General features: G+C 70.9%; 46 protein-coding genes and 1 tRNA gene. 28 read left to right on the top strand and 19 right to left on the bottom strand.

The features are described 5' to 3' along the window. The 3 genes from ABD298_RS11500 to ABD298_RS11490 all read right to left on the bottom strand — a co-directional run. Window positions 1–1,018 (bottom strand): inorganic phosphate transporter (locus ABD298_RS11500; protein WP_344299852.1); only part of this gene is annotated, 1,018 nt, incomplete at its 3' end. 1 nt (window position 1,019) lies between these two features. Continuing rightward, window positions 1,020–1,637: a nuclease PIN gene (locus ABD298_RS11495; protein ID WP_344299851.1), complete on the bottom strand. Its 618-nt coding sequence runs from the start codon at window positions 1,635–1,637 to the stop codon at window positions 1,020–1,022. A gap of 305 nt (window positions 1,638–1,942) precedes the next feature. Continuing rightward, window positions 1,943–2,599: a hypothetical protein gene (locus ABD298_RS11490; protein WP_344299849.1), complete on the bottom strand. Its 657-nt coding sequence runs from the start codon at window positions 2,597–2,599 to the stop codon at window positions 1,943–1,945. A gap of 174 nt (window positions 2,600–2,773) precedes the next feature. On the opposite strand from ABD298_RS11490, the gene ABD298_RS11485 reads away from it, so the two are divergent. Next, a tRNA-Lys gene (locus ABD298_RS11485) sits at window positions 2,774–2,846 on the top strand. Window positions 2,847–2,874: 28 nt separating this feature from the next. Here ABD298_RS11485 and ABD298_RS11480 read toward each other — a convergent pair. Then, complete coding sequence (locus tag ABD298_RS11480; RefSeq protein ID WP_344299848.1) at window positions 2,875–3,036, bottom strand: hypothetical protein; 162 nt, start codon at window positions 3,034–3,036, stop codon at window positions 2,875–2,877. 350 nt (window positions 3,037–3,386) lie between these two features. Between ABD298_RS11480 and ABD298_RS11475 the strand changes: the two genes are divergently transcribed. Then, window positions 3,387–3,959, top strand: coding sequence for a cysteine hydrolase family protein (locus ABD298_RS11475; protein ID WP_344299847.1), 573 nt, complete (start codon window positions 3,387–3,389; stop codon window positions 3,957–3,959). A 54-nt stretch (window positions 3,960–4,013) separates the two neighbouring features. Here ABD298_RS11475 and ABD298_RS11470 read toward each other — a convergent pair whose 3' ends face one another. Further along, a complete protein-coding gene (locus ABD298_RS11470) occupies window positions 4,014–5,012 on the bottom strand; it encodes a 2-hydroxyacid dehydrogenase (RefSeq protein ID WP_344299846.1) in 999 nt (332 codons plus the stop codon). 88 nt (window positions 5,013–5,100) lie between these two features. Here ABD298_RS11470 and arfA point away from each other — a divergent pair, with 88 nt between their 5' ends. Further along, window positions 5,101–6,624, top strand: coding sequence for an arabinosylfuranosidase ArfA (arfA, locus tag ABD298_RS11465; RefSeq protein ID WP_344299845.1), 1,524 nt, complete (start codon window positions 5,101–5,103; stop codon window positions 6,622–6,624). A gap of 14 nt (window positions 6,625–6,638) precedes the next feature. On the opposite strand, the gene ABD298_RS11460 is transcribed toward arfA, so the two are convergent. Further along, on the bottom strand, window positions 6,639–6,848 hold the full coding sequence (locus tag ABD298_RS11460; protein WP_344299844.1) for a dodecin: 210 nt from the start codon (window positions 6,846–6,848) through the stop codon (window positions 6,639–6,641). A 61-nt stretch (window positions 6,849–6,909) separates the two neighbouring features. On the opposite strand from ABD298_RS11460, the gene ABD298_RS11455 reads away from it, so the two are divergent. Next, complete coding sequence (locus ABD298_RS11455; protein WP_344299843.1) at window positions 6,910–7,785, top strand: putative protein N(5)-glutamine methyltransferase; 876 nt, start codon at window positions 6,910–6,912, stop codon at window positions 7,783–7,785. A gap of 59 nt (window positions 7,786–7,844) precedes the next feature. Continuing rightward, window positions 7,845–8,501, top strand: coding sequence for a cyclodeaminase/cyclohydrolase family protein (locus ABD298_RS11450; protein WP_344299842.1), 657 nt, complete (start codon window positions 7,845–7,847; stop codon window positions 8,499–8,501). A 34-nt stretch (window positions 8,502–8,535) separates the two neighbouring features. Here the strand turns inward: ABD298_RS11450 and ABD298_RS11445 are convergent, their stop codons facing one another. Both ABD298_RS11445 and ABD298_RS11440 read right to left on the bottom strand, forming a co-directional pair. Then, a complete protein-coding gene (locus ABD298_RS11445; protein WP_344299841.1) occupies window positions 8,536–9,930 on the bottom strand; it encodes an FAD-binding oxidoreductase in 1,395 nt (464 codons plus the stop codon). Between the two features lie 53 nt (window positions 9,931–9,983). Continuing rightward, window positions 9,984–11,738 carry an L-lactate permease gene (locus ABD298_RS11440; RefSeq protein WP_344299839.1) on the bottom strand — a complete coding sequence of 585 codons (1,755 nt, stop codon included), beginning with the start codon at window positions 11,736–11,738 and terminating at the stop codon, window positions 9,984–9,986. 251 nt (window positions 11,739–11,989) lie between these two features. Between ABD298_RS11440 and ABD298_RS11435 the strand changes: the two genes are divergently transcribed. Beyond that, window positions 11,990–14,176: a malate synthase G gene (locus ABD298_RS11435; RefSeq protein ID WP_344299838.1), complete on the top strand. Its 2,187-nt coding sequence runs from the start codon at window positions 11,990–11,992 to the stop codon at window positions 14,174–14,176. Then, window positions 14,173–14,601 carry a GlcG/HbpS family heme-binding protein gene (locus tag ABD298_RS11430; RefSeq protein WP_344299836.1) on the top strand — a complete coding sequence of 143 codons (429 nt, stop codon included), beginning with the start codon at window positions 14,173–14,175 and terminating at the stop codon, window positions 14,599–14,601. The genes ABD298_RS11435 and ABD298_RS11430 overlap by 4 nt, the downstream gene beginning before the upstream one ends. Before the next feature lie 236 nt (window positions 14,602–14,837). Here ABD298_RS11430 and ABD298_RS11425 read toward each other — a convergent pair whose 3' ends face one another. Then, the gene (locus ABD298_RS11425; protein ID WP_344299835.1) at window positions 14,838–15,356 is read right to left on the bottom strand and encodes a RidA family protein; all 519 of its coding nucleotides are present in this window, start codon (window positions 15,354–15,356) and stop codon (window positions 14,838–14,840) included. Window positions 15,357–15,474: 118 nt separating this feature from the next. Here ABD298_RS11425 and ABD298_RS11420 point away from each other — a divergent pair, with 118 nt between their 5' ends. Then, entirely contained in the window at window positions 15,475–16,170 is a 696-nt protein-coding gene (locus ABD298_RS11420; RefSeq protein WP_344299834.1) for a maleate cis-trans isomerase family protein, read from the top strand. 106 nt (window positions 16,171–16,276) lie between these two features. On the opposite strand, the gene ABD298_RS11415 is transcribed toward ABD298_RS11420, so the two are convergent. Beyond that, window positions 16,277–16,990 carry a maleate cis-trans isomerase family protein gene (locus ABD298_RS11415; RefSeq protein WP_344299833.1) on the bottom strand — a complete coding sequence of 238 codons (714 nt, stop codon included), beginning with the start codon at window positions 16,988–16,990 and terminating at the stop codon, window positions 16,277–16,279. 109 nt (window positions 16,991–17,099) lie between these two features. On the opposite strand from ABD298_RS11415, the gene ABD298_RS11410 reads away from it, so the two are divergent. Next, entirely contained in the window at window positions 17,100–17,603 is a 504-nt protein-coding gene (locus tag ABD298_RS11410) for a DUF3830 family protein (RefSeq protein ID WP_344299832.1), read from the top strand. A 127-nt stretch (window positions 17,604–17,730) separates the two neighbouring features. Here the strand turns inward: ABD298_RS11410 and ABD298_RS11405 are convergent, their stop codons facing one another. Continuing rightward, window positions 17,731–18,744 (bottom strand): D-2-hydroxyacid dehydrogenase, encoded by a 1,014-nt coding sequence (locus ABD298_RS11405; protein ID WP_425564393.1) that lies wholly within the window; start codon window positions 18,742–18,744, stop codon window positions 17,731–17,733. A 45-nt stretch (window positions 18,745–18,789) separates the two neighbouring features. Between ABD298_RS11405 and ABD298_RS11400 the strand changes: the two genes are divergently transcribed. The 3 genes from ABD298_RS11400 to ABD298_RS11390 are packed head-to-tail and all read left to right on the top strand — an operon-like array spanning window position 18,790 to window position 24,607. Beyond that, on the top strand, window positions 18,790–20,067 hold the full coding sequence (locus tag ABD298_RS11400) for an aspartate aminotransferase family protein (RefSeq protein WP_344299831.1): 1,278 nt from the start codon (window positions 18,790–18,792) through the stop codon (window positions 20,065–20,067). Window positions 20,068–20,093: 26 nt separating this feature from the next. Beyond that, window positions 20,094–23,120: an FAD-binding and (Fe-S)-binding domain-containing protein gene (locus tag ABD298_RS11395; protein WP_344299830.1), complete on the top strand. Its 3,027-nt coding sequence runs from the start codon at window positions 20,094–20,096 to the stop codon at window positions 23,118–23,120. Further along, complete coding sequence (locus ABD298_RS11390) at window positions 23,117–24,607, top strand: NAD-dependent succinate-semialdehyde dehydrogenase (protein WP_344299829.1); 1,491 nt, start codon at window positions 23,117–23,119, stop codon at window positions 24,605–24,607. Before ABD298_RS11395 ends, ABD298_RS11390 begins: the two co-directional genes overlap by 4 nt. A 127-nt stretch (window positions 24,608–24,734) precedes the next feature. Here the strand turns inward: ABD298_RS11390 and ABD298_RS11385 are convergent, their stop codons facing one another. Then, the gene (locus tag ABD298_RS11385; protein WP_344299828.1) at window positions 24,735–25,388 is read right to left on the bottom strand and encodes a GntR family transcriptional regulator; all 654 of its coding nucleotides are present in this window, start codon (window positions 25,386–25,388) and stop codon (window positions 24,735–24,737) included. A 170-nt stretch (window positions 25,389–25,558) separates the two neighbouring features. Between ABD298_RS11385 and ABD298_RS11380 the strand changes: the two genes are divergently transcribed. The 6 genes from ABD298_RS11380 (at window position 25,559) to ehuA (ending at window position 31,674) form a co-directional block, all read left to right on the top strand. After that, window positions 25,559–26,971 carry an amidase gene (locus ABD298_RS11380; RefSeq protein WP_344299827.1) on the top strand — a complete coding sequence of 471 codons (1,413 nt, stop codon included), beginning with the start codon at window positions 25,559–25,561 and terminating at the stop codon, window positions 26,969–26,971. A gap of 33 nt (window positions 26,972–27,004) precedes the next feature. Beyond that, entirely contained in the window at window positions 27,005–28,363 is a 1,359-nt protein-coding gene (locus tag ABD298_RS11375; protein ID WP_344299826.1) for an MFS transporter, read from the top strand. Between the two features lie 224 nt (window positions 28,364–28,587). Further along, entirely contained in the window at window positions 28,588–29,478 is an 891-nt protein-coding gene (gene ehuB, locus ABD298_RS11370; protein WP_344299825.1) for an ectoine/hydroxyectoine ABC transporter substrate-binding protein EhuB, read from the top strand. Window positions 29,479–29,508: 30 nt separating this feature from the next. Next, complete coding sequence (ehuC, locus tag ABD298_RS11365; RefSeq protein ID WP_344299824.1) at window positions 29,509–30,207, top strand: ectoine/hydroxyectoine ABC transporter permease subunit EhuC; 699 nt, start codon at window positions 29,509–29,511, stop codon at window positions 30,205–30,207. Next, complete coding sequence (gene ehuD, locus ABD298_RS11360) at window positions 30,204–30,860, top strand: ectoine/hydroxyectoine ABC transporter permease subunit EhuD (protein ID WP_344299823.1); 657 nt, start codon at window positions 30,204–30,206, stop codon at window positions 30,858–30,860. Before ehuC ends, ehuD begins: the two co-directional genes overlap by 4 nt. Beyond that, window positions 30,844–31,674, top strand: coding sequence for an ectoine/hydroxyectoine ABC transporter ATP-binding protein EhuA (gene ehuA / locus ABD298_RS11355; protein ID WP_344299822.1), 831 nt, complete (start codon window positions 30,844–30,846; stop codon window positions 31,672–31,674). Before ehuD ends, ehuA begins: the two co-directional genes overlap by 17 nt. 79 nt (window positions 31,675–31,753) lie before the next feature. On the opposite strand, the gene ABD298_RS11350 is transcribed toward ehuA, so the two are convergent. The 4 genes from ABD298_RS11350 to ABD298_RS11335 all read right to left on the bottom strand — a co-directional run bounded on the left by ABD298_RS11350 (window position 31,754) and on the right by ABD298_RS11335 (window position 36,187). Beyond that, window positions 31,754–32,950: a M20 family metallopeptidase gene (locus ABD298_RS11350; protein ID WP_344299820.1), complete on the bottom strand. Its 1,197-nt coding sequence runs from the start codon at window positions 32,948–32,950 to the stop codon at window positions 31,754–31,756. Next, window positions 32,947–34,188 (bottom strand): aminotransferase-like domain-containing protein, encoded by a 1,242-nt coding sequence (locus tag ABD298_RS11345; protein WP_344299819.1) that lies wholly within the window; start codon window positions 34,186–34,188, stop codon window positions 32,947–32,949. Before ABD298_RS11345 ends, ABD298_RS11350 begins: the two co-directional genes overlap by 4 nt. Before the next feature lie 4 nt (window positions 34,189–34,192). Continuing rightward, on the bottom strand, window positions 34,193–35,386 hold the full coding sequence (locus ABD298_RS11340; protein ID WP_344299818.1) for a M24 family metallopeptidase: 1,194 nt from the start codon (window positions 35,384–35,386) through the stop codon (window positions 34,193–34,195). A 99-nt stretch (window positions 35,387–35,485) separates the two neighbouring features. Further along, window positions 35,486–36,187: a FadR/GntR family transcriptional regulator gene (locus ABD298_RS11335; RefSeq protein ID WP_344299817.1), complete on the bottom strand. Its 702-nt coding sequence runs from the start codon at window positions 36,185–36,187 to the stop codon at window positions 35,486–35,488. A gap of 189 nt (window positions 36,188–36,376) precedes the next feature. On the opposite strand from ABD298_RS11335, the gene ABD298_RS11330 reads away from it, so the two are divergent. The 5 genes from ABD298_RS11330 (at window position 36,377) to ABD298_RS11310 (ending at window position 42,232) form a co-directional block, all read left to right on the top strand. After that, window positions 36,377–37,891, top strand: coding sequence for a four-carbon acid sugar kinase family protein (locus ABD298_RS11330; RefSeq protein WP_344299816.1), 1,515 nt, complete (start codon window positions 36,377–36,379; stop codon window positions 37,889–37,891). Between the two features lie 71 nt (window positions 37,892–37,962). Then, window positions 37,963–38,901, top strand: a complete 939-nt coding sequence (locus ABD298_RS11325; RefSeq protein WP_344299815.1) for an NAD(P)-dependent oxidoreductase — start codon at window positions 37,963–37,965, stop codon at window positions 38,899–38,901. A gap of 97 nt (window positions 38,902–38,998) precedes the next feature. After that, complete coding sequence (locus ABD298_RS11320; protein ID WP_425564392.1) at window positions 38,999–40,570, top strand: GntP family transporter; 1,572 nt, start codon at window positions 38,999–39,001, stop codon at window positions 40,568–40,570. Then, the gene (locus ABD298_RS11315; protein WP_344299814.1) at window positions 40,570–41,406 is read left to right on the top strand and encodes a class II fructose-bisphosphate aldolase; all 837 of its coding nucleotides are present in this window, start codon (window positions 40,570–40,572) and stop codon (window positions 41,404–41,406) included. The genes ABD298_RS11320 and ABD298_RS11315 overlap by 1 nt, the downstream gene beginning before the upstream one ends. Before the next feature lie 64 nt (window positions 41,407–41,470). After that, window positions 41,471–42,232: an SDR family NAD(P)-dependent oxidoreductase gene (locus ABD298_RS11310; protein ID WP_344299813.1), complete on the top strand. Its 762-nt coding sequence runs from the start codon at window positions 41,471–41,473 to the stop codon at window positions 42,230–42,232. 41 nt (window positions 42,233–42,273) lie between these two features. Here the strand turns inward: ABD298_RS11310 and ABD298_RS11305 are convergent, their stop codons facing one another. Continuing rightward, a complete protein-coding gene (locus tag ABD298_RS11305; protein WP_344299812.1) occupies window positions 42,274–43,281 on the bottom strand; it encodes a D-2-hydroxyacid dehydrogenase family protein in 1,008 nt (335 codons plus the stop codon). 95 nt (window positions 43,282–43,376) lie between these two features. Between ABD298_RS11305 and ABD298_RS11300 the strand changes: the two genes are divergently transcribed. From ABD298_RS11300 to ABD298_RS11280, 5 genes are read left to right on the top strand one after another with little or no spacing between them, the layout of a single operon-like run. Further along, window positions 43,377–43,916, top strand: coding sequence for a histidine kinase (locus ABD298_RS11300; RefSeq protein WP_344299811.1), 540 nt, complete (start codon window positions 43,377–43,379; stop codon window positions 43,914–43,916). Then, entirely contained in the window at window positions 43,916–44,707 is a 792-nt protein-coding gene (locus tag ABD298_RS11295; RefSeq protein WP_344299810.1) for a DUF4097 family beta strand repeat-containing protein, read from the top strand. The genes ABD298_RS11300 and ABD298_RS11295 overlap by 1 nt, the downstream gene beginning before the upstream one ends. Before the next feature lie 58 nt (window positions 44,708–44,765). Then, complete coding sequence (locus ABD298_RS11290) at window positions 44,766–45,599, top strand: ABC transporter ATP-binding protein (RefSeq protein WP_344299809.1); 834 nt, start codon at window positions 44,766–44,768, stop codon at window positions 45,597–45,599. Then, the gene (locus tag ABD298_RS11285; protein WP_344299808.1) at window positions 45,596–46,357 is read left to right on the top strand and encodes an ABC transporter permease; all 762 of its coding nucleotides are present in this window, start codon (window positions 45,596–45,598) and stop codon (window positions 46,355–46,357) included. Before ABD298_RS11290 ends, ABD298_RS11285 begins: the two co-directional genes overlap by 4 nt. Before the next feature lie 17 nt (window positions 46,358–46,374). Next, window positions 46,375–47,058, top strand: a complete 684-nt coding sequence (locus tag ABD298_RS11280) for a pentapeptide repeat-containing protein (RefSeq protein ID WP_344299807.1) — start codon at window positions 46,375–46,377, stop codon at window positions 47,056–47,058. A gap of 8 nt (window positions 47,059–47,066) precedes the next feature. Here the strand turns inward: ABD298_RS11280 and ABD298_RS11275 are convergent, their stop codons facing one another. Together ABD298_RS11275 and ABD298_RS11270 are read right to left on the bottom strand one after the other, a co-directional pair. Beyond that, window positions 47,067–48,746, bottom strand: coding sequence for an MFS transporter (locus ABD298_RS11275; RefSeq protein WP_344299806.1), 1,680 nt, complete (start codon window positions 48,744–48,746; stop codon window positions 47,067–47,069). Window positions 48,747–49,094: 348 nt separating this feature from the next. After that, window positions 49,095–49,373, bottom strand: a complete 279-nt coding sequence (locus ABD298_RS11270) for an HPr family phosphocarrier protein (protein WP_208711312.1) — start codon at window positions 49,371–49,373, stop codon at window positions 49,095–49,097. Window positions 49,374–49,489: the final 116 nt, after the last annotated feature.

The following is a 49,489-nucleotide window of genomic DNA, read 5'->3' as shown; positions in this document are numbered from 1 at the left end:
AGCCGGCGATGTCGGCGAGCGGCGAGAGGGCGAGCGTGAAGACGAAGCTGAGCAGCGCCGTCGTGAGCGGGGTGACGAGCCAGAACCTCACGAGCCGGATCACGAGCCGGCCGTCCACCGCTGCGTAGTCCTGGCTCGCCCCGGCGCCGAGGACCGAGGTGGTCACGGTGTGCGTGGTCGAGAGGGGCCAGTGCAGCCCCAGCGCCCCGAAGAACAGCATGGAGCTCGTGACGAGCTGCGAGACGAACCCGCGCAGGGGGTCCACCCGCACGAGGCGGTGGCTCAGCGTGTAGGTGATGCGCCAGCCGCCCGCGAGGGTCCCGAGGCCGAGCGCCGCGGCCGTGAACGCGATGGTCCACGGGGGGATGTCCGAGAAGTCGACGGCGGCGCCGAGCGTGGCGAGCATGAGGATCGAGATGACGCGCTGGCCGTCCTGCAGCCCGTGCCCGAACGCGACGATCGCGGCGCCCACGGACTGCGCGGCCCGGAGCCCCGCGTGCGCCTTGCTGGGCTGCGAGTAGCGGACCATCCACGTCACGAGCGGCGTGAGGAAGAAGGAGACGCCGAACGCGAGCAGCGGCGAGAGGACCAGCGGCAGGGCGACCACTGCCCAGAAGACGCTGTTCAGGGCCCCGATGCCCGCGTGGCCCAGGATCGAGGCGGCCCAGCTCGCGCCGATGAGGCCGCCCACGAGCGCGTGCGTGGACGAGGACGGGTAGCCCCGCCACCAGCCGAACACGCCCCACAGGATCGCGGCCAGGAGCGTGCCCACCAGCATCGTCATGCCCCCGCCGCCGTGCGGGGTCTGGATGAACGAATCGCCGAAGTACGTCAGGAGCCACGCGCTCGAGACCGCGCCGACCACGTTGAAGACCGCGGCAAGCACGACGGCGATGCTCGGCGTGAGCGCGCGGGTGCGGACGGTGAGGGCCACCGCGGAGGAGGTGTCGCGGAAGCCGTTGAGGAACCCGAAGACGGCCGCGAGCACGACCACGGTGCCGACGAGAGCGACGGCCACCTCAGGATTCCTTGACGATGATCCGGCCCACCTGCGTCGCGACCGCCTGGAACGCGTGCGTCGCGGCGAGGAGCGCGCGGGCCGCCTCGACGTTGCGGGCGAACGCGGTGATGGAGAGGTCGCGCAGGGCGGCCGAGCTCCAGACCCGGTACGTGTGCTCGGCGCGCTTGGAGAGCCGGATCATGTCGATCCAGTAGTCCTCGAGGTCCTCGAGGTGGGACAGCGAGCGCATGGCGGTGGTGCTCAGCTCCGCCTGCCGGTTGATGATCTCCAGCAGGTCCGAGGCCTCCGAGGGGAGCCGGTCGATCGCGTGGAGCTGGATCAGCTCGCCGACGGCCACAATCTGCCCCATCGCCGCGGCGAGGCCCTCGGAGAGGACCAGGAGGTCCTCGCGCGGGAGCGGATTCACGAAGCTCGTGCGCAGCTGCGTCAGGAGGGTGCGGGAGAGCTCGGTGGTGCGGGTGTCGATCCCGATGAGGTCGTCCACGAGCTGCTCGTAGTCCTGCCGCCGGGCGCCGAACATCTCCGAGAGCGCCTGCACGCCGAGCACCGACTGCTGTGCCATCGCGGCGAGGAGCTCGAGGCCAGCGGTCTCCTGCGGAAAGAGCCTGAACTTCATGAATCTCCGTGCACGGGAACCGTACCTGCGCGTCAGGCGGCCGCTGTCCCCGTGCGGAAGCCTTCGTGCCGGCGGACTGCCGGCACCGGCATCTTACGTGAGACGGGTGAACGCCCGCGGAGGCGGGCGTTCACCCTGGTGAGAAGCTAAGGCGCCGAACCGGGACCGCCTCTCGGCGGAAGGCCGCTCGAAGCGGCTGAGTGTTGGAGCCCGGGGGTGCCGCGGTCCGACGCCACCTTCAGTGTTCTACGGCCGTTGGGGGAGAGTCAACCTTGACGGATCGGCGACGGCGGGTCTAGCGGGGCTTAGTCGAGCTGCCCGCGGCGCCACGCGTTGGCCGAGGCCTCGAGGTCCTCGGCGGTCTTGACGAGCTGGTGCGCGCTCTTGGTGAGCTTGGTCGCATGCTGCGTGCTGGCCCATTCGGCGCTGTCCGCGATGGTCGCCTGGCCCAGCGCCACGACGCGGCAGAACGCGGCCGAGCGCTCCAGCGCGACGTCGAAGTCGCCGTCGAACGCGCCGGAGAGGATCGCGTCCGCCATGGCGGTGAGCTCGTCCGCGCCGGGGGGCTCCGCCACGCCGGCGACCACGTGCGAGACCTGGGCCGTGTCCTTGCCGGCCTTGAAGTACACGGAGATGCGCTCGGGGTCGCGCTTGGTGGCGGCGCGGAGGGCGTAGAGGCGCCAGAGGGCACCCGGGAGCGACCGGGCGGGGCTCTCGGACCACATCTCCGCGATCGACTCGAGCCCCTGCTCGTCGGCGAGGCGCACGAGCCGACGGGTGATCTCCGGGTCGTCGCTCTCGCGGCCCCGGCGGACCAGGGCCTGGGCCGCGAGGTGCGCGGCCTCCGAGACCCGGGCCGGATCGGCGCCCCCGGCGAAGGGCTCGAAGTCGATCGGCGCGAACGGCTTCGGCTTGTGGGGGCGGACGGGTCCCGATCCGCCGGACGCTGCGTTCTCGCTCATGCCCGTACCTCCTTCAAAGCGCTGCCCGGATTCATGCCCGCTACGGTACTCCTCTGCCCGGCGCGGCGCATGGGACGCGGAGCGGTGGGGCCGGAAGCCGGGCCCGCTCAGGCACGCACGACGGCGGCCGGCTGGCCTGCGCTAGAGTGGACCCGTCCGGCGCGTGCCGGGCGCGGGCCTCTAGCTCAGTTGGTAGAGCAGCGGACTTTTAATCCGCGGGTCGTGGGTTCGAGGCCCACGGGGCCCACACGTGAAGGGCTGGCCGCTGAAGGGGCTTACAGGCTCGCGAGGCCGAGGCATCCGACGGCGAAGGCCACCACCCAGCCGGCCAGGACCTGCTTGGGGAACCTGGGTCCCCACTCCACGAAGAGCAGGCCGAGCAGGGCGCCGTCGAGCGCGGCGATGTACGCGGAGACGCTGATCACGATCTCACGCATGGTCCTGATCACTGACCCAGTGGGTGCTGTCTGCCATGGTGGCTCCCTGTCCGCGGCGGACCGGGCGGCGTCGGCCCTGCTGAACAGGGTAGATCCGAATGCGCGCGCTCAGAAGGGCTCGCGCTGCCCGAGACGCCCAGGCCGCGAGGGGGTGTGCAGCCTGGGCGTCCCAGCGCGACAACGGCTTCCGCATCACTCCCCAGCAATGGCGGCATGCCGCGCTTGCTCGACGGTAGCAGGAGGCGGCGGTGAACGTGAAGTCTCCGTGACGCATCCTGTGAAGTCCACGTGCCCTGTAGTGACATCAGCTATACCGTTTGAGTCATCTACCGCTGGGTACGGAAACCCGCATGCCTACCGCACTGCTCGTGATCGACATGGAGAACGCCTTCTTCGAGGACCCTGCGCTCAACGAGCAGCGCGAGCGGATCGTCACGGCGTGCAACCGCCTCATCGCCGCAGCCCGCGAGTCCCGGGCGCCAGCGCTGATCGTGCGCACGGAACACGAACGGGACCGTTCCACCTGGACCCTGTCGATGCTCGACGACGACCAGGGCTTCGCGTTCCGCGGCACCGAACAGGCCCAGTCGCTCCCCGAGCTCGACACGGCGGGGCTCCCCGAGCTGGTCAAGCGCCGCGACAGTGCCTTCGTGGGCACCGACCTGCTCGCCCGTCTGAGCGCGTGGGGCGCGGACACCATCCTCCTCTCCGGCGTGTCCTCCCACCTCTGCCTCGCCCAGACCGCCGCCGATGCGTTCGCGCACAACATCAGGGCCGCCTTCGCCGCCGAGGCCATGGGCGCGGATGTGCCGGACCAGGCCGACGCCATGCTCGACGTCGTGCTCGCCGCCTACCGCCAGAGGAAGCTGTCCCAGGGCGAGGCCATCGCGCTGCTCGCCGGCGACCGCGCCCCGCTGGGGTGACCGGCCGCCGTCGTGCGGGGTTTGATCTGCCAGGGCCGGCAACTAGGTGCGCGCCTATGCGCGCGTCTGGTGCCACGCCTCGGGATTGACGGGGTGGGGCGGGAGCTCGCCCTTGGCCATGGCGATGGCATTGAGGGCGCTGAGGCGGGCCATCTCGTTGCGGACGGGCACCGTGGCGCTGCCCACGTGGGGCAGGAGGACGGTGTTGGGGAGCTCGGCGAGGCCGGGGGCGAGGCGGGGCTCGTCCTCGTAGACGTCGAGGCCTGCCCCGCCGATCGTGCCCTCGCGGAGCGCTGCGACGAGGGCCTGCTCGTCGACGATGGGGCCGCGGGCGGTGTTGACCAGGATGGCTTCGGGCTTCATCCGGGCCAGCACGTCGGCGTCGACGAGGTGGCGGGTCTGCTCGTTCAGTGGCACGTGGAGCGAGAGGAAGTCGCTGCGCTGCACGAGCTCCGCCCAGGGGACCTGCCGGACCCGGCCGGCGAACTCGCCCAGCTCCTCGTCGCTCACGTGCCGCTCCGCGGGCGGCCGCGGTGAGAAGAGGACCTCCATGCCGAAGCCGAGGGCTCGGCGGGCCGTGGCCCGGGCGATGCGTCCGAAGCCTGCGAGCCCCAAGACCTGACTGGAGACGTCCCGCCCGAGCATGAGCTCCGGAGCCCATCCGTGGAAGCGGCCGTCGCGGACCATGCTGTCGGCTTCAATGACGCGCCGGGCGGTGCCGAGGATGAGGAGCATCGCGACGTCGGCGGTCGCATCCGTCAGGACGCCCGGGGTGTTGCCGACCAGGATCCCGCGGGAGGTCGCGGCGGGGACGTCGATGTTGTTGTAGCCGACCGCGAAGTTCGAGACCCCGCGGACCTGCGCGCGGGCCAGGAGCGCGGCGTCGACCGGGTCGCCGAGCTGGGTGAGCACGACGTCGTACTCGCCCGAGGCGCACAGGTCTGCCAGGGCGGCGGGGTCGGGCGGCTCCGGGAGGACCGCCACCTCCCCGGCGGCCCTGAGCAGCTCGAGGCCGAGGGCGGGGATGGGCGCGGTGACGAGGAATCGGCTCATGCGGCCATTCTGGCCGATCACGGGAGGGAGTGTTGACGGCCCCGGGGGCGGGCGTGAGCATGGGGGATCGACAACCACTGGGAGGACCATGGCACCCCCGCTGAACCCCACCCCGGCGCGGGTCACCGCGCACCCGGCCTTCGCCGTCGGGCCCGTGCGCCGCGAGACGTTCGGGACGTTCGTCGAGCACCTCGGCCGCTGCGTCTACACCGGCATCTACGAGCCCGGGCACCCCACCGCGGACGACGACGGCTGGCGGGGCGACGTCCTGGGCCTCACCCGGGAGCTGGGCGTGAGCACGGTCCGCTACCCGGGCGGGAACTTCGTCTCGGGGTACCGGTGGGAGGACGGGATCGGGCCCAAGGACGAGCGCCCCGTCCGGCTCGACCTCGCCTGGCACTCGACCGAGACCAACCAGGTGGGCCTGGACGACTTCGTGCAGTGGTGCGGCAGGGCGGGCGTCGAGCCCATGATGGCCGTCAACCTCGGCACCCGCGGCGTGCAGGAGGCACTCGACGTCCTCGAGTACTGCAACCACCCGGGCGGGACGGCCCTGTCAGACCTCCGCCGGAGGAACGGAGCCGAGGAGCCGCACGGCATCTCCTTCTGGTGCCTCGGGAACGAGATGGACGGGCCGTGGCAGATCGGACACAAGACCCCGACCGAGTACGGACGCCTCGCCGCGGAGACCGCCCGCGCCATGCGGATGGCCGGAGGGGACGCGCTCCGGCTCGTCGCGTGCGGCAGCTCCGGGCCCACGATGGACACCTTCGGCGAGTGGGAGCGCGCCGTCCTCATGGAGGCCTACGAGTTCGTGGACTACATCTCCGCGCACCAGTACGTCGAGAACAGGGGAAGCCTTGAGGACCACCTCGCTGCGGGCCACCTCATGGACCGCTTCATCCGCGAGATCGTGGCCCATGTCGACCACGTCAGGAGTGTGCTCAGGTCTGCCAGGGAGGTCCACATCTCCTTCGACGAGTGGAACGTGTGGCACATGTCCTCCCGGCGCACCCCGGTGCCTTCCGGCAGCGACTGGCCCGAGGCGCCCGAGCTCACCGAGGACCTGTACACCGTGGCCGACGCCGTGGTGGTCGGGGACCTGCTCATCACCCTCCTGAGGCACACCGACCGCGTCCACGCGGCCTCGCTGGCCCAGCTGGTCAACGTCATCGCCCCGATCATGACCGCCCCCGGCGGGCCGGCGTGGAAGCAGACCATCTTCCACCCGTTCGCCCTCACCTCAGCCCACGCCCGAGGCGAGGTGCTCCAGCTCGCCGTCGACTCGCCGTCGTACACCTCCCCGCAGCACGGCCTCGTGCCGGCGCTCTCCGCCGTCGCGACGCACGACGCCGACTCAGGCTCCGTGACACTGTTCGCCGTCAACCGGGCCAGCGACACCGCGCTGCCCCTCGAGGCGGATGTGAGCGCGTTCGAGGGGAAACGGCTGGTGGAGGCGCTCGTGTTCGCGAGCGACGATCCGCTGTGGTGCGCAACCCAAGAGGACTCGTCCTCGGTCCTTCCCGGCCCCCTCGAGGGCGCGGTTCTCGAGGACGGGCGCCTCACCGCCGTCCTGCCGCCGGTGAGCTGGGCGATGCTCCGGCTCGGGTAGCCGCGAGAGAGGCGTCAGCGCTCCAGGCGGAAGCCGAACTTGAGGGTGACCTGCCAGTCGGCAACCCCGCCGTCGTCGAGATGCCCGCGGATGGACTGGACCTCGAACCAGTCGAGGTTCCGGACCGTCTGGCCTGCGGCCGCGATCCCGTTCCTGATCGCTTCATCGATGCTGTTCGGGCTCGTGCCGACGATCTCGGAGACGCTGTAGGTGTGCCCTGACATGGGTTCCTCCTTGCCGGTCGGGGGCCTCTGCTGGCCCCGCGGGTGCTGGCAGACTATCCCCGTGACCAGTGCTTGGCCAGAGTCCGCGGCCCGGGTGGTGGACAACGTGGTGAGGCGGCTGCGAGCCGCCGGATGCGTCTTCGCCGAGGACGAGGCGAGGCTCCTGGTCGAGGCATGCCGGGACACTGGCCGTCTCGAGGGACTCGTGGCGCGCCGGGTGGCCGGGGAGCCGCTCGAGCAGCTGCTCGGCTGGGCGGACTTCGCCGGCCGGCGCATCGCCGTCGGGCCCGGCGTGTTCGTCCCGCGGCGGCGCAGCGAGCTGCTCGTCCGTCTCGCGGTGGCCCACCTCCATGCCTCCCGTCTGGGGGTCACCTCCTGGGGGTCACCTCCCGCGGGTGCCGCGCACGACGCCGGCCGGCCGCCCGCCGTCGTCGTCGACCTCTGCTGCGGGTCGGGCGCGATCGGGGTTGCGATCGCCGCTGCGCTCGCCGACGGTGCCGCCCTCGAGCTCCACGCGGCGGACGTGGACCCGACTGCGGTGGAGTACGCGCGGCGGAACGTGGCGCCGTGGGGCGGGGCGGTGCACCTCGGGGACCTGTTCGAGGCCCTGCCCGCCTCGCTGCGGGGACGGGTCCAGGTCCTGACAGCCAACGCCCCCTACGTGCCCACCGCGTCCATCCCGTTCATGCCCGCCGAAGCGCGCGAGCACGAGCCGCTCCTGGCGCTGGACGGAGGAAGCGACGGACTCGACTTCCACCGCAGCATCGCCTCGGCGGCGCCGCAGTGGCTCGCGGACGGCGGCCTGCTCGTGATCGAGGTGAGCCGGAGGCAGGCGGAGACGGCGGCGAGGCTGTTCGCCAGCCACGGGCTGGCCCCCCGCATCGAATCGGACGAGGACCTCGACGCCGTCGCAGTGGTGGGGACGGCCGGCCGTTGACCGCCACCGCTCCCCGCGGATCTCGTGTAGATGGGGCCGGAATGGGCAGGGGTGATGTCATGGACGCTTCGCTGCAGGCCAGCACCCAGGGTTCGACCGTAGAGGAGTGGACGAGGGCTCTCGCCGAGTCCACCGGCGCGCCCGGCGGCGGGGCGGGGACGGGGGTGATGCTCGCCGTGGCCGCCTCCCTGACGTCGATGGTGGCCGGGTACACCGACAGGGAGGACGGGTGCGACGAGGTCGGGGCCATCCGTGCGCGGGCGCAGGCCCTCCGGCGGGAGGCCCTCGCCCTGGCCGACGACGACGCTGCCGCGTCCCAGGCCTTCGGAGCGGCGTTCCGGCTGGACCCGGGTCCCGAACGGGACCGGACCGTCCACGCCGCCTCCCTCGACGCGGCCGCGTCGTCGGCCGTGCTGGGCGAGCGGGCTGCGGGGTCCATCGACGACCTCGCATGGCTGGCCGCCCACGGCAACCCGGCGCTGGTGGCCGATGTGGTCGTCGCGTTCGGCGCGCTGCGCGCCGCCATCGCCGGTGCCCGCGCCAACGTCAGCTTCGACCTGGCCTCGCTCCGTTCGGCGGGCCGCACTCTGGAGGAGATCCGGGAAGAGCATCCCGACCTCTGGTCGACCGTCACGAGGCTCGACGACGCGCTGGCGCGCATCGACGCGCTCGCCGCCGAAATCGACCACAGGGCGGCCCCCACCGACGCCGTCTGAAGCACGGCGCCGGCGGGGCCGGGTCCCGCAGGGGTCAGATGGCCTTTCCGGGGTTCAGGATGCCGGTCGGGTCGAACGCGGCCTTGATGGCGCCCTGGAGGGAGCGCGAGATCTCCCCGACCTCCTCCTCGACCCACTGCCGCTTCAGAAGTCCGACTCCGTGTTCGCCGGTGAGCGTGCCGCCCAGGCCCTGGGCGAGGTGGAACATGTCGCCCAGGGCCTCCTTCGCGGGCCCCTCCGTGATCGAGGTGTCCGGGTCCACCACGATCATGGGGTGGAGATTCCCGTCTGCGGCGTGGGCGACGCTGAAGATCGGCACCCCGGTGCGGGCGGAGATCTCCTCGAGCCCGGTGAAGGCCTCGGCGAGCCTGTTGCGGGGAACGGCGATGTCCCCGATGGAGACGCGCCCCAGCTTTTCGAGGGACGGGATGGCGTCGCGGCGGGCCTTGACGAGGGCCTCAGCCTCCTCGGCGCTGCCGGCGCGGTGCACCGAGGACGCGTAGGGCTCGATAGCCCGGGCGATCTCGTCGAGCTCGAGGTGGGCTCCGTAGCCGTCGGTCTGGGCGAGGAGGAATGCGCCGCCGAGCTCGCGGTGGTGCGTGCCCTCGGCGCGGTCGACGGCGCCGAGGGTGGGACCGTCCATGAGCTCGAGGATGGAGGGCTGGATGCGCGCAGCAGTGATGGCCGACGCCGCCAGGCCGGCCGCTTCGATGTCGTCGAAGTAGGCCGCGAGCGTTTCGGTGCGGATCGGGCGGGGCCGGAGCCGCAGCGTCGCCTCGACCACGATCCCCAGCGTCCCCTCGGAGCCGATGAACAGGGCGTTCAGGTCGTATCCGGTGACGCCCTTGATCGTGCGGCGTCCGGTGCGCACGACCCGCCCGTCTGCGAGCACTACGGTCAGGCCAAGAACGGATTCCCGGGTGACGCCGTACTTCGCGCACCACATTCCGCCCGCATTGGTCGCGATGTTGCCGCCGATCGAGCAGATGGCGGTGCTCGCCGGGTCCGGGGCGTAGAAGAGCCCGTGCTCGGCGGCCGCGGCGTTGACCTCGGCGTTGAGCACGCCGGGCTGGACGACGGCGATCATCTCCACCGGGTCGATCTCGAGGATGCGGTCCATGCCGGAGACGTCGACGACGATCTGTCCCGCGTGCGCGCTCGCACCTGCGGCAAGACCGGTGCCGGCGCCGCGCGGCACCACCGGCACGTTGTGGGCGTGGGCGAGGCGGAGCGCCTCGATCACGTCGTCCGCGCTCTCCGCACGCACGACGCCGTCGGGCAGCGTCGCGGGCACGTAGCCGGAGCGGTCGGTCGCCACTGCGGCACGGGCCTGCGGGTCCGAGGTGGCCCGGGGATGGGCGGCGAGGACGGCGGCAGTTGCCGAACTGGCGGTGGCTTCGGCCGTGGGGTACTCGGTCTGAAGGGGCATCGTGTGGCTTTCGGTGTCGTGTCGATCAGGGGTGGAGGCAGGGCCCGCCATGGTCACGGGACCATCCAGGAGAGGACGTTGGTCTGCAGGACGACGAGCAGGGTCAGGAGGACGAGCAGGCCGATGCTCCAGCCGAGGAGCCGGCGGAACAGCGTGCTCTCGGAGCCGTCGAGGCCGACTGCGGCCGCAGCGACGGCCAGGTTCTGCAGGGAGAGCATCTTGCCCAGGACGCCCGCGGAGGAGTTGGACGCGGCCATCAGCACGGGCGAGAGGCCGGCGTGGGATGCGGCGGTCACCTGAAGCTGGCCGAAGAGCGAGTTCGCCGAGGTGTCGGAGCCCGTGAGGGCGACGCCGATCCAGCCGAGGACGGGGGAGAGCAGGGCGAAGATCCCGCCCGCCGAGGCCAGCGCCACGCCGAGGGTTCCCGTCTCGCCGGAGAGGTTCATGACGAAGGACAGGGCCAGGACGGAGGAGACGGTGAGGATGGTCCACCGCAGCATCGTGAGCGTCTCGCCGTAGATCCTCACGCCCGCACGGAAGGGGATCCGGTAGAGGGCCAGGGTGATGAGCCCGGAGATGAGGAGCAGCGTTCCCGTCGCCTTGAGGTGGTCGAAGCGCATGGTCTGCGACGAGACCGGCTTGCCGTTCGGGCCGACGACATCCAGGCCGGGCCAGCGGAACGAGAAGCCGCCCGCGTCCGTCAGCCAGGACTTGACGACCGGGATCTGGGAGAGCGAGAAGACCGCGATGATCACCAGATAGGGCGCAACCGCCATCCAGATCTCCCGAGGCGAAGGACGGGCGGCCGCGCCGTCGCCCCCCGCCGAGCCGGCCCCCGGCACCGCCGGTCCGCGCGTCGCGAGGTGCGTGGCGCCGTCGTGCGCCCCGGTGCCCGCCGCCGACTGGGTGCCGGCCGCGTGGCTCGTGAGGGCGGCGACCTCGGCCGCCCCGTCGGCCGGGACCTCGGGTCCGTCGTCGATCGCGACGGTGGCCGGCTTCCACACGCGGAGCAGGACGAGGACGGCGCCGATCGCCGCGATGCTCGCCGTGACGTCCGTGAGCTCGACGGTGAAGTAGTTCGACGTGAGGAACTGGACGACGGCGAACACCACGCCGCCGACGACGGCTGCGGGCCAGGTCTGGCGGACGCCGCGCTTGCCGTCGACGATGAAGACGAGGAGGAGCGGGACGATGAGGGCCAGGAACGGCGTCTGCCGGCCGGCCATCGCGGAGACGGTGGCGAGCGGGATGCCGGTGACGCCGCTTAGGGCGATGACGGGCGAGCCCATCGCGCCGAACGCGACCGGTGCCGTGTTGGCGAGGAGGGAGACGGTCGCGGACTTGAGCGGCTTCATCCCGGCCGCCATCAGCATGGCCGAGGTGATGGCCACGGGCGCGCCGAAGCCGGCCAGTGCTTCGAGGAGCGCCCCGAAGCAGAACGCGATGAGGATGACCAGGATGCGGAGGTCGCTCGAGATGGACCGGATGGTGGTGCCTAGGACCTCGAACCACCGGGTGGCGGTGGTCAGTTTGTAGACCCAGAGGGCATTGATGAGGATCCAGAGGATGGGGAAGAAGCCGTAGAAGACGCCGGCGGCGGTCGCGCTCAGGGTCTGCTCGACGGGCATCTGCCAGACGACGACGGCGAGGACCATGGAGAGCGCCAGGCTCGAGACGGCGGCCTTCCATGCCTTCGTCCGGAAGATGCCGAGCAGGACGAACAGGAGGATCAGGGGGAGGGCCGCGAGCAGGGCGGCGACGGCGAGCGAACCCCCCAGAGGATCGACTATCTGGTGGAACGTGGTCACAGAGACTCCTTTGTCTGCGATGGGAGCGGCTACCGGAGGCGGAAATGAGATCTCGCGATGCGGAATAACCTGCTGGGAGTCTAGGTGTGACTGCGGTCACCGTCAATGGTCAGTCCACACACTCGATGCGGTTCATGCAAGGGGGTGCCTGTGGTCCGACCTCCCATTGACGAGTGGCGGCCGTCTCAGTAGAGTCTCTTGCTATTCGACAAACTAGTTCCGCATAGCGGAAGCGAAGAAGGGTTGGAAGCATGCGCGACCGCGTGGAGACGCACGGGCTGAGTGTGGCCGAGGAGCTTTACGCCTTCGTCCGGGACGAAGCACTCCCGGGCACGGGGATCGACGAGGAGTCCTTCTGGTCGGGGGCAGCCGCCCTCGTCGGCGAGTTCTCTCCGAAGGTGCGCGATCTGCTGGGGATTCGGGACCGGATGCAGGAGCAGATCGACGAGTTCCACCGCACCGCGGGTGCGGGGCCCGTCGATCCGGGTGGATATGAGGCCTTCCTGCGCTCGATCGGCTACATCGTCGACGAGCCCGCGGACTTCGCCATCTCGACCGACCGTGTCGACCCCGAGATCGCGAGCGTGTCGGGGCCGCAGCTTGTGGTGCCGCTGCTCAACGCCCGCTTCGCGGCCAACGCGGCCAACGCGCGCTGGGGGTCTCTCTACGACGCGCTGTACGGGACGGACGTCATCGACGAGGCGGAGGGGCGCGAGCGCACCCGCGGCTACAACCCCGTCCGTGGCGCCGCCGTCGTGGCCCGCGGCCGGCAGTTCCTCGACGAGAACGTGCCGCTGGAGAACGGCTCGCACGCAGACGTGACGGCATACCGGGTGGTCGACGGCGGGCTGGTCGCCGAGGCCCCGGCCGGCGCCGTCCGCCTGCGCGAGCCGTCCCAGTTCGCCGGCTACCGGGGCGCTGCCTCCGAGCCGGAGGCGGTGCTGCTGGCGCACCACGGGCTGCACGTGGAGATCCAGATCGACCGTGACCACCGCATCGGCTCGTGGGACGCCGCCGGCGTGAAGGACATCGTGCTCGAGTCCGCGGTCACCACGATCATGGACCTCGAGGACTCCGTCGCCGCCGTCGACGCGGCCGACAAGGTGGTGGGCTACCGCAACTGGCTCCAGCTCATGCAGGGCACGCTGACCGCCGAGGTGGAGAAGGGCGGCAGCACGCACCTCCGCCGGCTCAACCCCGACCGCGCCTACACTGCACCCGACGGCGCCGAGCTGACGCTGCCGGGCCGCTCCCTCCTGCTCATCCGCCAGGTGGGCCACCTCATGACCAGCGACGCCGTCCTCGACGCCGACGGGAACCCGGTCCCCGAGGAGATCCTCGACGCGCTGTTCACGGGCCTCGGCTCGGTGCATGACCTGCGCGGCGAGCGTGCCGGGGGCAACTCCCGGACCGGCTCCGTGTACGTCGTCAAGCCCAAGATGCACGGACCGCAGGAGGTCGCCGTGGCCTGCGCCCTGCTCGCCGGAGCCGAATCCGTCTTGGGCCTGGAGCCGCTGACGATCAAGATCGGCATCATGGACGAGGAGCGCCGCACCTCCGCCAACCTCAAGGCCTGCATCTTCGAGGCCCGCGAGCGGGTGGTGTTCATCAACACCGGGTTCCTGGACCGCACGGGCGACGAGATCCACACCTCGATGCTCGCCGGGCCCATGGTCCGCAAGGCGGACATGCGCTCGACCGCATGGATCAAGGCCTACGAGGACGCGAACGTGGACATCGGGCTCGAGTGCGGGTTCCGCGGCCGGGCGCAGATCGGCAAGGGCATGTGGGCGGCTCCGGACAACCTCGCGGACATGCTCGCCCAGAAGGGCGGCCACCCGCTCGCCGGTGCCAACTGCGCCTGGGTCCCCTCGCCCACCGCGGCTACGCTCCACGCGATCCACTACCACCAGGTCGACGTGGACGCACGGCAGGCCGAGCTCGGCGGGGGCCGGCGGTCGACGCTGCAGCAGCTGCTGACCATTCCGACCGGGGACCCGGGGGAGTGGGACGCCGAGGCCCGGCGCAACGAGCTGGACAACAACGTCCAGAGCACGCTCGGCTATGTCGTGCGCTGGGTGAACGCCGGCGTCGGCTGCTCCAAGGTCCCGGACATCCACGGCACGGCGCTGATGGAGGACCGGGCCACCTGCCGCATCAGCTCCCAGCACGTCTCCAACTGGCTCCTGCACGGCGTCATCACCGAGCAGGAGGTGGAGGACTCGCTCCGTCGCATGGCCGTGGTGGTCGACGAGCAGAACGCCGAGGACCCCGACTACCTGCCGATGGCGCCCTCGTTCGACACTGAGGCATTCCTGGCCGCCCGCGAACTCCTGCTCGAGGGAGCCTCGCAGCCTGCCGGCTACACCGAACCGATCCTCCACCGCCGCCGCGCGGCCGAGAAGGCCAGCCACGACCTGACCAGGAGCGCCTCATGAGCCTGAACCTCGACACTGCGCAGGCCATCGTCGCGGAGGCCTTCGCCGTCCGCCTCGAGCGCGGATTCAAGCCCCTGACGGTCGTCGTCCTGGATGCAGGCGGGCACCTGGTGGCCGCCGCGCGCCAGGACGGCGCCTCGAACAACCGCTTCGAGATCGCCCAGGGCAAGGCCTACGGTGCGCTCGCCCTCGGGATGGGCTCCCGAGCCCTGATGGAGCGCGCCGAGCAGCAGCCGTACTTCATCGCCTCGGCAACGGCCGTCCTCGGGGGCCGGCTCGTCCCCGTTCCGGGCGGCGTGCTCGTGCTGGGCGACGACGGTTCGGTCCAGGGCGCCGTGGGCATCAGCGGCGAAACCTCCGACAACGACGAGGCAGCGGCCTCGGCGGCCATCAAGGCCGTGGGTCTCACCGCCCAGGTCGCCTGACCTCTGCGGCGCACCCGCCACGCGGGAGAACCTGCTGGACCGGTCCAGCGGGTTCTCCCGGTCCTGCCGTCGCGCCAGGAGAAGGGCTGGCTCTCCCGTCCGGACGGCGAGTGGCCTGCGCCGGTTCCGGCCTGGGGCGTGGGACCGCAGGGGTTTGGAGGCCAGCTCAACCGCGTCCGCCGCAGCGGGCCTCCCGGGTGCGCCGAGGCGCCGGGCCCGCACTGCGTCGACGGACTTCACAGCCTCGCCTTCCCCTCGAGGCTCGCGGCCGTGACGACGAGGCTGACCTCGACGACCGCGCCGTCGGGCAGGCTCGCGACGCCGACGGCAGCGCGCGCGGGCCGTCCGCGCTCGCCGAACGCCGCGACGAGTTCCTCGGAGGCGGCGTCCATGACCTGGGGATGGTCGCCGAAGGCGGGACCCGCGGCCACGTAGCCCGTCATCTGCACGACCCTGTCGACGGCCCCGAGGCCGTCGAGGTGGCCGGCGAGGCTCGCCATGCAGTTCTGGACTGCCAGTCTGGCGCAGGCCCGTGCATCCTCAATGGTGGGGCAGCCGTCAGAACCGACCGGACCTCGAAAGTCCAGGACTCCCCTCACGGCATGGGTATGGCCGGCTGTGAAGAGGAAGGGCCCGACCTGGGTGACCGGTACGTACAGGCCCCCAGGCTCGGGGGTCGGCGGTAGGGACTGCTCGTAGGCCACGAGCCTCGCGCGCTCGGAATCGATAGGGCGCGCTCCGTGGTGCATGCTCATACTCATCTCCTTCACGAGCGATTATTGTTGACGATCAGACATTATGGGAAGATGAAGTGTGATCAGCGCAACAGAATTTGACCCGGCCGGTCCGGGGGTCCCCCGCATCATCGGGGTCGTGAGCCCCTACGACATGGCACTCGACCGAGAGCTGTGGCGGTGGATGCCTTCCGAAGTCACCCTTGCCTTTGCCCGGACGCCTTTCCACCCGCTCGTCGTCGACGCGACCATGGCCTCTGCGATCGGCGACGACGAGGAGGTCCGCGCGACCGCACGCTGCCTCAGCGCCGTCGCGCCGGAAGCTGCGCTCTACGCCTGCACGTCGGGCAGCTTCGTCAATGGCCTCGAGGGCGCCCGGAAGATCTCGATGGCGATCCGTGACGAGGTGGACGCTCCCGCCGTGACCACGTCCGAGGCGCTCCTCGAGGCGCTCGAGCTCCTGGGTATCGGGAAGCTGTCGATCGCTACGCCCTACGTCCCTGAGCTCACTGAGCGCCTTGTGGACTTCCTCGCGGAGGACGGGCGTGCTGTGACCGGCTGTGCGGGCCTCGGGCTCGACAAGCTCATCTGGCATGTTCCCTACGGGAAGACGGCAGACCTTGTCCGCAGCGCCGACTCGGACGACGCCGAGGCCGTCTTCGTCGCATGCACGAACCTGCCCACGTTCGACGTCATCGCCCCGCTCGAGCGCGAGCTCGGCAAGCCCGTGCTCACCGCCAACCAGGTCACAGCCTGGGCGGGGCTGCGGAGGCTCGGTCTGCCCCTGCCGGGCGATGCGAGGCTCGCCGAGGCCAGCCGGTCGGTGACCGCGTGAGGCACTGAGCCGGGGGCCGGTGCCGGCCAGCTCCCGTACGCACGACGACGGCGGGCGCCTCCGCGAAGGGGCTGCCCGCCGTCGTGCCCGGGCTGGGAGAGGTCTGTCAGTGCGCCTCGAGCAGGGTCCCGAGGCCGCGCGCGGCCGCGGGGTGCCCGGCGAGCCGGAGGCCCTGCCAGGCGGTGACCTGGTTGGCGGTGAGGACCGGGAGGCCGAGCGCCTCCTCGAGCTGGGGCAGGACGGCCATGGTGTGCAGGGCCGTGTCCGGGATCAGGAGGGCCTCGGCTCCCGTGAGGTCTGCCGCGCGGGCGGTCTCGAGCACCCAGTCCGGGCCGAGGAGACCAGCGTCCTCGCCGCTCGGCACGTCGTAGGTGGAGAGGGCGGTCACCGTGATCCCGCCGCGCCGCAGGAATTCGACGAAATGGGCGGCGACGTCCTCTGGGTACGTCGCCGCGACCGAGACGCGGGAGAGCCCGAGGTGCTTCACTGCGTGCGCGAACGCGAGCGAGGTCGAGGATGCGGGCGCGCCGCTCGCGTCGGCCACCCAGCCGGCCTGCTCGTGGCACCCGTCCCAGCCGTAGACGAAGCTGCCCGAGGTGCAGGCCCACATCACGCTGTCCGCACCGGCCTGCGCCGCCTCCTTGGCGGGCGGCTCGAGCAGGTCCCGCGCTCCGAGCCTCAGGAGGGCGTCGACGTCGTGGTCGGTGCTGCCCTCCCAGGTGTGGATCACGGGAAACCGTGCGTCCGGAATGAGGCCTTCGAGCAGGGTGAACTCGTCTTCTGCGCTGTGGCCGGGGTAGAGGATGGCAACGGTGCTCATCGATTCCTCCGAGGGGTTGATGTCTGTCCCGAAAAGTCTACAGTTGGATTGTAGACAATTGAAGAGGCCGGGCCAACGCGTTCGGCGTACACATGAAGGGAACGGGACGATGGCCCGCTACATCAGGATCACTCTCGAGAAGCGCGGCGTGTCCGCGCGCGCCCGCCTCCTCGACGACGAGGCGCCGCGTACGGCCGAGGCCGTGTGGCAGGCTCTGCCCCTCAAGGGCGACGTCTTCCACGGGAAGTTTGCCCGCAACGAGGTCTATACCCTCGTGGAGCCTTTCGCGGCCCAGGAGCCGGGCGCAGAGAACCAGACCATCACCCCCATCCCGGGCGACCTCTGCTACTTCACCTTCGAGGGAGTGCTGAACAACCCGGCCTACGGGTACGAGACCTCGGCGGGGACGAACGAGACCCGCATGCTCATCGATCTCGCCTACTTCTACGGCCGCAACAACCTCCTGCTCAACGGCGATGTCGGGTGGGTTCCGGGCAACGTCTTCGGCACGGTCGTCGAGGGCCTCGACGCGCTGGCCGCGGCGAGCCAGGACATCTGGATGGGCGGCGCGCGCGGCGAAAGCCTCGTGATCGAGCGCGACGGCGAGGACTGACGGCCCGTCGGCCCGATGCCCTAAGGCCGAGGGGCGGGACTGCTTGCTAGCAGTCCCGCCCCATGACGTTGGCGCTGTCGCTTGGTGCGCTGTCCGTCGGTCCTCGCTGTCGCTGGTGCCCGCGGGCTCATCCCCTGCGCGCGTACCCCAGGTCCTTGTCGACCACGTTGGCCAGATCCCGGCCGGCCAGCCACGCGTGGAGGTTGTCCTCGAACTGGTCGGCGAGAGTGTCCCGCCAGCCGACGACGTCCCCGCTCATGTGGGCCGAGACGTGGACGTTCGGCATGTTCCAGAACGGGTGCCCGGCCGAGAGCGGCTCCTCGGTGAACACGTCCAGCGATGCGGCGGCGATCTGGCCGGCCTGCAGTGCCTCGATGAGGGCGGGCTCGTCCACGAGGGGCCCGCGGCCCACGTTGACGAGGTGCGCGCTCGGCTTCATCGCCGCGAGGACCTCCGCGTTGAGCATGCCGCGGGTCTGGTCCGTGAGCGGTGCGATGAGCACGAGGTGGTCCGCCCAGCCAGCGTGCTCTGGCAGATCCGCGGCGGCGACGATCCTGCCGAAGTCGGGGTCGTCGTCGTGTGCCGCACGGCCGGCGCCACGGACCTCGAGGCCCGCGGCGCGCAGGAGGCGGCCCGTGGCGCGCCCGATGCCGCCGGTCCCGACGACGAGCGCACGCTGGCCGGCCGTGCGCCGCACCTCGCGGTGGCGCCACACGTGCTCGCGCTGGAGGCCCTTGCTCTCATGCAGGAGCTTGTCGTGGGCGAGGATCGAGGCCAGGACGAACTCGGCGATCGGCTGGTCGAAGGCACCACGCGCGTTCGTGATGACCACGTCGGACTCACGGAGCCCGTCGAACAGGAGCGTGTCGACGCCCGCGGCGGCTACGTGGATCCACCGGAGCGAGTCTGCGTGCTCCCATGCATCGCGCAGCGCCGTGGAGAAGAAGTCCCAGACGAACAGGATCTCGGCGCCCGGCAGCGCGCCGGCAAGCGACTCGGCGTCCGCCCAGACGACGTCCGCCTGGGCCTCGAGGGACGTGGTGTTGTACGGGCGCGCGGTCCTCGCGGATGTCAGGATGACGGCTTTGGGCCGCCGCGTGGGCTCTGTTGTCTGGTTCACATCCACCACGATACGCCGCATGATTATTGTTGACAATCATGCGATTAGCATCACAGAATGGAACGCATGACGACTCTCAGCCCCATCCTCAAGCAGGCAACCCCGGTCGTCGTGGACCACGCCCGCGGCAGCTGGATCCACGGCACCGACGGCCAGGACTACCTCGACTTCACGACCGGCATCGGCGTGACCAGCACGGGCCACTGCCACCCCCGCGTGGTCGAGGCCGCGCGTGAGCAGGTCGGCAAGATCATCCACGCCCAGTACACGACCGTCATGCACCAGCCCCTCCTGCAGCTCACCGAGATGCTCGGCGAGGTCCTGCCGGCCGGCCTGGACTCGGTCTTCTACGCGAACTCGGGCTCCGAAGCCGTCGAGGCCGCCATCCGCCTCGCACGCATGGCCACGGGGCGGCCCAACATCGTGGTCTTCCAGGGCGGGTTCCACGGCCGCACCGTCGCGGCCGCCTCGCTCACAACCGCTGGCACTCGCTTCTCCGCAGGCTTCTCCCCGCTTATGTCGGGCGTCCACATGGCACCGTTCCCCTACGCCTACCGCTACGGCTGGGACCAGGCGACCGCGGTCGAGTTCGCGCTCAGGGAGCTCGACTACCTCTTCCAGACCCGCACGTCCCCCGCGGACACGGCCGCGTTCCTCATCGAACCTGTCCTCGGCGACGGCGGCTACCTCCCCACGCCGCCCGCATTCCTGGAGGGGCTCCGCGAGCGCGCCGACCGCCACGGCATCCAGCTGATCTTCGACGAGGTCCAGGCCGGCGTCGGCCGCACGGGCAGGTTCTGGGGCCATGAGCACTCGGCGGCCACGCCGGACATCATCATCACCGCCAAGGGCATCGCCTCCGGCTTCCCCATCTCCGCGATCGCGGCGCCCTCGGCGACCATGGCCAAGGCCTGGCCCGGCTCACAGGGCGGCACCTATGGCGGCAACGCCGTCTCGGCGGCCGCCGCAGTCGCGACGCTGGAGGTGATCCAGGAGGAGGGCCTCGTCGAGAACTCGCGCGTGCGCGGCGACCAGCTGCAGGCCGGGCTCAAGGAGATCCAGGCACGCTTCCCGGCCATAGGCAACGTGCGCGGCCTTGGCCTCATGCAGGGCATCGAGTTCACTGCGTCGGATGGCACCCCGGATCCCACGACGGCTGCAGCCGTCCAGCAGGCCACAACAGGGCAGGGCCTCCTCACGCTCACGTGCGGACCCGCGGGCAATGTCGTGCGGCTCATCCCCGCGCTCGTCGTCACGGAGGAGGAGATCGCACTGGGCCTCGAGCGCTTCGAGGCGGCCCTCGCCGTCGTCACGGGCGCCGTGCCCGCTGCCGCCGCCGTCTGACAGAACTCCGAACGAAGAGGACCCGCATGCTAGACACCAGCACTCAGGCGGAGGATCTCCTCCGTCGGCTCGAGGACGCCGGCGTGGCTGCGGACGCATCGCCCCGGCGGCGGGCCGAGTACTCCTATGACGCCTCGAACTACCGCGTCGAGCCGCTCGCGGTCGTCTTCCCACGAACCGTCGACGAGGTCGTGGGCGCCGTCGCCGCGTGCCGCGACACCGGTACCCCGCTCATCGCGCGGGGTGCCGGAACCTCGATGGCGGGCAACGCCGTCGGCCCCGGGCTCGTCCTCGACCTGTCCCGGCACATGGACCGCATCCTCGGCATCGATGAGGGTGCGGGGACGGTCGACGTCGAGCCAGGCGTCGTGCTCGCGACGCTCTCCCGCGAGGTCGAGAGGGCCACGGGGGGACGCAGGACGTTCGCGCCTGACCCGTCGTCGAAGAACCGCGCGACGGTGGGCGGCGCCATCGGCAACGACGCGTGCGGCAACCACTCCGTCCGCTACGGGCGCACCTCAGACCATGTCGCCGAGATCGACGTCGTGACCTCGGACGGCGCGCGCCTGACCGCGACGGAGACCGCCCTGCGGGCCACGGATCCGTACGACGCCGGGTCCGCGGCCCGCGCCGCCGAGCTCACCGCGTCCCTCACCGCTCTCGCACGCGAGAACCTGGGCGCCTTCCGGCTCGAGCTCGGGCGCATCCCGCGGCAGGTCTCGGGGTATCACCTTCAGAACCTCCTGCCGGAGCAGGGCTTCAACGTGGCCCGTGCCCTCGTCGGCTCGGAGGGAACGTGGGCCGTCGTCGTGGGCGCGCGCATGAAGCTCGTGCCGAAGCCTGCCAGCGCGCTCCTCGTGTGCCTCGGGTACGACGACGTCGTGGACGCCGCGCGGGACATCCCGACCATCCTCGAGTTCTCCCCGGCCGCGGTCGAGGGCACGGACGAGGCCATCGTCGCCACGATGCGCCACCGCCGCGGCCCGGACTCGGTCCTCGGCCTGCCCGCGGGCCGCGCCTGGCTCTTCGTGGACCTCGACGGCGACGACCCGGCCGAGGTGCGCGCGGAGGCGGACCGGCTGCTGGCCCGCCTGGCAGAGAACGGCCGGCTCGTCGCCGGGCAGCCGGTGCCCGACCCGGCGGCCCGCGCCTCCCTGTGGCGCGTCCGCGAGGACGGCGCCGGGCTCTCCTCGCGGCTCGCCTCGGGCGGGGAGTCGTGGCCGGGGTGGGAGGACTCCGCCGTCGCGCCCGAGAAGCTCGCCGACTACCTCGCCGACCTGCGCGTGCTCCTTGCCGAGCACGGGCTCACCGGGGTCATGTACGGGCACTTCGGCGCCGGCTGCATGCACATCCGCATCACCTACGACCTTCGCAGCGAGGAGGGCCGCGAGGTCTTCCGGGCGTTCACCCGCGCCGCCGCTGAACTCGTGGTCCGCCATGGCGGCTCGCTCTCGGGCGAGCACGGCGACGGGCGCGCGCGCTCGGAGCTCCTCCCGCTCATGTACTCGCGCGAGGTCATGGCCGCGTTCGCCGAATCCCGGCGGATCTGGGATCCCGCCGGCATCCTCAACCCCGGGTCCATGACGGATCCCGATCCCCTCGATGCGAACCTCGCCCTTGCCGGCGTGCCCGAGCGAGAGTGGCGCACGAGCTTCGACCTGCGCCCCGCAGGCACGGCCTCGCTGACGGATCCGTGGACGCACGCCGTCCAGGGCTGCATCGGCGTGGGCCGGTGCCGCGCCGACAGCGGCGGCGTGATGTGCCCCAGCTACCGCGCCACCCGGGACGAGAAGGACTCGACCCGCGGACGCTCCCGGGTCCTCCAGGACATGGTCCGCGGGGCGCGCACGGTCGAGGAGGGCTGGCGCTCCGAGGAGGTACGCGAGGCGCTCGACCTGTGCCTGGCGTGCAAGGCCTGCTCGACCGACTGCCCCGCGGGGGTGGACATGGCCAGCTACAAGTCCGAGTTCTTCGACCACTACTACCGCGGTCGGATCCGCCCGCTCTCGCACTTCTCCTTGGGCTGGCTCCCGCGCTGGCTCAAGCTCACCGGGCGCATGCCGGGCCTCGTCAACGCGGTCCTCGCCACGCCGCTCGGCAAGCTCGCCTCGGCCGCCGGGGGCCTCACCACCAAGCGCACGCTCCCGCGGTTCGCAGGGGCGGTCGAGTGGCGGCGCGAGGTCGCTGAGGCCGGCGCCCGGGCAGCCGGCTCGCGGAGTGCCCAGGGGCCCGGAGCCGGTCCGGTCGAGGGCGGGGCCGAGGACGAGGTCGTCCTCTTCGTCGACACGTTCACGCGCGGCTTCCGCCCCGAGGTGGCGGGCGCCGCGGCGCGCGTCCTCGCGGACGCGGGCGCCGCCGTCGCGTGCTCGGCCGAGGCCTGCTGCGGGCTCACGTGGATCTCCACAGGCCAGCTCGGCACCGCGCGACGGCTCCTATCCCGCGCTGCCGAGGCGCTCGACGACGGCACGGACCGCCCGATCGTCGTGGTCGAGCCCAGCTGCGCGGCGGCCTTGCGCAAGGACCTGCCGGAGCTCGTGCACACGGACCAGGCCAAGCGCGTCGCGGCACGTGTGCGCAGCTTCGCCTCACACATTGCCGGCCGGATCGACGAAGGCTGGCAGCCTGCCCCCGCCCGGCCGGTGCCCGAGCAGGCCGTCCTGCAGACGCACTGCCACGAGTACTCCGTCTTCGGCTCGGCGCCGCAGCGCAGTGCCCTGACCGCCGCTGGCGTGCACGAGGTCCTCGACGCGGGCGGGTGCTGCGGCGTCGCCGGCAACTTCGGCTTCGAGGCGCAGCACTACGACGTGAGCATGAAGGTCGCCGAGAACGGCATCGCCCCCGCGCTGCGGGCAGCGGGCCAGGGCGCCGTCGTGCTGACGGACGGCTTCTCCTGCGCGCGCCAGGTCGACCAGGTCGACCCGGAGCGGACCGGCCTGCACCTGGCCCAGGTGCTCGACCCCGGCCCAGCGCCATCCCGGCGCCCCCACGCGGCGGTTCCCCACACCACTCACACGACAGAGTTCCCCCTTCAGGAAGCAGAGGAAGTCCCATGACCACGAACGTCACCGAATCCGCCACGTCCGCCGCGGCGCGCGAGGCGATCGCCACGATCAGCACCGGCATCTTCATCGACGGCGTGTGGGGCGAGGCCGCTTCGGGCGCGCGCTTCGACGTCGTCAACCCGGCAACGGAGGAGGTCATCGCGACCGTCGCCGACGGCGGCCCCGAGGATGCCCGCCGCGCGATCGAGACCGCCGGCCGCGTGCAGAAGGAGTGGGCCAAGACCTCGCCGCGTGAGCGCAGCGAGATCCTGCGCCGTGCCTACGAGCTCATCATGGCCCGTCAGGACCAGCTCGCGCTCGTCATGACCGCGGAGATGGGCAAGCCGCTGGCCGAGGCCAAGGGCGAAGTCGCCTACGCGGCCGAGTTCTTCCGCTGGTTCTCCGAGGAGGCCGTGCGGATCGGCGGCGACCTGACCACGACCGGCGACGGGAAGAACCGCATCCTCGTCTCCCGCGAGCCGGTGGGCCCGTGCGTCCTCGTCACGCCGTGGAACTTCCCGCTCGCGATGGGCACGCGCAAGATCGGCCCCGCGATCGCGGCAGGCTGCACCATGGTGTTCAAGCCCGCCAACCTCACCCCGCTCTCCTCGCTTGCGCTCGTGGACATCCTCGTCGAGGCCGGGCTCCCGGCAGGCGTCCTCAACGTCGTGTGCACCACCAAGGCCTCGGACGTGGTCTCGCCGTGGATGTCGAGCGGGATCGCCCGCAAGGTCAGCTTCACGGGCTCGACCGCCGTCGGCGTGCGCCTCCTCGAGCAGGCCTCCCAGCACGTCATGCGCTCCTCGATGGAGCTCGGCGGCAACGCGCCGTTCATCGTGTTCGAGGACGCGGACCTCGACCGGGCCGTCGAGGGCGCGGTCGCCGCGAAGATGCGCAACATGGGCGAGGCGTGCACGGCCGCCAACCGCCTGTTCGTCCAGCGATCTGTCGCTGACGAGTTCGCCCGCCGGCTCGCCGCCCGCCTCGGCGCGCTCACGGTGGGCGACGGCGTCGAGCCGGGTACCGACGTCGGCCCCCTTGTCGAGGAGAAGGCGCTGCGGAAGGTCCAGGAGCTCGTCGACGATGCCGTGGCGAAGGGCGCCACGGTGGTGTGCGGAGGCAGCCGCCCCGAGGGCGTCGGGTACTTCTACTCGCCGACCGTGCTCGCGGACGTCTCGGCGGACGCGGACCTCATGAACGAGGAGATCTTCGGCCCCGTGGCCCCTGTGGTCCCCTTCGACACCGAGGAGGAGGTCGTGCGCATCGCCAACGACACGCCGTGGGGCCTCGTCGGCTACCTCTTCACTCAGGACGTGGACCGCGGCTTCCGTGTCGGGGACGCCCTCGAGGTCGGCATGGTCGGGCTCAACACGGGCATCGTCTCGAACCCGGCGGCGCCGTTCGGCGGCGTCAAGGCCTCCGGTCTGGGGCGCGAGGGCGGCCGCGTGGGCATCGAGGAGTTCCTCGAGTACAAGTACATGGCGGTTCCGCGCGTCTGACGCGCGTCCGCCAAGAGGGGGAAACACAACAGGGAAGGCTCCCGACGGAATCCGTCGGGAGCCTTCCCTGTGCCGCCTTCCCTGCGCTGGGGGTGTGCTGCGGCGCGGTGGGCGCGGGCGGCATCCGTCAGGCGGGCTCGAGCCGCGCGACGGCGTCGTCCATGTGCTCGACGAGCAGCCGGTCCGCCTCGGCGGGGTTGCCGTCGCGGATCGCCTGGGCAATCGCGAGGTGCTCCTCGTAGCGGATGCTGTGCGAGGAGTAGCGGTCCTCGAGCGCGGTGATGCACATGCGCGTCTCGACCATGAGCGTGTTGTGCATGCGGGAGAGCCGCGGGCTTTTGGCGAGCGAGACGAGCAGGGCGTGGAACTCGACGTCCGCTTCGGTGAGCGCATCGGCGTCGTCCGCCTCCGCCGCCGCACGCATGGTGTCGCTCACGGCAAGGAGGCGGTCGCCCCCGCCGGCGGCGTCGAGCTGGATGACCCGCGCGGCGGCGGCGCGCTCGACTGCGGTGCGGGCGAGGTACATGTCCCGCACGTCGTCGTTGGTGACCTCGATGACGAAGACGCCGCGGTTGCGGATGCTGATGAGGAGGCCCTCCTGAGTGAGCCGCTGCATGGCCTCGCGGAGCGGTCCCCGGCTGACGCCGAGATGGCGGCTCAGCTCGGCCTCGTTGAGCTGGTCGCCCGGCGCGAGTTCGCCTTGGCCGATCGCCCGACGCAGCTGGCGCGCAATCAGGGCAGGAGTGGTCTCCTGAACGACCGGCTGGAGCAATTGGGACATACTCTCTCCTCGCATGGTGGAGCCCCCTCGAGGGAGCGATTGTAGACAATCATAACAGCCGACCCAATTCGAGCACAGAGGGTGACAGGGCTCACAGACAGGAGTATTGTTGTCGACAATCCTACAGACGTACCTGCCGGATCATGCCCGGCGCGGGGAGGACAACGACAATGAACGATCTGGCCCAGCTCACCGCTCTCGAGCTGCGCGATGGCTACCGGACTGGCGCGATCTCGCCGGTCGAGGCGACCCGTGCCGCGCTCGAGGCGATCGAAGAATGGGACCCGGAGGTCAATGCCTTCGTCGCGGTGCACGCCGACGAGGCGCTTGGTCAGGCTGCCGACTCCGAGCGGCGCTGGCGCGACGGCGCGCCCCTGGGCCCCGGCGACGGGATTCCGACCTCCATCAAGGACATCTTCTACACGCGCGGATGGCCCACCCTGCGGGGGACCCGGCTCATCGACGCGGACCGTCCGTGGGAGGAGGATGCGCCATGCGTGGCACGGCTGCGCGAGACGGGTGCCGTCTTCCTCGGCAAGACCACGACCCCGGAGTTCGCATGGAAGGGCGTCACCGACTCCCTGCGCCACGGCTCGACCGGCAATCCCCGTGCGCCGCGCCTCACCTCGGGTGGGTCGAGCGGCGGCAGCGCGACCGCCGTCGGCCTCGGGATGGGCCCGTGGTCGATGGGGACCGACGGCGGTGGCTCTGTCCGCATCCCGGCCGCCTTCACGGGCACCGTGGCGCTCAAGCCGACCTACGGCCTCGTCCCAATGTTCCCCGCCAGCCCGTTCGGCACGCTCGCCCACGCAGGCCCCATGACCCGGACGGTCGCGGACAGCGCCCTCCTGCTCGACGTTGTCACGGGTTACGACCCGCGGGACTGGTCGGCGCTGCCGACTCCGTCGGGCTCGTTCCTTGACGGCCTGCACGACGGCGTGCGCGGCCTGCGCATCGCGTTCTCGCCGACGCTGGGCTTCGGCACGAACGATCCCGAGATCGACCGGCTCGTGCGGGCCGCGGCGGCCACGTTCGAGGGGCTCGGCGCGATCGTCGAGGAAGTCGACCCGGGCATCACGGACCCGGTCGAGGCCTTCCACGTCCTGTGGTTCGCCGGCGCGGCGAAGGTGCTCGAGGGCTATGGTCCGGGGGCTGCGGAGCAGGTCGATCCAGGCCTGCGCACCAGCATTGAGGAGCAGGGCCACATCAGCGCCTCGGAGTTCCTTGACGCGACGGCCGTGCGGATGGAGCTCGGTGTGCGCATGGGACTCTTCCACGAGACCTACGATCTCCTCCTCACGCCGACCCTGCCCCTGCCCGCCTTCCCCCGGGGCCGCGACGTCCCGGAGGGCTGGAGCTCACGGCACTGGACGAGCTGGACCCCCTACACCTATCCGTTCAACATGACGCAGCAGCCGGCGATGAGCGTCCCGTGCGGATTCACCGAAGAGGGCCTGCCGGCCGGGCTCCAGATCATCGGGCCCCGCCATGCGGACCGCACCGTGCTGCGCGCGGCCCAGGCCTACGAGACCGCCGCGGCGTGGCGGACCGAACGGCCCGCCGCCCTCGTCCGCGAGTCCTGACCCCCTGCCCACCGATCCAACACCGGAGCAATCATGAACCCTGCATCCGCTTCCCCCTCCCCCGACGCGAGGACCGTCCGCCGCGCTGTCGCCGCCTCCGCCATCGGCAATGCGACCGAGTGGTTCGACTACGGCGTCTACGCCGTCTCGGTCGCCTACATCACGCACAACTTCTTCCCCGGGCCGGCTGGAACGCTTCTGGCCCTGAGCACCTTCGCATTCTCGTTCCTCATCCGCCCGCTCGGAGGCATGGTCTGGGGTCCGCTCGGCGATCGCTTCGGTCGCAAGCGCGTCCTCGCCCTCACGATCCTGCTCATGGCGGGGGCGACGTGCGCGATCGGCCTCCTGCCGACGTACAGCGTCCTGGGCATCGCCGCCCCCGTCCTCCTGATCCTCCTGCGCGCCGTCCAGGGTTTCTCGACGGGCGGCGAGTACGGCGGCGCGGCGACCTTCATGGCCGAGTATGCGCCCGACCGGCGGCGCGGGTTCTTCGGCAGCTTCCTCGAGTTCGGCACGCTCGCGGGCTTTGCCTTCGGCTCCCTCATCGTCCTCATGGGCGAGACGTTCGTCGGCAACGATGCCATGAACGACTGGGGATGGCGCGTGCCGTTCCTGCTTGCGGCACCCCTTGGGCTCATCGGCCTGTACCTGCGCTCGCGCCTCGCCGAGACGCCGGTCTTCCAGGAGCTGGAGGCGGCCGGGAAGTCCGAGAAGTCGGCCAGCATGGGCTTGAAGGACCTCGTGGTCAAGTACTGGCCGAGCGTCCTCACGCTCGCGGGCCTTGTCATCGCGCTCAACGTAGTGAACTACACGCTGCTGACCTACATGCCGACCTACCTCGAGACCGTCGCGGGCCTCGAGAGCCAGACGGTGCTGACGATCATGTTCATCGCCCAGTTCGTCATGATGCTCGTCATCCCCGCGGCCGGAGCGCTGTCCGACAGGGTGGGCCGGAAGCCCCTCTGGTATGCCTCCCTCATCGGCCTGTTCGTCCTGGCCATTCCGATGTTCATGCTCTTGGGTGCGGGTTCCTGGTGGCCCCTCGTCGGCTTCGGCATCCTCGGTCTGCTCTACATCCCGCAGCTCGCGACGATCTCGGCCACGTTCCCGGCGATGTTCCCGGCCCACGTGCGCTACGCGGGCTTCGCCATCACCTACAACGTCTCGACGTCGCTGTTCGGCGGCACCGCGCCGCTGTACAACCAAGCGGGCATCGAGGCGTTCGGCAATCCGCTCTTCCCGGCGTTCTCGATGATGGCTGCATGCGTGATCGGCCTCGTCTCGGTCCGATTCATGCGGGAGACCAGCGGCGCGTCCCTGCGGGGGACGGAGCTGCCGGGCACCGAGGCGCCGGCCGGCAGTCATCAGGTCGGGCAGCTGCAGCAGAAGTAGAAACCCCAGACCTCCGCGGGCCCCAGGGCGGTCGCTGCATGCCTTACGCATGCGGCGGCCGCCCTCACGCGTATCAAACACCATGTCCTCTGGTCGACAACTTGAACGTTTGCACGTCGTATTGTTGACAATGATAGGGATCGTACCTAAGTTTGTAACGCAAGTCACAGGAGGTGCTCCTCCAATCCGTTGCCGGCGATGGGGCCGGCTGAACAGGAGTAGACATGATGAACATTTCGCGCAGGGACGCGCTGCGGACGGCAGGGGTCGCCGCGGTCGGAGCGGCGCTGGCAGGGTGGGCCAGCGGCTGCTCGTCGGTCCCCGTGGGCGGCGCGGCCAACGCCGCCGCGGGAAACCTGCTCGAGACCGCGAAGGCGCAGGGATTCCTCCGTGTTGCCATCGCGAACGAGCCACCCTACACGCAGGTCAGCGCCGACGGAGTCGTGAGCGGCTGCGAGCCGGACGTGCTCCGCGCCGTGTGCAAGCGCCTCGGCATCGCGGACATCCAGGGCATCGTGACGCCGTACGGCTCCATGATCCCCGGGCTCAACGCCAACCGCTGGGACGTCATCGCGGCAGGCCTCTTCATGAAGCAGTCGCGCTGCTCCCAGGTGGCCTACTCGGAACCCGTCATCGTGTCCACGGAGTCTTACGCGACGCCCAAGGGCAACCCCAAGGGCATCACCTCGATCGCCGCGATCACCGCTGACCCGAGCCTGCGCATCGCCGTCCTCCCGGGCGGGTTCGAGGAAGGCATCCTCAAGACGGCCAACGTGCCTGAGCCGCAGCAGGTCAAGGTCACCGACGGCCGCAGCGGCATCGAGGCCGTCAAGGCCAACCGCGCCGACGCATTCCTGCTCCCGACCCTGTCGCTGCGGGCGCTCGCGAAGGACGACGCGGGGTTCGAGGTCACCGAGGCCCTCAAGGATGCGCCACGCACCGGCTCGGGTGCGGCCTTCAGGACGGCCGATTCCTCCTTCCAGGAGGCGTACAACAAGGAACTCGCGGCATTCAAGAAGACCCCCGAGTTCGGCCAGATCCTCACGAAGTGGGGATTCGATCCTGCCGTCGTCGAAGGCGTCACGGCTCAGGAGCTATGCCAGACCGCGGGCTGACCGCGGCGGCCTACCCGACGGAGCCCTGACGTGTCTGCAGTCATCGACTACGCACCCCTGCTCTGGCAGGGGCTCTGGACCACGGTCCTTGTAACCGTGCTCGGCGCGATCGTGTGCGTCGGGGTGGCCTTCGCGGCCGGCCTCGCGCGCCTGTCGGGCCGCTGGTTCCTGCGCTGGCCGGCGGCCGTCTTCGTGGAGGTCTTCCGCGGGACGTCGCTCCTGGTCCAGATGTTCTGGTTCTTTTTCGCCCTGCCATTCTTCGGCATCCAGCTCGCACCGCTCACCGCGGCCGTCCTGGCGCTCGGCCTCAACGAGGGCGCCTACGCGGCAGAGGTGGTCCGCGGGGCGATCAGGAGCCGGCCCAAGGGGCAGACCGAGGCGTGCGTGGCCCTCGGCATGGGCCCCGCGCTGCGCCTGCGCCGGGTCCTCGTGCCGCAGGCCATACCGGCCATGCTGCCGCCGTTCGGGAACGTGATGGTGGACCTGTTGAAGAACACGTCCCTCGTCTCGCTCGTGACGGTTGCGGACCTCACGTTCCGCGCCCAGATGGTCAGGAACACCACGGGGGAGACGACGGCGGTGTTCCTCACCATCCTCGTCATGTACTTCGTGCTCTCGCTCGTGCTGACGCTCGTCATCGGGATGCTCGAACGCCGCTTCGCCCTTGACCGCAAGGCCGTCTCGGCCGCGCGCGCCGAGCGGCGGCTGGTCAAGGCAGGTGCCGCATGATCTGGGACAACGACTTCGCGATCTCTGTGATCCCGGCCCTCCTCCAGGGGCTCCTGGTCACGGTCCAGATCACGGTGCTCGGCACCCTGTTCGCCGCGCTCCTCGGGCTCGCGTTCGCCGTCGTCCGCCAGCTGGCCATCTCGGCGGTGTCCCAGGCCGTGGCGTTCGCCGTTACGTTCATCCGCGGAACCCCGCTGCTGGTCCAGGCGTACTGCGCGTTCTTCGTCCTGCCCGGCTACGGGATCAGCGCGGACGCTTTCACCACTGGTGCCGTCGTGATCGGCATCAACTACAGCGCCTACATGGCGGAGGTGTACCGCAGCGGCATCCAGGGGGTCCACCGGGGCCAGTGGGAGGCATGCACGGCGCTCGGCCTCCCGGCCAGCCGGACGTGGGGGAAGGTCATCCTGCCCCAGGCCCTCCGGTCGGTCGTCCCGATGCTCGGGAACTACCTGATCCAGATGTTCAAGGATTCGGCGGTGCTCTCGGCGATCACGGTCGTGGAGCTCCTCGCCACGGCCCAGGCCATCGGAACCTCCAACTTCCGCTACCTCGAGCCGCTCACCCTCGCGGCGGTCCTCTTCTTCATCGTCAGCTACCCCTCGTCACGCCTTGTCGGCAGATTGGAGCGGCGCTATGCGCCCCAGCACTGACCCTGCGCCCGCCGGGCACACCATTCCGCGCGGGGACGGGCAGGCCGAGTCCGGCCCGGTCATCAGCTTCGAGGACGTCAGCAAGAGCTGGGGCTCGAACCAGGTCCTTTCCTCGCTCAACTTCGACGTCCGGCCGGGGGAGAAGGTCTCGATCATCGGGCCTTCCGGCTCCGGGAAGACCACCATCCTTCGGATCCTCATGACGCTCGAGAGCCCGACCGAGGGCATCGTGACGGTCGACGGGGACGTCCTGTGGAAGGTCGCGCCGGGGGAGAAGCCGAAGGAGACGCGGCAGCTGCGGCAGACCCGCCGGAAGATCGGCATGGTCTTCCAGCAGTTCAACCTGTTCCCGCACATGACAGCGCTTGAGAATGTCATCGAGGCGCCGATCCATGTCCTCGGCATGGGCAAGGCAGAGGCCCGTGAGCGCGCCGCGGACCTGCTGAGCCTCGTCGGGCTCGGCAAGCACATGAACCACACGCCGCCGCAGCTCTCGGGCGGCCAGCAGCAGCGCGTCGCGATCGCGCGGGCGCTCGCGATGCGACCCAAGGTCATGCTCTTCGACGAGCCGACCTCGGCGCTCGACCCCGAGCTCATCGGCGAGGTGCTCGGCGTGATCCGCAATCTCGCGCATACCACGGACATGACGATGCTCATGGTCACGCACGAGATGCGCTTCGCCGAGGAGATCTCCGACCGGGTCGTCATGTTCGACCATGGCAGGGCCGTGGAAAGCGGTCCGCCGGAGCAGATCTTCAAGAACCCGCTCGAGGACCGGACTCGGACGTTCCTGCGGGCTGTGCTCCAGCACTGACACGACTGCCGAGCCGGGCAGTGGAGAAGGCGGCGGCCATGGTCTGGCCGCCGCCTTCTCCTCGTGCGGACCGGGTTCCCTACCCCGCCTTCGCCTGCCGCAGGCACAGGAGCGCGTACGCGCGTGCCGCCGTGACGAGCTCGGCGATGCTCACCGACTCGTTCACCTGGTGGGCCTGGTCGTTGAGCCCCCCGGGGCCCAGCACGATCGTGGGGACGCCGAAGTCCCGGGCGATGAACCCGCCGTCGCACGCTGCCGTCCAGCCACTGATCCCGCTCGCAAAGCCGCAGTCGGCCAGGGCAGCGACGGCGTCGCCGACGAGCGGGTGGTCCTCGGGCGTGCGGAAACCGGGCATCTCCATCGTGACTGAAGCGCTCACGCCGATGCCGTCCTGGTCGATGCCGGCCTCGCCGATGCGTGCGCGGAGGCCGTCGAGGATCCGGTGCGGGTCGTCGTCGGGCATGAGTCGGCGGTCGAGCGAGAGCCGGCACTCGCCGGCCACCATGGAGGTGCCGCTGCCGCCGTCGATGAGGCCGACGTTCCAGCTGCCGGCGCCCAGAAGCGGATCCTGCGTCTCCTGGAGCCGCTCGTGGTCCTCAACCACCAGTCCGATGATCTTGGCCGCGGCATTGATGGCACTGCGGCCATCGGAGGGGCGCCCCGAGTGGGCGGACTTCCCATGCACGGTGACGTCGATGTAGCTGTCGCCGCGGCAACCGATGACGGTGGCGAGGTCGGTGGGCTCGGCGACGATGCAGCCCGAGAAGGACTCGCCGGCGTGGGCACGCGTGTACGCACGGATGCCGATCCCGAGATCCTCCTCGTCCACCGTGCACGCGAGCGTGACTGGTCCGGGAAGCTGCGCGCCTGCCGCTTTGAGTGCCTTGAGCGCCACGGCGACGGCCGCGAGGCCGCCCTTCATGTCCGTCGAGCCCCGGCCGTAGAGCCGCCCGTCGCGCACGTACGGTTCGAAGGGCGGGCGCTCCCACCCCTCGCCGGCCGGGACCACGTCGGAGTGCCCGAGGAACAGCAGCCCCGGACGCTCCCCGCCCGGCAGGACGGCCGTGAGGTTCGGCCGCCCGGGAGCGGCCTCCTCGGTCAGGGTCTCGAGGCCGGCGCCGAGGCAGAACGCCTCGAGGACCGCGATCGTGGCCTCCTCAGTGCCACCCGGGTTCTCCCCTGCCGCGGCCACGAGCGCCTCCGTGACCGAGACGAGCTCGTCCTCGGTGATGAGGGCGAGGACATCGTCCTCGATGGAGGCCGCGACCCGGCTCACCCGGCCACCGAGCCGAGCTCGACGTCGATCGCTCGGCGCAGCCGGCGGATGCCCTCGTCAGTGCGCTCCGGGGTGCTCGTCGCAAAGCATAGCCGCAGCGCGTCGTCGAACCTTCCCTCGGCGGAGAGCGCCGGCCCGGGGATGAACGCGACACCCTCTGCCAAGCCCGTCTCGAAGAGCCGGCGGGTCGAGATCTGCGCAGCCTCCCCGCGGAGGGTGAGCCACAGGAAGAAGCCCCCCTCCGGGTCCGTGGTGGTCACGAGGTCCCCGAGGTGCCGGCGGATGCTCGCCTGCATCGCCTGCTTCCGGTCGCGGTACTGGGTGCGGAGTCCGGCGAGGTGGCTGTCCAGGCGGCCGCGGCGGATGAACTCCGCGACGAGGTGCTGGGCCGGAACGTTGGTGCACGTGTCCATGGCCTGCTTCGCGTTGATCACGAGCTGGCGCAAGGACGGGTCGGTGTCGACCCAGCCGACGCGCAGGCCCGGCGCGAGGATCTTGGAGAACGTGCGCACGGAGAACACGAGCGGGTCGCCGGGGCTGAGCGCCTGGAAGCTCGGGATGTCCGTCCCCTCGAAGCGCAGCAGGCCGTAGGGATCATCATCGATGATGACGGCGTTCCATCGGTGCGCGAGCTCGAGGAGGAGCTTGCGCCTCTGCAGCGAGAGCGTCGCGCCGGAGGGGTTCTGGAAGTTGGGGATCGTGTAGATCGCCTTGGGTGTGCGGCCGGTGGCCGCGACGAGCTCCGGGAGTGCCTCGACGACGAGCCCGTTCTCGTCGAGCGGGGCTTCGAGGAGCTGGGCGCCGTAGCTGAGGGCCGTCGCGCTGCCGTTCGTGTAGGTCGGGCTCTCCACGATCACGAGGTCGCCCGGGTCGATGAAGATCTTGCAGGCGAGATCGAGGCCCTGCATGCCGCCGGCCGTGATCGTCACGCGGTCCGCGGCGGTTGGATCGGCGGTCCCTGACAGATAGCCGACGAGGGACTCGAGCAGCTCGGGCTCGCCCTCCGTCGCACCGTAGGTCATGGAGCCGTGGCGGAGGACCGCGCCGGCGATCTCGCGCAGCTCGGCGATCGGGACCGCCTCGTCCGCGGGGGAGCCCATCGCGAACCGGACGATGTCGTGCTTCATCGAGGCGAGCAGGGATGTGCTCGAGTCGATGACGGACCCCACGAGGTGCCCTGCGCGGGCTGCGAGCGGGAGGGCCTCAGGGGAGAGGATGGCGAGGTCTTCTGCGGTCATGCTTTCACAGCCCCTTCTGGATCAGTTCGCGCGGGAAGTCCGTCAGGACTTCGGCGCCGTCAGACGCGACACGGATGGATTCGGAGAGTTCGTAGCCGTAGTGGTCCATCCACATGCCGCCGATGACGTGGAACGTCATGTTCTCGGCGAGGACAGTCTCGTCCTCGGTGCGGATGGATATCGTGCGCTCGCCCCAGTCCGGCGGGAACCCGACCCCGATCGAGTAGCCGATGCGGGAGGGCTTCTCGAGGCCGTGCCGTGCGAGGCTCGCATTCCAGGCGCTGGCCAGGTCGCGGACCGGGACGCCGGGATGGACCGCGTCGAGCACCGCCTCGATGCCCTCGGCGACGGCACCCGCGAGCGAGATGAGCCGCTGGGACGGCCTGCCGAGCGTGAGGGTCCGCGCGAGCGGAGCGTGGTAGCGGCGGTGGGCCCCGGCCAGTTCGACGACGACGGCCTGCCCGTCCTCGAAGCGTTCGTCGCTCCAGGTCAGGTGGGGGGTGTCCGCTGCCTCGCCGGTCGGGAGCATGGGCACGATGGCAGGGTAGTCGCCGTCCGCCCCCTCGGCTCCGGTGATCTGCGAGTGGCTGATGGCGGCGGCGGCGTCGCACTGGCGGACGCCGACGTCGACCGTCTCGACCGCAGCCTGCATTGCGGCCCCGCACACGCTCGCTGCCTTGCGCATGAGGTCGAGCTCGGCAGGAGACTTCACGGAGCGCACCCAGTTGACGAGCTCGAAGCTGTCCACGAGCGTCCACTCTGGCAGTGCGTTCAGGAGTGAGCGATAGGCCTTGGGGGAGAAGAAGTGGGCGTCCATCTCCAGTCCGACGCACCCCCCTGCCGCTGCAGCGACGAGCCCGCGTTCCCGCAGCGCGGCGGCGACCCAGTCGAACGGGTGCACGGTGGGGCGGTGCACGTACTGCTCGGGGTACCCGACAATGCTCTCGGGCGGCAGCCATGCCGTCCGGAAGGCGCCTCCAGCGTCCATGGCCCGCGTGAACAGGATCATCGGGCCGTCGGCCGGGACGAATACGACTTGGGGGGTGTAGAACGACCACGCGTTGTACCCGGTCAGATAGTAGATATTGGCCGGATCCGTGACGAGCAGGGCGGAAAGCCCCTGCCGCCGCATCCTCGTGCGAACCCCTGCAAGCCGAGCTCGGTACTCTTCGGCGGTGAACAGCACAGAACCTCCCATGTCTTCTCGTAATTTTGTAGACAATCTACATGGCGTGAGAAGAGTCACACAAGGCGAGGGCCCGGCCGGGATGCTGCAGGGCGAAGGGTTGTCGGTCCGCTAGGACTTCAGGACGTAGGTGCGCAGGTCGTCGAGAGTCTGCTGCATGTGCGCGTCCATGGCCTCGCGCGCGGCGTGGGGATTCCGGCTGTGCAGCGCGCTCGCGACCCTCTGGTGCATCGCGATCGCGTGCTCCTGGATCTCGGGCACCGCGGACGTCTCGGAGCGCCGCTCTGCGAGGACCCGGCTGAGGGGCTCGAATAGCACCGCGACGAATGCGTTCTCGGACGCGTGGAGGATCACGTCGTGGAACGCGAGGTCCGCATCCACGAAGCGCTCGAGGTCCCCGGCGTCGTGGGCGTCGCGCATCTGGCCCACGAAGACGTCCAGCGCCGCCAGGTCGTCCTCCGAGATTCGCGCGGCCGCCAGTTCGCAGGCGCCAGTCTCGAGCATGCGTCGCAGTTCGATGAGCTGGACCGCGGCGTCGTTGCCGTTGGTGCCCTCGCTCGTCGCGCGCAGCACGGCGTGCAGGGAGCTCCAGCGGTTCACTGGGTTGACGAACGTGCCCCGGCCGCGCTCGACGCGCAGGATGTTCTGCGCCGTGAGGGTCTTGATCGCCTCGCGCACCGTCATGCGACTGACCTCGTGGTGCTCGACGAGCTCGAGCTCGCCCGGCACAAGCGCGCCCGGAACGAACTCGCCGGAGATGATGCGGTCCAGCAGCTCGTCGGCCACCTCGCCGACGAGTGACTTGCGTGCCACGGGCTCCCCTTCCCTGTGCCCTCCGCGCGTGGGTCGGGCTCCGTTCCGCGTCAGTCTACGGAAGCCGCCCTCGCCTTGCGCCGACCTGAGTTGTGTGTCACTCTAATGGGCAGATTAGATGTCTGACATCTTACAGAAGGCGCATGCCGCCCGCCCAGCCAGCCCACCCCAGCACAAGGAAGTGTCGTCATGCTCCTCGAAGCAGAAGCCCTGGCCGCCTACCCCGCCGAGTGCGAGGTCTCCGCTCGCGAGGTCGCGGACGCGGTCGAGCGCTCGGGCCGCGTCCTGGTGGTCCTCGACGACGACCCCACCGGCACGCAGTCCGTCGCAGACCTCCCGGTCCTCACCCGCTGGGACGTCGACGACTTCCGGTGGGCCTTCGCCTCCCGGATCGGCGGAGCCCGCCCCGCGGCCGTCTACGTCCTGACGAACACGCGCAGTCTGGACCCGGCCGAGGCGGCTGAGCGCAACCGTGAGGTCGTGGCGGCGGCGAGCGAGGCTGCCGGGGAGTCCGGCACCGCCCTCGCGTTCGTGAGCCGCAGCGACTCGACCCTCCGCGGCCACTTCCCCCTCGAGACCGACGTCCTCGCCGAGAGCATCGCAGCGCACGGCGGCGCGCCGGTCGACGGCGTCGTCATGGTCCCCGCGTTCCCCGACGCCGGCCGCCTCACCATCGGCGGCGAGCACTTCATGCGCACGACGGCGGCCGCCCCCGCCCCGGACGACGGCACCGACGGCGAGGCTCAGCCCGCGCTGACCCCCGTGAGCGAGACGGAGTTCGCGAAGGACGCGACCTTCGGCTTCTCGACCTCCTACCTGCCGGCGTACGTCGAGGAGAAGTCCGGCGGCCGCGTGCGCTCCGAGGACGTGATCGTCCTCGACCTCGGGACGATCCGGGCGGGTGCAGGCGCCATCGCGGACGCCATCGCCCCGGCCACCGGTTCGACCCCGATCGTCGCCGACATCGTCGGCGAGAACGACTTCCGCGCCCTCGCCCTCGGCCTCGAGGAGGCGGAACGCCGCGGCAAAGCGCTCCTCTACCGTGTGGGACCGCCCTTCGTCCGCGGCCGGATCGGCCAGGAGATCCGCGAGCCGCTCACCGCCGAGGAGGTCTACGGCGCCTCGGCCGCCGCCGAGACCGGCGGCGCACGGGAGGACCTCGCCACGGGCGGCCTGATCGTCGTCGGCTCCCACGTGGGCCTCACGACCCGACAGCTCGCCCGGCTGACCGCCCAGCACGCCTCCGCCCGGACGATCGAGATCGACGTCAACCAGCTCCTCGAGCCGGAGAGGGCCGCAGCCCACATCGAGGCGACGGTCGCCGCCGTCGTGCGCGCCCTCGCCGTGGGCGACGTTATTGTCCACACCTCCCGCACCCTCGTGAAGACCGACGACCCAGCGCGCAGCCTCGAGATCGCGCGCACGGTGAGCGCCGCCGTCGTCAGCGTGGTCAACACCGTGCTCAAGACGACGCCCCCGCGCTTCGTCATCGCCAAGGGCGGCATCACCTCCTCCGACGTGGCCGCGCACGGCCTCGAGATCCGGCGCGCCATCGTTCGCGGGCCCATGCTCCCGGGGATCGTCTCGCTCTGGGAGCCTGTGGACGGGCCGGCCCGCGGCATCCCCTATGTCGTCTTCGCCGGGAACGTCGGCGACGACGAGTCCCTCGCGAAGGTCACCAAGACCCTCAGTGCCACCTTCTGACCCACCCGCGGGTTGAGCGCAGCCGAAACCCGCTCCGCTCAACCGCCGTTTCCGTTCATAGGAGAACACCCGTGTCCGACACTTCTGCCGCCGCTGCCTCTTCCGCCACCGCCACGTCCACCCAGACGGTCGCCGTCCTCGGCCTGGGCGCCATGGGCCTGCCCATGGCCACGCGCCTGGCCACAGGCCTCACCGTCCACGGCTTCGACATCGCCCAGGCCCGCCTCGACCTCGCCGCCGCCGCGGGCATCGCGACCTTCGCCTCGGCGCGCGAGGCGGTCGAGGGCGCCGACGCGCTCCTGCTCGCGGTCCGCAACGGCGAGCAGCTCGACGATGTACTCTTCGGCGAGAACGGCGTGGCCTCCGCGCTCGCCCCGGGCGCCGTCGTGATCCTCACCAGCACGGTCGGCACCGACGCGATCCCAGGCACCGCCGCGCGCCTGGCCGAGCTCGGCGTCGGCCTCGTCGACGCCCCGCTCTCCGGCGGCCCCGTCCGCGCCGGAGAGGGCGACCTGCTCATCGTCGTCGGCGCGACGCCTGCGGACCTCGAGAAGGCCCGCCCCGTGCTGACGCTCCTCGCCTCGACGCTGACCGTGGTGGGGGACAAGCCCGGCGACGGCCAGGCCCTCAAGACCGTCAACCAGCTCCTGTGCGGCGTCCACATCGCCGCCGCCGCCGAGGCCCTCGCCCTCGCGGACGCGCTCGGCCTCGACACCGCCAAGACCCTCGAGGCGCTCGGCGCCGGGGCCGCAGGCTCGTTCATGCTCTCCAACCGCGGGCCGCGCATGCTCGAGGCCTACTCCGAGGACGGGGCCGAGGTCCTCTCGCGCCTGGACATCTTCGTCAAGGACATGGGCATCGTCGGCAAGGCCGCCCGCTCGGTCGGGCTCGCCGCCCCGGTCGCCGCGGCCGCCGAGCAGCTCTACCTGCTCGGCCAGGCCCAGGGCCTCGCCGCCGCGGATGACTCCGCCGTCATCAAGGTCGTCGCCCCCGCCAAGCGCAGCGCCTGACACCCGCGTCCCCGCAGGCCCACGGCGACGCGGGCCTCACCGCCTCCTGCCCCCTGCCGGCTTCGCGCCTGGCCCACAGTCGAAGGAAACCAGTGAAGTGAACCCCCTGACCATCCTCGGAGCACGCGCGGCGGTTCCGCTGGCCGACGCCGCGCCGATCAAGCCCGCCGTCGAGCTCGGCACGCCGCTCCTCCTCACGATCGCGGCGCTCGGCGTCGCCGTGCTGCTCGTGATGATCATCCGCTTCAAGATCCAGGCGTTCGTCGCGCTGCTCACCGTGAGCATCGCGGTCGCCGTGGCTGCGCAGATCCCGCTGACGGACATCTTCACGGTCGTGTCGAACGGCGTCGGCTCGACGATGGGCAAGGTGGCCCTGCTCATCGCCCTCGGTGCCATCCTCGGCCGAATGATCGAGGTGTCCGGCGGCGTCCAGTCCCTCGCGGACCACTTCGTCGAGCGGTTCGGCCGCACGCGCGTCGCCGTCTCGCTCACGCTCGTCGGCTTCCTCGTCGCGATCCCCGTGTTCTTCGAGGTCGGCGTGATCGTCCTCGTCCCGATCGTCTACGCGTTCGCCAAGCTCCTCAACGTGCACCCGATCAAGTTCGGCCTGCCCATGGCCGGCATCATGCTCTCGATCCATGTGGCCGTCCCGCCGCACCCCGGCATCGTGGCCGGCGCGGGCGTCCTCGGGGCGGACATCGGCCTGATCACGATGATCTCCCTGGCCATCTGCGTGCCGCTCGGCTTCCTCTCCTACTGGGTGGCCCGCATCATGAACCGCCGCCCCATGGAGCTCCTGCCCACAGTCAAGGCCCAGCTCGACGAGTACGGCAGCCCGGAGACCATCCGCGCGGGCCACGAGCACCCGCTCGGCAACGGCGGCGCCGGGAACAGCCGCCCCGGGAACAGCGGTTCCGGGAACAGCGGCTCCGCCCGTGGCGGAGTCGCCACCGCGCTCAGGACGCCGGGCGCCGTCATGGCCCCGCCGAAGCCCGGCCTCATCGTCGCCCTCATCGCGGCCCCGATCGTGCAGATCATGCTCGGCACCGTCGGCACCCTCACGCTCCCGAAGAGCAACCCCGCCTACGGTGTCGCGTCGTTCATCGGCAACCCGTTCCTGGCGCTCCTCGTCGCCGTGGGGATCTCGTTCTTCACCCTTGCGGTGCGGCGCGGCTGGTCGCTCAAGCAAACGGGTGAGATCTTCGAGCAGTCCCTGCCCCCGATCGCCTCGATCCTCATGATCGTCGCCGCCGGCGGCGTGTTCGGCGAGGTCCTCCGGGTCTCCGGCATCGGCGCCGCGCTGTCCACGACCCTCGACGGCATCGGCCTCCCGATCATCCTCCTGGGCTTCGTCATCTCCCTGGCCCTTCGCGCAGCCCAGGGCTCCGCGACAGTCGCGATCGTCACGACCACGGGCCTCCTGACCGCCGCGATCCAGAACGGCGGGTACACCCCGGCGCAGATCGCCGTCATCGTCATCGCGATCGGCTTCGGCTCCCTCGGCCTCTCCCATGTGACCGACGCCGGCTTCTGGGTCGTGGTGCGCTACTACGGGCTCACGGTCGCGGACGGCCTCAAGACCTGGACGGTCCTGACCACGGTCCTCGGCGTTGCAGGCTTCCTGCTCACGTCCGTCGCGTGGCTCCTCGTCGGCGGGCTCGGGCACTGATGCGCTCTCGTCTCGACGACGTCGTGGCGGCCTCGCTCCTCTCGGGCGGGGCCGTCCCGGCGTTCACGTGCTACGACTTCGCCACGGCCACCGCCGTGGTGACAGCCGCTGAGGAGGCGGGGCTCGCCGTCGTGCTCAATGTCGCCCCCAAGACCGCCGCCACCCGCGATGGGCTCCGGCTCATCGCTGCCCTCCGGACGCTCGCCGACGGCGCCTCCGTTCCTGTGTGCGTCCAGCTCGACCACGCCTCCGACCCGCGCGTGATCGCCGATGCCGTGGCCGCCGGTGCGGACGCGGTCCTCGCGGACGGCTCGGCGTTCGCCCTCGAGGACAACATCGCGTTCGTGCGGCGCGTCCGCGACCTGGTCGGGCCGGACGTGGTCCTCGAGGGCGAGCTCGGCGGCCTCGCCGGCGACGAGGACAAGGCCTTCGCCCAGGACGCCGCAGGCCTCACCGACCCGGAGGAAGTCCGCGGGTTCGTCGAGCGGTCGGGCGCTCAGCTGCTCGCGGTCGCGATCGGGAACGTGCACGGCCGGTACAGGGGCGAGCCGCAGATCCGCTGGGACGTCCTCGGCCGGATCGCACAGGAGAGCCCGGTGCCGCTCGTGCTGCACGGCGCCTCGGGGATCCCTGCCGCAGACTTGGCCCGCGCGGCGTCGTTCCGCGTCGGGAAGGTCAACGTCAACACGGAGCTGCGCACCGCGGTCCTGACCTCCGTCGCGGACGGCGTGGCCGCACGGCGGGCCGACGGCGAGGACCTCGCCGGACTCCTCGACGAGTGGGGCACGACGGCGCGGGGCACCGCCGGCGGTATTCTCGCCACCCTGCGCGGCTGAGCGGCGCCGGGCCGCGCGCCCACGCCCACCCGGGCGGGGCGCGCGTTCCCGTAGGCTGTAGCGCATGACGACGGCGCTGATCACCGGGGCGAGCAGCGGCCTAGGGGCCGAATTCGCCCGCCAGCTCGCGGCCGAGGGACACGATCTGGTCCTGGTCGCCCGCCACCGCGAACGCCTTGAAGCCGCGGCCCGCGGGCTCAGTGCGGAGCACGGGGTGGAGGTCGAGGTCGTGGATGTCGACCTCACGGATCCCGAGGGGCTCGCGTTCGCCGTCGCCCGCGCGAAGGATCCGAGCAGGCCCGTGGGGATCCTCGTCAACAACGCTGGCCACGGGCTCCTGCACGACTTCCACGACAACACGCTCCTGGACGAGGTGAACCACCTCCGCCTGCACGTCGAGGCCGCGATGAGCCTGTGCCATGCCGCGCTCCCGGGCATGCTGGCGCGCGGCGAGGGCCGCATCATCAACGTCGCATCCGTTGCCGCGTACCTGCCGCGCGGAACCTATGCCGCGGCGAAGGCCTGGCTCCTGACCTTCAGCCGCTGGGCCAACGTCCACTACCGGCGATCGGGAGTGCACGTCACGGCGCTCTGCCCGGGGCTCACCAGGACGGAGTTCCACAGCCGGATGGGCATGGAGACGCGTTACCTGCCCGCCTGGATCTGGCTGCGCGCCGATCGGGTGGTGCGCGACGGGCTCAGGGACAACCTCGCCGGGAAGGCCGTCTCGGTGCCTTCCGTGCTGTACAAGGCCACGGTGGCGGCCTCGAAGGTCCTGCCGGACCGTCTCCTGGGAGGGCCGGCGCGCCGGGCGCGGAGCACGTAGGTGACCCCCAGGAGGTGACCCCCAGACCGGGGAGCGGGAGGTCAGCGGGGCGGGAGCTCCATGACCCGCACCGGCGACCCAGCAGCCCACGCCTCGATGTCCTCCACCGCGTCCCGGTAGAACACCTCGTACTGCTCGCGCGTCACGTACCCGATGTGCGGGGTCAGGACGGTGCGCGGCGCGGTCCTCAGCGGGTGGTCGGCGGGGAGGGGCTCGACGTCGTACACGTCCAGCGCCGCGCAGCCGATCCGGCCCGCCCTCAGCGCCTCGACGAGGGCGGCCTCGTCGATGATCGGGCCGCGGGAGGTGTTGACGAGGACGGAGTCGGGCTTCATGAGCGCCAGCTCCGCCGCGCCGACGAGGCCGCGTGACCGCTTCGACAGGACCAGGTGCACGGAGAGGATGTCCGAGCCCGCGAACAGCTCGTCCTTCTCCACCCGCCGTACGCCGACCTCTGCCGCCCGCTCCTCGGTGAGGTTCTCGCTCCACGCCACCACCTCCATGCCGAACGCGAGGCCCACCCTCGCCACCCGGCTGCCGAGGTTGCCCAGGCCCAGCACCCCGAGCCGGCGGCCCTCGAGCCCGCGTCCCACGGTGGTCTGCCACCCGCCGTCGCGGGTCCACCCCGCGCCGCCGGAGCCGAGCTCGGCATCGAGCCTCCGGGTCGCGGCGTGGATCAGGGCCCACGCGTGCTCGGCCGCGGGTGCCGGCAGGTAGCCGGTGCCGCAGACTGTGACGCCCTTCAGCGGAGTCGTCTTGAGGTCGATCGAGGCGTTGCGCCGCCCGGTCGAGACGATGAGCTTCAGGTTCGGAAGCCGTTCGAGCCGCTCCGCCCGCAGCGGGGTGCGCTCGCGCATGGCCACGACGACGTCGAACGGCTCGAGCGCGGCGACCACGGCGTCGTCGTCGTGCCCCAGATGCTCGCGGAAGACGGTGATCTCGTGCCCTGCCGCTTCGAGCCGGGACCAGTCGGCGAGCTCGCGGGCCACGCCCTGGTAGTCGTCGAGGATCGCGATGGTGAGCCGGTTCGTCTGCGCGCCGTCAGTCATGCGCTCAGCCTAGACGCACGGGAAGGACCTTGCGGCGCCGTCGAGGATGTCGATCTCCTCTTGTTATGACGCCAGAATGGCGTCATCATGATGTCATGAATATCGACGCGCACCTCTTGGCGCTGACCCGGCACCTCGCCGACGCCGCGGCGCTCGGCGGGGACGAGATGGTGGAGCTTGCCGAACGGCTCGTACTGCCGCTGCAGGCAGCCGCCCGCCTCGTCCTCCAAGATGCGCTCTCCGAGGCGATGCAGGAGGTCACGCTCGATCTGGCCCCGGGCGCCGCCGAGTTGCGCCTCCGGGGGAGGGAGATCGACTTCGTCGTCACCCATCCCACGGGATCACCCGCGAGGGCTGACCGCAGCGACGTCACGACGGTGCCGTCTGGCACCATGGACGACGCCGCGTCGGAGCCTCCCAGCGAGGCCGGCACCGCCCGCATCAGCTTCCGTCCGCCTGACTGGCTGAAGGCGCAGATCGAGGAGGCGGCGGAACGGGAGGGGCTCTCGGTCAACGCGTTCCTCGTCCGCACGCTCACCGCCGCCCTCCGGCCCTCCCTCCAGAAGCCCGTCCAGGCCGACCCGGGCACGCCTGAGGGCCGCAGCGGCTCGCGGCTCGAGGGGTGGGTGTACTGATGGAGCAGTTCGAGACGCAGCAGCCGGTGCGCGCGCTCATCGAGCTGAGCCTCGGCGACGTCATCGTGCACGCGTCCGAGCAGAACACCGCGACCGTCGAGGTGGCTCCGGTGCACGCCGGGCGCAAGGCGGACAAGGAAGCCGCCGAGGCAACCGCTGTCGACTACTGGGAAGGCCGGCTCGAGGTCCTCGCGCCGAAGGTCCGCGGCTTGGGCTTCCTCGGGCGGCCGGGGGCCGTGGTGGTGACGGTCAAGCTTCCCGCGGGCTCGGATCTGGAGGCCTCGACGGCGTTCGGCGACATCATTGCCACAGGATGCCTTGCACGGGCCAAGGCCAAGACCCATGCCGGAGACGTCAGGGTCGAGGATGGCGTCTCACTCGAGCTGGAGACCTCGGCCGGCGACGTCGAGGTGGGCCGCGTGCGCGAGGAGGCCTCGCTCGTCTCGTCCACGGGCGGAGTGCGCGTCGAGGACGTGACCGGCACGCTGCGGGTCAAGTGCACGACGGGGGAGGTGTCCCTGGGGCGCGTCGCCGGGGCGGCAGAGGTCACGTGCCCCTACGGTTCCATCCGCGTCCGCGAGGCCGTCTCGGGCAGCCTCTCCATCACGTCTGCCTATTCCGACCTCGTGGTCGGGATTGCGGCGGGCACCGCGGCCAAGGTCGATGTCTCCACCAACCACGGCCGCATACGCAACGAACTCAGCCGGTCGGCGTCGCCCCCCGCTGCCGCCGAGCGTCTCGAGCTCACCGCCCGCACCAGCTACGGGTCGGTGACCATCCGGCGGGCGTGAAGCGCGCCGAGAAACGGCAGTCCCTGCAGAACGACGTACTTCGGAAAGGAGTACTGTCATGCCCACAACCCACCCGCCAGCCGAGCCTGCCATCCACGTGGCCGGTCTGGAGAAGTCCTACAAGGAGGTGGAGGTGCTGCGCGGCGTCGACTTCGACGTGGCGCGCGGGAGCATCTTCGCCCTCCTCGGCTCCAACGGCGCCGGCAAGACCACGGTCGTGAACATCCTCTCCACGCTCCTGGCGGCCGACGCCGGTGCTGCCGCCGTCAACGGCTGGGACGTCGCCGCCCACGCGGCGGAGGTGCGCGCCTCCATCAGCCTGACGGGCCAGTTCGCGGCCGTCGACGAGGTCCTCACCGGACGTGAGAACCTCCTGCTCGTCGCACGCCTCCGACACGTCGAGGGTCCCGGCAGCGTCGCGGACGCACTCCTCGAGCGCTTCGCACTCGCCGAGGCCGGGGCGCGCAAGGTGTCCACGTACTCCGGCGGCATGCGCCGCCGGCTCGACATCGCGATGAGCCTGATCGGCGATCCGCCGGTCATCTTCCTCGACGAGCCGACCACCGGCCTCGATCCCGAAGCACGCCTCGAGGTGTGGCAGGCCGTCAGGGAGCTTGCCTCGAACGGCACCACGGTGCTGCTCACCACGCAGTACCTCGACGAGGCCGAACAGCTCGCTGACCGGATCGCGATCCTGCACCACGGCCGGATCCTCGTGGACGGCACGCTCGCCGAGCTCAAGCAGCTCCTCCCGCCCGCCCAGGTCGAATACGTGGAGAAGCAGCCCACCCTCGAGGACGTCTTTCTCGCACTCGTGGGCGGCCAGACCGCCGAGGAGCACCAGGGGAAGCCCGTCGGCAACGCCCATGACCAGACCAAGGAACTCCGATGACCACGCACTTCCTCGGCGACACCGCCGTCCTGACCGGGCGTTCCCTTCGCCACATCGCCCGCAGCCTGGACACCATCATCACGACCGCCCTCATGCCGATCGCCTTCATGCTGCTGTTCGTCTACGTGTTCGGCGGTGCGATCAACTCGGGCTCCGACTCGTACGTGGGATACCTCCTGCCCGGCATCCTGCTGATCACGATCGCCTCTGGCATCTCCTATACCGCCTACCGGCTGTTCCTGGACACGAAGGGAGGCATCTTCGCCCGGTTCCAGTCCATGCCCATTGCGCGCTCAGCCGTGCTGTGGGCGCACGTGCTCACCTCACTCGTCGCGAACCTGATCTCGGTCGTGGTGGTGGTGCTCGTCGCGCTCCTCATGGGCTTCCGCTCCGGGGCGGGAGTGCTCGAATGGCTCGCGGTCGCAGGGATCCTGGTGCTGTTCACGCTCGCGCTGACGTGGATCGCCGTCATCCCGGGCCTGACCGCCAAGTCGGTGGACGGCGCGAGCGCGTTCTCCTATCCGCTCATCATCCTGCCGTTCATCAGCTCGGCGTTCGTCCCGACAGCGACCATGCCGGGCCCGGTGCGGGCCTTCGCCGAGCACCAGCCGGTGACGTCGATCGTCAACGCGATCCGCGACCTGCTCGCCCAGGAGCCGGTCGGCGCCGACCTCTGGACCGCGCTCGCCTGGTGCACCGGCATCCTCGTCGTGGCGTACGGCTTCGCGATGGTCGCGTACCGCCGCAGGATGTCCTAGGCGGCTAGGCTCGTCGCATGGCCCGCCAGTCCCGCCCCGCCCCCTCGTCCCGTGACAAGTCCGCCCCGCGCCTCGACCCCCTCCGCCTCGACGGCCTCGACACCGGGTTCGCGGGCGACATCGAGCCCGGTGGGCGCACCGAGGGCCTCGCCTTCGAGGGCACGGACCTGGCCGCCCTGGCCCTCGAGGGCACGACCTTCGCCGAATGCTCCTTCCGGGACGTCGCAGCGCACGACGCCGACCTCCGCTCCGCCTCGTTCCTCGACTGCCGCATCGAGCGGCTCGGGGCGCCCCGTCTCGCCGCCCCGCGGTCGCGCTGGCGCGGCGTCGAGGTCGAGGCTTCGCGCATCGGCTCCGCGGAGCTGTACGACGGCGAGCTCCGCGGCGTCGTGCTCCGGGGCTGCAAGCTGGGCTATGTGAACCTGCGCGGTGCGAGCCTGCAGGACGTCCTGTTCGCCGACTGCGCGATCGACGAGCTGGACCTGGGCGGTGCCACGGCGACGCGGGTCTCGCTGCAGGGCAGCACCGTGGAGAGCCTCGACGTCACACACGCCTCGCTCACGGACGTGGACGTGCGCGGAGCCCGCCTCCACCGGGTTGCCGGTGTCGACGGGCTCCGTGGCGCCATCCTGAGCAGCATGCAGGCCGTGGAGCTCGCAGAGCTCATGGCCGCGCAGCTCGGGATCGACGTGCGGGACTGATCAGCGCGTCAGCCCTGGTGGGCCGCAGCGGGCTGGGGCACCCTGGGCACCGGCCCCGAGATCGGGCCTGAGGCGACGGGTGCCTCGCCGGAGACCTGCGCCTCGAGCGCCGTGGCCTCCAGGTCCACGCCGGCCTCCTCGGCTGCCTCGACGGCGGCCGGGTGGTCGAGCGGAAGCTGCAGCGCCACGCCGTCGTCCGCCACCGCCACCGGCACCTCGGTGAGCGGCATGTGCTCGAGGTCGATGTGCGGGTCCTGGTCCTGATGGGCGACGACGTCGCGCGCCTCGGCCTCGGTGTCGACGCTCGGGAGCGAGCCGGGCAGGGGACGCTGGGCGGACTCGCGCAGGAACCAGATCGCCACGGCGCCGACCACGGAAGTCGCCATGAGGTAGTAGGCGGGCATCATGTCGTTGCCCGTGGCCTGGATGAGCGCGTCGATGATGAACGGCGTGGTGCCGCCGAAGATCGCGACCGCGAAGTTGTACGCGATGCCCATCGCGCCGTAGCGGCTTGCGGTCGGGAACTGCGCGGGCAGCGCGGAGGCGAGGTTCGCCACGTAGAACGTCACGGGGAACGCGACGAGCGCGAGGCCGATCAGGGTGGTGACGACCGTGCCGACGCCGATGAGCAGGAAGGCCGGGATGGACAGGACGATCGTGCTCGCGGCACCGATCCACAGGACCGGGCGGCGGCCGATCCGGTCGGAGAGCTTGCCCGTGAGCGGGATGCAGAGGCTCATGACCACGAGGACCGGGATCGTCAGGATCGTGCCGTGCAGCTCGTCGTAGCCCTTCGAGGTGGTCAGGTACGTCGGCATGTAGGACGTGAGCGCGTAGCCGACCGTGTTGGCGGCGGCGACGAGGACCATGGCCACGAGGATCTGGCGCCAGTAGCTGCGCACAATCGCGAGGGGGCCCTTGGTCGCGATCTCGTCGTGGGTCGCGAGCTCGTGCGCCATCTGCTGCTGGGCCTCGAGCGAGGCCTTGAACGCGGGGCTCTCCTCGATGCGGAGGCGGAACCAGATCGCGATCGCCCCGAGGGGGCCGGCGATCAGGAAGGGGATGCGCCAGCCGTAGGCCTCCATGGCCTCCTGGCCGAGGGTCAGCTGGAGCACGGACACGACCGCGGCGCCGAGCGCGAAGCCGAGGTAGGAGCCCATATCGAGGAAGCTCGCGAGGAAGCCGCGGCGCCTGTCCGCGGCGTACTCGCTCACGAAGGTTGTCGCGCCGGCGTACTCGCCGCCGGTCGAGAAGCCCTGGACGAGCTTGACGACGACCAGCAGGATCGCCGCCCAGACGCCGATCTGGGCGTAGCCGGGCAGGAGGCCGAGGGCGAAGGTCGAGGCGGCCATGATGATCAGGGTCATCGCGAGCACGCGCTGGCGGCCCATCTTGTCCCCGAGCCAGCCGAAGAACACGCCGCCGGCCGGGCGTGCGATGAAAGTCGCGGCGAACGTTCCGAGGAGGAACAGCGTCTGGACGGTGCGGTCCGCCTCGGGGAGGAAGACGGGGCCCATGGTGGTGATGAGGTATCCGAAGACGCCCACGTCGAACCACTCCATGGTGTTCCCGACGATGGTCCCCCCGATGGCCCTCTTGAGCATCGGCTGGTCCACCACATTGATGTCGTCGACTCTCAGCCGGCGCTTTCGGAAGACGACCCGCCGGGGCCGTTCGTGTGCGGTCATCTGACTGTGGTCTCGTGACATGACCATCAAGTCTACTAGGCGGAGATCCGATCTGAGAGTCGCACATCGGTTATCGCTATGGCGGGCATCACCCCCAGCTGGTGCTTGGTGGGGAGCTTTGGCGCGGCTCGAGCCCGGCGGCTGGCGCCGCCATCCCCGCCATCGCGCGGATCCGGCCGCGCACGACGCCGCGTGGTCGGCGCACGCGCGCTGCTCGCCGCCGCGGTTCCTCGTCGCGCCCGGTTGTTATCGATTCGTGACCTTTGGGGGTCCATTCGCGCCGGATACAGCGCGGCGCCCGCCGGCCCGAGAAGGGGGCTGACGGGCGCCGGGAAGGAACTGCCCGCGCTACTCCGCGTCGTGGTCCGTCTCGAGGACGGTGACGAGCTTGTCGAGTGCCTCGTCGGCGCCCGGGCCCTCTGCACGCAGGACGACCTTCTCGCCGTACTCGGCACCGAGGCTCATGAGGGAGAGGATGCTCGAGGCGTCCATGGCCTCGTCGACCGGGTCGCCGACCTTCGCGATCGTCACGTCGAGGCCGACCTCGCCGGCCGCCTCGGCGAAGATGGCCGCGGGGCGGGCATGGAGGCCCACGCGGGAGCCGATCGTTGCGGTGCGTTCTGCCATGGAGTGCTCCTTGTCGTTGGGAGGGTCGTGGCGGGTCCGCCACAGACTACCGGTCTTCAGAGGCCGAGGGTGGTGAGGATGGGGAGGTGGTTGCGGGTGGTGTCGCGGGCGTGTTG

It is taken from the genome of Sinomonas flava (assembly GCF_039531875.1).
In the GTDB taxonomy this organism is placed as follows: Bacteria; Actinomycetota; Actinomycetes; order Actinomycetales; family Micrococcaceae; genus Sinomonas; species Sinomonas flava.
Note: the sequence above shows the minus strand (reverse complement) of the source record. Positions and strands in the feature narration are given on the sequence as shown.

Bases quoted from the DNA above. Each gene is read 5' to 3' on its own strand.
- ABD298_RS11495 (WP_344299851.1), bottom strand. From the start codon at position 1,637: ATGAAGTTCAGGCTCTTTCCGCAGGAGACCGCTGGCCTCGAGCTCCTC.
- ABD298_RS11490 (WP_344299849.1), bottom strand. From the start codon at position 2,599: ATGAGCGAGAACGCAGCGTCCGGCGGATCGGGACCCGTCCGCCCCCAC.
- ABD298_RS11480 (WP_344299848.1), bottom strand. From the start codon at position 3,036: ATGCGTGAGATCGTGATCAGCGTCTCCGCGTACATCGCCGCGCTCGAC.
- ABD298_RS11475 (WP_344299847.1), top strand. From the start codon at position 3,387: ATGCCTACCGCACTGCTCGTGATCGACATGGAGAACGCCTTCTTCGAG.
- ABD298_RS11470 (WP_344299846.1), bottom strand. From the start codon at position 5,012: ATGAGCCGATTCCTCGTCACCGCGCCCATCCCCGCCCTCGGCCTCGAG.
- arfA (WP_344299845.1), top strand. From the start codon at position 5,101: ATGGCACCCCCGCTGAACCCCACCCCGGCGCGGGTCACCGCGCACCCG.
- ABD298_RS11460 (WP_344299844.1), bottom strand. From the start codon at position 6,848: ATGTCAGGGCACACCTACAGCGTCTCCGAGATCGTCGGCACGAGCCCG.
- ABD298_RS11450 (WP_344299842.1), top strand. From the start codon at position 7,845: ATGGACGCTTCGCTGCAGGCCAGCACCCAGGGTTCGACCGTAGAGGAG.
- ABD298_RS11445 (WP_344299841.1), bottom strand. From the start codon at position 9,930: ATGCCCCTTCAGACCGAGTACCCCACGGCCGAAGCCACCGCCAGTTCG.
- ABD298_RS11435 (WP_344299838.1), top strand. From the start codon at position 11,990: ATGCGCGACCGCGTGGAGACGCACGGGCTGAGTGTGGCCGAGGAGCTT.
- ABD298_RS11430 (WP_344299836.1), top strand. From the start codon at position 14,173: ATGAGCCTGAACCTCGACACTGCGCAGGCCATCGTCGCGGAGGCCTTC.
- ABD298_RS11425 (WP_344299835.1), bottom strand. From the start codon at position 15,356: ATGAGCATGCACCACGGAGCGCGCCCTATCGATTCCGAGCGCGCGAGG.
- ABD298_RS11415 (WP_344299833.1), bottom strand. From the start codon at position 16,990: ATGAGCACCGTTGCCATCCTCTACCCCGGCCACAGCGCAGAAGACGAG.
- ABD298_RS11410 (WP_344299832.1), top strand. From the start codon at position 17,100: ATGGCCCGCTACATCAGGATCACTCTCGAGAAGCGCGGCGTGTCCGCG.
- ABD298_RS11405 (WP_425564393.1), bottom strand. From the start codon at position 18,744: ATGCGGCGTATCGTGGTGGATGTGAACCAGACAACAGAGCCCACGCGG.
- ABD298_RS11400 (WP_344299831.1), top strand. From the start codon at position 18,790: ATGACGACTCTCAGCCCCATCCTCAAGCAGGCAACCCCGGTCGTCGTG.
- ABD298_RS11395 (WP_344299830.1), top strand. From the start codon at position 20,094: ATGCTAGACACCAGCACTCAGGCGGAGGATCTCCTCCGTCGGCTCGAG.
- ABD298_RS11390 (WP_344299829.1), top strand. From the start codon at position 23,117: ATGACCACGAACGTCACCGAATCCGCCACGTCCGCCGCGGCGCGCGAG.
- ABD298_RS11385 (WP_344299828.1), bottom strand. From the start codon at position 25,388: ATGTCCCAATTGCTCCAGCCGGTCGTTCAGGAGACCACTCCTGCCCTG.
- ABD298_RS11380 (WP_344299827.1), top strand. From the start codon at position 25,559: ATGAACGATCTGGCCCAGCTCACCGCTCTCGAGCTGCGCGATGGCTAC.
- ABD298_RS11375 (WP_344299826.1), top strand. From the start codon at position 27,005: ATGAACCCTGCATCCGCTTCCCCCTCCCCCGACGCGAGGACCGTCCGC.
- ehuB (WP_344299825.1), top strand. From the start codon at position 28,588: ATGATGAACATTTCGCGCAGGGACGCGCTGCGGACGGCAGGGGTCGCC.
- ehuD (WP_344299823.1), top strand. From the start codon at position 30,204: ATGATCTGGGACAACGACTTCGCGATCTCTGTGATCCCGGCCCTCCTC.
- ehuA (WP_344299822.1), top strand. From the start codon at position 30,844: ATGCGCCCCAGCACTGACCCTGCGCCCGCCGGGCACACCATTCCGCGC.
- ABD298_RS11345 (WP_344299819.1), bottom strand. From the start codon at position 34,188: ATGACCGCAGAAGACCTCGCCATCCTCTCCCCTGAGGCCCTCCCGCTC.
- ABD298_RS11340 (WP_344299818.1), bottom strand. From the start codon at position 35,386: ATGGGAGGTTCTGTGCTGTTCACCGCCGAAGAGTACCGAGCTCGGCTT.
- ABD298_RS11330 (WP_344299816.1), top strand. From the start codon at position 36,377: ATGCTCCTCGAAGCAGAAGCCCTGGCCGCCTACCCCGCCGAGTGCGAG.
- ABD298_RS11315 (WP_344299814.1), top strand. From the start codon at position 40,570: ATGCGCTCTCGTCTCGACGACGTCGTGGCGGCCTCGCTCCTCTCGGGC.
- ABD298_RS11310 (WP_344299813.1), top strand. From the start codon at position 41,471: ATGACGACGGCGCTGATCACCGGGGCGAGCAGCGGCCTAGGGGCCGAA.
- ABD298_RS11305 (WP_344299812.1), bottom strand. From the start codon at position 43,281: ATGACTGACGGCGCGCAGACGAACCGGCTCACCATCGCGATCCTCGAC.
- ABD298_RS11300 (WP_344299811.1), top strand. From the start codon at position 43,377: ATGAATATCGACGCGCACCTCTTGGCGCTGACCCGGCACCTCGCCGAC.
- ABD298_RS11295 (WP_344299810.1), top strand. From the start codon at position 43,916: ATGGAGCAGTTCGAGACGCAGCAGCCGGTGCGCGCGCTCATCGAGCTG.
- ABD298_RS11290 (WP_344299809.1), top strand. From the start codon at position 44,766: ATGCCCACAACCCACCCGCCAGCCGAGCCTGCCATCCACGTGGCCGGT.
- ABD298_RS11285 (WP_344299808.1), top strand. From the start codon at position 45,596: ATGACCACGCACTTCCTCGGCGACACCGCCGTCCTGACCGGGCGTTCC.
- ABD298_RS11280 (WP_344299807.1), top strand. From the start codon at position 46,375: ATGGCCCGCCAGTCCCGCCCCGCCCCCTCGTCCCGTGACAAGTCCGCC.
- ABD298_RS11275 (WP_344299806.1), bottom strand. From the start codon at position 48,746: ATGACCGCACACGAACGGCCCCGGCGGGTCGTCTTCCGAAAGCGCCGG.
- ABD298_RS11270 (WP_208711312.1), bottom strand. From the start codon at position 49,373: ATGGCAGAACGCACCGCAACGATCGGCTCCCGCGTGGGCCTCCATGCC.